Origin of the sequence: Promicromonospora alba (assembly GCF_042654905.1) — a bacterium.
GTDB classification, from domain to species: Bacteria; Actinomycetota; Actinomycetes; order Actinomycetales; family Cellulomonadaceae; genus Promicromonospora; species Promicromonospora alba.
Map to the genome: position 1 here is coordinate 115,344 of NZ_JBHSFI010000002.1, position 55,588 is coordinate 170,931.

52 protein-coding genes (1 of these 52 running past the window's edge) are annotated in these 55,588 nt (G+C 72.2%); 24 read left to right on the forward strand and 28 right to left on the reverse strand.

What is annotated here, in order from left to right; translation table 11 throughout:
- Positions 1-103 precede the first annotated feature (103 nt).
- The 3 genes from ACFO6V_RS03655 to ACFO6V_RS03665 are packed head-to-tail and all read right to left on the reverse strand — an operon-like array spanning position 104 to position 2,556.
- Positions 104-1,036 carry a DNA-3-methyladenine glycosylase family protein gene (locus tag ACFO6V_RS03655; RefSeq protein ID WP_377132336.1) on the reverse strand — a complete coding sequence of 311 codons (933 nt, stop codon included), beginning with the start codon at positions 1,034-1,036 and terminating at the stop codon, positions 104-106.
- A 21-nt stretch (positions 1,037-1,057) separates the two neighbouring features.
- On the reverse strand, positions 1,058-1,774 hold the full coding sequence (locus ACFO6V_RS03660) for an esterase/lipase family protein (protein WP_377132338.1): 717 nt from the start codon (positions 1,772-1,774) through the stop codon (positions 1,058-1,060).
- Complete coding sequence (locus tag ACFO6V_RS03665) at positions 1,771-2,556, reverse strand: alpha/beta fold hydrolase (protein ID WP_377132340.1); 786 nt, start codon at positions 2,554-2,556, stop codon at positions 1,771-1,773. Before ACFO6V_RS03665 ends, ACFO6V_RS03660 begins: the two co-directional genes overlap by 4 nt.
- Positions 2,557-2,640: 84 nt before the next feature.
- Between ACFO6V_RS03665 and ACFO6V_RS03670 the strand changes: the two genes are divergently transcribed.
- Entirely contained in the window at positions 2,641-4,242 is a 1,602-nt protein-coding gene (locus ACFO6V_RS03670) for an NAD-dependent epimerase/dehydratase family protein (protein ID WP_377132342.1), read from the forward strand.
- A gap of 16 nt (positions 4,243-4,258) precedes the next feature.
- On the opposite strand, the gene ACFO6V_RS03675 is transcribed toward ACFO6V_RS03670, so the two are convergent.
- The 5 genes from ACFO6V_RS03675 to ACFO6V_RS03695 all read right to left on the reverse strand — a co-directional run bounded on the left by ACFO6V_RS03675 (position 4,259) and on the right by ACFO6V_RS03695 (position 7,691).
- Positions 4,259-4,510, reverse strand: coding sequence for a CDGSH iron-sulfur domain-containing protein (locus ACFO6V_RS03675; RefSeq protein WP_377132344.1), 252 nt, complete (start codon positions 4,508-4,510; stop codon positions 4,259-4,261).
- Positions 4,511-4,520: 10 nt separating this feature from the next.
- On the reverse strand, positions 4,521-5,669 hold the full coding sequence (locus tag ACFO6V_RS03680) for a YihY/virulence factor BrkB family protein (RefSeq protein ID WP_377132346.1): 1,149 nt from the start codon (positions 5,667-5,669) through the stop codon (positions 4,521-4,523).
- Between the two features lie 183 nt (positions 5,670-5,852).
- On the reverse strand, positions 5,853-6,479 hold the full coding sequence (locus ACFO6V_RS03685; RefSeq protein WP_377132348.1) for a DUF3618 domain-containing protein: 627 nt from the start codon (positions 6,477-6,479) through the stop codon (positions 5,853-5,855).
- Complete coding sequence (locus tag ACFO6V_RS03690) at positions 6,476-6,967, reverse strand: phage holin family protein (RefSeq protein WP_377132350.1); 492 nt, start codon at positions 6,965-6,967, stop codon at positions 6,476-6,478. Before ACFO6V_RS03690 ends, ACFO6V_RS03685 begins: the two co-directional genes overlap by 4 nt.
- Positions 6,951-7,691 (reverse strand): hypothetical protein, encoded by a 741-nt coding sequence (locus ACFO6V_RS03695; protein WP_377132352.1) that lies wholly within the window; start codon positions 7,689-7,691, stop codon positions 6,951-6,953. Before ACFO6V_RS03695 ends, ACFO6V_RS03690 begins: the two co-directional genes overlap by 17 nt.
- 239 nt (positions 7,692-7,930) lie before the next feature.
- Here ACFO6V_RS03695 and ACFO6V_RS03700 point away from each other — a divergent pair, with 239 nt between their 5' ends.
- Entirely contained in the window at positions 7,931-9,064 is a 1,134-nt protein-coding gene (locus tag ACFO6V_RS03700) for an iron-containing redox enzyme family protein (protein ID WP_377132354.1), read from the forward strand.
- Positions 9,065-9,183: 119 nt separating this feature from the next.
- On the forward strand, positions 9,184-9,960 hold the full coding sequence (locus ACFO6V_RS03705; RefSeq protein WP_377132356.1) for a PAS and ANTAR domain-containing protein: 777 nt from the start codon (positions 9,184-9,186) through the stop codon (positions 9,958-9,960).
- Between the two features lie 56 nt (positions 9,961-10,016).
- Here ACFO6V_RS03705 and ACFO6V_RS03710 read toward each other — a convergent pair whose 3' ends face one another.
- Positions 10,017-11,294 (reverse strand): MFS transporter, encoded by a 1,278-nt coding sequence (locus tag ACFO6V_RS03710; protein ID WP_377132358.1) that lies wholly within the window; start codon positions 11,292-11,294, stop codon positions 10,017-10,019.
- A gap of 389 nt (positions 11,295-11,683) precedes the next feature.
- Between ACFO6V_RS03710 and ACFO6V_RS03715 the strand changes: the two genes are divergently transcribed.
- The 4 genes from ACFO6V_RS03715 to ACFO6V_RS03730 are packed head-to-tail and all read left to right on the forward strand — an operon-like array spanning position 11,684 to position 16,036.
- Positions 11,684-12,943 (forward strand): sugar ABC transporter substrate-binding protein, encoded by a 1,260-nt coding sequence (locus tag ACFO6V_RS03715; protein ID WP_377132360.1) that lies wholly within the window; start codon positions 11,684-11,686, stop codon positions 12,941-12,943.
- Positions 12,940-13,896: a carbohydrate ABC transporter permease gene (locus ACFO6V_RS03720; RefSeq protein WP_377132363.1), complete on the forward strand. Its 957-nt coding sequence runs from the start codon at positions 12,940-12,942 to the stop codon at positions 13,894-13,896. The genes ACFO6V_RS03715 and ACFO6V_RS03720 overlap by 4 nt, the downstream gene beginning before the upstream one ends.
- The gene (locus ACFO6V_RS03725) at positions 13,893-14,759 is read left to right on the forward strand and encodes a carbohydrate ABC transporter permease (protein ID WP_377132365.1); all 867 of its coding nucleotides are present in this window, start codon (positions 13,893-13,895) and stop codon (positions 14,757-14,759) included. The genes ACFO6V_RS03720 and ACFO6V_RS03725 overlap by 4 nt, the downstream gene beginning before the upstream one ends.
- A 32-nt stretch (positions 14,760-14,791) precedes the next feature.
- A complete protein-coding gene (locus ACFO6V_RS03730) occupies positions 14,792-16,036 on the forward strand; it encodes an enolase C-terminal domain-like protein (protein WP_377132367.1) in 1,245 nt (414 codons plus the stop codon).
- 150 nt (positions 16,037-16,186) lie between these two features.
- Here ACFO6V_RS03730 and ACFO6V_RS03735 read toward each other — a convergent pair whose 3' ends face one another.
- Genes ACFO6V_RS03735 through ACFO6V_RS03755 form a run of 5 tightly spaced genes read right to left on the reverse strand, consistent with a single transcriptional unit; the run spans position 16,187 to position 20,435 of the window.
- Positions 16,187-16,480, reverse strand: a complete 294-nt coding sequence (locus ACFO6V_RS03735; RefSeq protein WP_377132369.1) for a helix-turn-helix domain-containing protein — start codon at positions 16,478-16,480, stop codon at positions 16,187-16,189.
- 57 nt (positions 16,481-16,537) lie between these two features.
- Positions 16,538-17,290 (reverse strand): succinate dehydrogenase/fumarate reductase iron-sulfur subunit, encoded by a 753-nt coding sequence (locus ACFO6V_RS03740; protein ID WP_377132371.1) that lies wholly within the window; start codon positions 17,288-17,290, stop codon positions 16,538-16,540.
- Positions 17,287-19,287 (reverse strand): fumarate reductase/succinate dehydrogenase flavoprotein subunit, encoded by a 2,001-nt coding sequence (locus tag ACFO6V_RS03745; protein ID WP_377132373.1) that lies wholly within the window; start codon positions 19,285-19,287, stop codon positions 17,287-17,289. Before ACFO6V_RS03745 ends, ACFO6V_RS03740 begins: the two co-directional genes overlap by 4 nt.
- 18 nt (positions 19,288-19,305) lie before the next feature.
- Entirely contained in the window at positions 19,306-20,145 is an 840-nt protein-coding gene (locus ACFO6V_RS03750) for a hypothetical protein (protein ID WP_377132375.1), read from the reverse strand.
- On the reverse strand, positions 20,142-20,435 hold the full coding sequence (locus ACFO6V_RS03755; protein ID WP_377132377.1) for a hypothetical protein: 294 nt from the start codon (positions 20,433-20,435) through the stop codon (positions 20,142-20,144). Before ACFO6V_RS03755 ends, ACFO6V_RS03750 begins: the two co-directional genes overlap by 4 nt.
- A gap of 132 nt (positions 20,436-20,567) precedes the next feature.
- Between ACFO6V_RS03755 and ACFO6V_RS03760 the strand changes: the two genes are divergently transcribed.
- The 5 genes from ACFO6V_RS03760 (at position 20,568) to ACFO6V_RS03780 (ending at position 23,340) form a co-directional block, all read left to right on the forward strand.
- Positions 20,568-21,599 carry a protein kinase family protein gene (locus ACFO6V_RS03760; protein ID WP_377132379.1) on the forward strand — a complete coding sequence of 344 codons (1,032 nt, stop codon included), beginning with the start codon at positions 20,568-20,570 and terminating at the stop codon, positions 21,597-21,599.
- Positions 21,600-21,629: 30 nt separating this feature from the next.
- Positions 21,630-21,884 (forward strand): hypothetical protein, encoded by a 255-nt coding sequence (locus ACFO6V_RS03765; RefSeq protein ID WP_377132381.1) that lies wholly within the window; start codon positions 21,630-21,632, stop codon positions 21,882-21,884.
- An 81-nt stretch (positions 21,885-21,965) separates the two neighbouring features.
- Entirely contained in the window at positions 21,966-22,160 is a 195-nt protein-coding gene (locus ACFO6V_RS03770; RefSeq protein WP_377132383.1) for a hypothetical protein, read from the forward strand.
- A gap of 114 nt (positions 22,161-22,274) precedes the next feature.
- On the forward strand, positions 22,275-22,808 hold the full coding sequence (locus ACFO6V_RS03775; RefSeq protein ID WP_377132385.1) for an RNA polymerase sigma factor: 534 nt from the start codon (positions 22,275-22,277) through the stop codon (positions 22,806-22,808).
- Positions 22,809-22,863: 55 nt separating this feature from the next.
- Positions 22,864-23,340 carry a peroxiredoxin family protein gene (locus ACFO6V_RS03780; protein WP_377132387.1) on the forward strand — a complete coding sequence of 159 codons (477 nt, stop codon included), beginning with the start codon at positions 22,864-22,866 and terminating at the stop codon, positions 23,338-23,340.
- Between the two features lie 13 nt (positions 23,341-23,353).
- Here the strand turns inward: ACFO6V_RS03780 and ACFO6V_RS03785 are convergent, their stop codons facing one another.
- The 3 genes from ACFO6V_RS03785 to ACFO6V_RS03795 all read right to left on the reverse strand — a co-directional run bounded on the left by ACFO6V_RS03785 (position 23,354) and on the right by ACFO6V_RS03795 (position 25,877).
- Positions 23,354-24,229: an oxygenase MpaB family protein gene (locus ACFO6V_RS03785; RefSeq protein ID WP_377132389.1), complete on the reverse strand. Its 876-nt coding sequence runs from the start codon at positions 24,227-24,229 to the stop codon at positions 23,354-23,356.
- A gap of 34 nt (positions 24,230-24,263) precedes the next feature.
- Entirely contained in the window at positions 24,264-25,130 is an 867-nt protein-coding gene (locus tag ACFO6V_RS03790; protein ID WP_377132391.1) for a formate/nitrite transporter family protein, read from the reverse strand.
- Between the two features lie 195 nt (positions 25,131-25,325).
- Positions 25,326-25,877 carry a 4'-phosphopantetheinyl transferase family protein gene (locus tag ACFO6V_RS03795; RefSeq protein WP_377132393.1) on the reverse strand — a complete coding sequence of 184 codons (552 nt, stop codon included), beginning with the start codon at positions 25,875-25,877 and terminating at the stop codon, positions 25,326-25,328.
- 51 nt (positions 25,878-25,928) lie between these two features.
- On the opposite strand from ACFO6V_RS03795, the gene ACFO6V_RS03800 reads away from it, so the two are divergent.
- The 5 genes from ACFO6V_RS03800 (at position 25,929) to ACFO6V_RS03820 (ending at position 33,768) form a co-directional block, all read left to right on the forward strand.
- A complete protein-coding gene (locus tag ACFO6V_RS03800; RefSeq protein ID WP_377132395.1) occupies positions 25,929-28,562 on the forward strand; it encodes an AMP-binding protein in 2,634 nt (877 codons plus the stop codon).
- Between the two features lie 62 nt (positions 28,563-28,624).
- Entirely contained in the window at positions 28,625-29,680 is a 1,056-nt protein-coding gene (locus ACFO6V_RS03805) for an iron ABC transporter substrate-binding protein (RefSeq protein ID WP_377132397.1), read from the forward strand.
- Entirely contained in the window at positions 29,664-31,220 is a 1,557-nt protein-coding gene (locus ACFO6V_RS03810; RefSeq protein WP_377132399.1) for an ABC transporter permease, read from the forward strand. The genes ACFO6V_RS03805 and ACFO6V_RS03810 overlap by 17 nt, the downstream gene beginning before the upstream one ends.
- Before the next feature lie 10 nt (positions 31,221-31,230).
- A complete protein-coding gene (locus ACFO6V_RS03815; RefSeq protein WP_377132401.1) occupies positions 31,231-32,316 on the forward strand; it encodes an ABC transporter ATP-binding protein in 1,086 nt (361 codons plus the stop codon).
- A gap of 63 nt (positions 32,317-32,379) precedes the next feature.
- Complete coding sequence (locus ACFO6V_RS03820) at positions 32,380-33,768, forward strand: pyridine nucleotide-disulfide oxidoreductase (protein ID WP_377132403.1); 1,389 nt, start codon at positions 32,380-32,382, stop codon at positions 33,766-33,768.
- On the opposite strand, the gene ACFO6V_RS03825 is transcribed toward ACFO6V_RS03820, so the two are convergent.
- Both ACFO6V_RS03825 and ACFO6V_RS03830 read right to left on the reverse strand, forming a co-directional pair.
- Complete coding sequence (locus ACFO6V_RS03825) at positions 33,765-34,703, reverse strand: Ppx/GppA family phosphatase (RefSeq protein ID WP_377132405.1); 939 nt, start codon at positions 34,701-34,703, stop codon at positions 33,765-33,767. The two genes, ACFO6V_RS03820 and ACFO6V_RS03825, sit on opposite strands and share 4 nt — an antisense overlap.
- A gap of 60 nt (positions 34,704-34,763) precedes the next feature.
- A complete protein-coding gene (locus ACFO6V_RS03830) occupies positions 34,764-35,198 on the reverse strand; it encodes a VOC family protein (RefSeq protein WP_377132407.1) in 435 nt (144 codons plus the stop codon).
- 162 nt (positions 35,199-35,360) lie between these two features.
- Between ACFO6V_RS03830 and ACFO6V_RS03835 the strand changes: the two genes are divergently transcribed.
- Positions 35,361-36,377 (forward strand): LacI family DNA-binding transcriptional regulator, encoded by a 1,017-nt coding sequence (locus ACFO6V_RS03835; protein WP_377132409.1) that lies wholly within the window; start codon positions 35,361-35,363, stop codon positions 36,375-36,377.
- On the opposite strand, the gene ACFO6V_RS03840 is transcribed toward ACFO6V_RS03835, so the two are convergent.
- Both ACFO6V_RS03840 and ACFO6V_RS03845 read right to left on the reverse strand, forming a co-directional pair.
- The gene (locus ACFO6V_RS03840) at positions 36,378-37,478 is read right to left on the reverse strand and encodes a Gfo/Idh/MocA family protein (RefSeq protein ID WP_377132411.1); all 1,101 of its coding nucleotides are present in this window, start codon (positions 37,476-37,478) and stop codon (positions 36,378-36,380) included.
- Positions 37,463-38,167, reverse strand: a complete 705-nt coding sequence (locus ACFO6V_RS03845; protein ID WP_377132413.1) for a ThuA domain-containing protein — start codon at positions 38,165-38,167, stop codon at positions 37,463-37,465. Before ACFO6V_RS03845 ends, ACFO6V_RS03840 begins: the two co-directional genes overlap by 16 nt.
- A gap of 141 nt (positions 38,168-38,308) precedes the next feature.
- Here ACFO6V_RS03845 and ACFO6V_RS03850 point away from each other — a divergent pair, with 141 nt between their 5' ends.
- Positions 38,309-39,370, forward strand: a complete 1,062-nt coding sequence (locus ACFO6V_RS03850) for a LacI family DNA-binding transcriptional regulator (protein WP_377132415.1) — start codon at positions 38,309-38,311, stop codon at positions 39,368-39,370.
- A 125-nt stretch (positions 39,371-39,495) separates the two neighbouring features.
- On the opposite strand, the gene ACFO6V_RS03855 is transcribed toward ACFO6V_RS03850, so the two are convergent.
- Together ACFO6V_RS03855 and ACFO6V_RS03860 are read right to left on the reverse strand one after the other, a co-directional pair.
- Entirely contained in the window at positions 39,496-41,220 is a 1,725-nt protein-coding gene (locus ACFO6V_RS03855) for an acyltransferase (RefSeq protein ID WP_377132417.1), read from the reverse strand.
- Positions 41,221-41,236: 16 nt separating this feature from the next.
- On the reverse strand, positions 41,237-42,274 hold the full coding sequence (locus ACFO6V_RS03860) for a DNA topoisomerase IB (RefSeq protein ID WP_377132419.1): 1,038 nt from the start codon (positions 42,272-42,274) through the stop codon (positions 41,237-41,239).
- A gap of 133 nt (positions 42,275-42,407) precedes the next feature.
- On the opposite strand from ACFO6V_RS03860, the gene ACFO6V_RS03865 reads away from it, so the two are divergent.
- The gene (locus ACFO6V_RS03865; protein ID WP_377132421.1) at positions 42,408-42,857 is read left to right on the forward strand and encodes an SRPBCC family protein; all 450 of its coding nucleotides are present in this window, start codon (positions 42,408-42,410) and stop codon (positions 42,855-42,857) included.
- Between the two features lie 146 nt (positions 42,858-43,003).
- On the opposite strand, the gene ACFO6V_RS03870 is transcribed toward ACFO6V_RS03865, so the two are convergent.
- Positions 43,004-44,470: a non-reducing end alpha-L-arabinofuranosidase family hydrolase gene (locus tag ACFO6V_RS03870; protein WP_377132423.1), complete on the reverse strand. Its 1,467-nt coding sequence runs from the start codon at positions 44,468-44,470 to the stop codon at positions 43,004-43,006.
- Positions 44,471-44,901: 431 nt separating this feature from the next.
- On the opposite strand from ACFO6V_RS03870, the gene ACFO6V_RS03875 reads away from it, so the two are divergent.
- Together ACFO6V_RS03875 and ACFO6V_RS03880 are read left to right on the forward strand one after the other, a co-directional pair.
- A complete protein-coding gene (locus ACFO6V_RS03875; RefSeq protein WP_377132965.1) occupies positions 44,902-45,879 on the forward strand; it encodes a TerC/Alx family metal homeostasis membrane protein in 978 nt (325 codons plus the stop codon).
- A gap of 142 nt (positions 45,880-46,021) precedes the next feature.
- A complete protein-coding gene (locus tag ACFO6V_RS03880; protein ID WP_377132425.1) occupies positions 46,022-46,519 on the forward strand; it encodes a hypothetical protein in 498 nt (165 codons plus the stop codon).
- A gap of 21 nt (positions 46,520-46,540) precedes the next feature.
- Here the strand turns inward: ACFO6V_RS03880 and ACFO6V_RS03885 are convergent, their stop codons facing one another.
- Positions 46,541-48,553, reverse strand: coding sequence for an MDR family MFS transporter (locus ACFO6V_RS03885; protein WP_377132427.1), 2,013 nt, complete (start codon positions 48,551-48,553; stop codon positions 46,541-46,543).
- 275 nt (positions 48,554-48,828) lie between these two features.
- Between ACFO6V_RS03885 and ACFO6V_RS03890 the strand changes: the two genes are divergently transcribed.
- The gene (locus ACFO6V_RS03890; protein WP_377132429.1) at positions 48,829-52,155 is read left to right on the forward strand and encodes a family 78 glycoside hydrolase catalytic domain; all 3,327 of its coding nucleotides are present in this window, start codon (positions 48,829-48,831) and stop codon (positions 52,153-52,155) included.
- Between the two features lie 64 nt (positions 52,156-52,219).
- On the opposite strand, the gene ACFO6V_RS03895 is transcribed toward ACFO6V_RS03890, so the two are convergent.
- Complete coding sequence (locus tag ACFO6V_RS03895) at positions 52,220-52,414, reverse strand: CsbD family protein (protein ID WP_377132431.1); 195 nt, start codon at positions 52,412-52,414, stop codon at positions 52,220-52,222.
- Positions 52,414-53,331, reverse strand: a complete 918-nt coding sequence (locus tag ACFO6V_RS03900) for an endonuclease/exonuclease/phosphatase family protein (RefSeq protein WP_377132433.1) — start codon at positions 53,329-53,331, stop codon at positions 52,414-52,416. Before ACFO6V_RS03900 ends, ACFO6V_RS03895 begins: the two co-directional genes overlap by 1 nt.
- 79 nt (positions 53,332-53,410) lie before the next feature.
- Between ACFO6V_RS03900 and ACFO6V_RS03905 the strand changes: the two genes are divergently transcribed.
- Entirely contained in the window at positions 53,411-53,704 is a 294-nt protein-coding gene (locus tag ACFO6V_RS03905) for a hypothetical protein (RefSeq protein ID WP_377132435.1), read from the forward strand.
- On the opposite strand, the gene ACFO6V_RS03910 is transcribed toward ACFO6V_RS03905, so the two are convergent.
- Positions 53,701-55,588: the 3' portion of a S8 family serine peptidase gene (locus ACFO6V_RS03910; protein ID WP_377132437.1), read on the reverse strand. 1,967 nt of this gene lie beyond the right edge of the window; only the last 1,888 of its 3,855 coding nucleotides appear in the window; its start codon lies beyond the right edge, outside the window; the stop codon is at positions 53,701-53,703. The genes ACFO6V_RS03905 and ACFO6V_RS03910 overlap by 4 nt on opposite strands.

The following is a 55,588-nucleotide window of genomic DNA, read 5'->3' on the forward strand; positions in this document are numbered from 1 at the left end:
AGAGTCGAGCGCAAGAGTCGAGCGCAAGAACCCAGCGCAAGAACCCAGCACAAGAACCCAGCACAGAGACCCAACCGGTCCCCCGGCTGCCCACCGGCAGCCGTCAGAACGCTCGATAGTCCGCGATCGGCGTCTTCGGCCCGCGGCGGGGCGCCTTGGCCCGCCCACCGATCATGAGCAGCCGGACCACCCGGTGCCGGTGCGGGGCGTACGGCGCCAGCAGCCGCAGCATCCCGGCGTCGTCGGTGCGCTCACCGGACAGCGCCCAGCCGACCGCCGCGGGCAGGTGGAAGTCGCCCACGGAGACGGCGTCCGCGTCGCCGAACGCGCGCTGCGCCACTTCCGCCGACGTCCACACCCCGACGCCCTGCACCTTCTCGAGCCGTGCGCGAGCTTCCGCGGGCGCCATCGCGCACGCCTCCTCGAGACGCGGCGCCACCAGCGCGCACCGCATCACCGTGCGGGCTCGTCCGGGGTCGACGCCGGCGCGGTGCCAGTCCCACACCGGCACCCGCGTCCAGGTCTGCGCGTCCGGGACCACCCGCAATCCGCCCCGCAGGCCCTCAGGCGCCGGGCCCGGCGCGCGCGTGCCGTACCTCCGCACGAGCCACTGCCACGCCCGATGCGCTGTCACGGTCTGCACGCGTTGCTCCAGGACCGCGGGCACGAGGGCCTCCAGCACCCGGCCGCTGCGCACCATCCGCATCCCGGCCGCCCGGCGATGGGCGTCGCGGACCTGCGGCGGCGGCGCGAAGCCGGTGACGTCGTCGTCCTCGCCGAGCAGCGTGGGCAGCGCGTCGGCGGCCTCCCGCGCGCCGTCGCCCCAGAGCTGCACCACCACCTCGTGCGGGCCGGCGGGCACGAATCGCTGCGTCACCGGCCCTGTGGACAGCAGCGACGTCCGCCAGACCGTTCCGTCCGCGGCCCGGTGGAACGTCGGGTCCGCGGGCCCGTGCCCCAGCGGTCCGAGCGTCAGGGCGACGTCGGTCCGGCGCGGCGAGCTGTGGCGGACGGTGAGCACATCCCAGTTGACCACGTGCGACCTGGCGAACCGGAATCAGCGCACCGCGCGCTCGGACTCCACCCGCGCCACCTCGCGCACCACGGTCTCCACGAGCAACGGGTGCCCCAGCGGCCGGAAGTGCCCCGACAGCGGCAGCTCGATGTTCCGCGCGCCCTCCAGCCGGCCCGTCTCGGGGATGTGCGGGTCGAACCGCGGGTAGACGGCGGTGATGCACTCGTTGACGAGCAGCTCCCCGGCGAGCGCCAGCAGCACCGGGTCGCGGGGGTCGAACGACCGCAGCGACCGCGAGAGCATGTATCGGGCCCAGCGGGAGCCGGTGAACGGTGTCGCGATCGCGACCATGCCGAGCACCCGGTCGCTCGCCCCGGAGAGCATGACCCGCTTGCCGATGAGGCCGCCCTTGCTGTGCGCCACGAGCACCACCCCGGTCAGGCCCGTGCGTTCCAGGTGCTCGACCACGATGTCCGCCGACTCCGGGACCGGCCGGAGGTTGAGCTTGAGGCCTGGCACGGCATGGACCGGATGTCCCGCGCGGGCCAGCGCCGTGGCCACGGGCTGCAGGAACTCCCAGGTCTCGTAGATGCCGGGCAGCAGCAGGACGGGGGCCTGCGACGACGCGCCGGACGCCCCGGGCAGCTTCGGCCGCCTCAGGAAGTGCCGCGCCTGCCGCTCCGTGGCCCACGCATAGTCGGCGGCCCACGCGGCGAGCCGCGGGAGCACGCCGTCGGGCGAGCGCAGCCGGCCGCTCATCCGATGCCCCGGTCCGCCGCGGGCCACGCGTCCAGGACGGCCTCGGCGACGCCCGCGGGGTCCGCGTCCATCGCGTGATGCCTGCCGCCCACCGTGCGGTGCCGCCCGAGCGGGGCGCTCGCCGCGAGCGCCTCTACCCACCGCTCCGGCGCGACGGGGTCGCGCTCGCCCCGCACCACGACGACGGGCGCCGTGGTGCGGGGCAGCACGTCCTCCAGCCGGTGCTCGACGACGTGACGCAGCTGGCGCAGGTAGTACGGCGCGCCGCAGCGCACCAGGGAGTCGACCAGGAGCGTGCCGATGGTGCGCGGCGACTCGCCCACGACGTCGATCGCGAGGCGTACCGCCTGACGCGGGAAGGTCCGGGCGCCGGGCTCCGCCGTCGGGCCGAGGAGGACGCCCGCCGACGCGGCGTCGGGGTGGTCGGCGAGCAGCTGGCCCACTATCTGCGTGCCCATCGAGTGCCCGACGAGGACCGGTGCGGGCAGTCCGACGTCGAGCACGTGCCGGCGGACGTACCGCGCGACGACTGCCGCGTGCTCAGGGACCGTGACGTCGCGGCGCGGGTGCGGGGACGCGCCGTACCCGGGCAGGTCCAGCGCGTGGACCTCGCCGTGGGCCACCAGGTGGTCCACGAGCCTGGCGTACGTGCGCGACGAGCAGCCCACGCCGTGCACGAGCACGAACGCTCGGCCCGCGTCGGGCGGCGCCGAGACGTGCCCGACGACGGTGAGGCCGTCGTCCTCGAATCGGTGGGTCCGTCGCGAGCTGATCCCGGGCATGTCGCCAGCATGGTGGAACACGCGCCGACACGCGAGAGCGTGCCGTCGAATGCGAGTGCACCGGGCCGGTGTGACCGTGATCTCATGCGTGTAGTCGTCGTGGGAGCCACAGGGAACGCCGGGACCGCGCTGCTGCGGGCGCTGCACGCCGAGCCGCGGGTCACGTCCGTGCTCGGCATGGCCCGGCGGTTGCCCGACCGGAACGCCGAACCGTACCGCTACGCCGAGTGGGCGCCCGTCGATCTCGCGGCCGAGGACGGCCCGACGGACGGCGCCGAGACCGGGGCCGATGCCGTCGTCGGCCAGCTCACCGAGCACTTCCGCGGCGCCGACGCCGTCGTCCACCTCGCGTGGCTCGTCCAGCCCAACCGCGAGCGCGACCTGCTGCGCCGCACCAACGTGGAGGGCACACGCCGGGTGGCCGACGCCGTCGCGCGGGCGGGCGTGCCGCACCTGGTGGTCGCGTCCTCGGTGGGTGCGTACTCCCCGGTCGACGACGACGGTCCGCGCCGCGAGGACTGGTCCACCGGCGGCGTACCGACGTCGCACTACAGCGTGGACAAGGCGGCGCAGGAGCGGGTGCTGGACGAGCTGGAGGCCGAGCATCCAGAGGTCACCGTGGCACGCCTGCGCCCCGCGCTGATCTTCCAGGCGGACGCCGCCCAGTCGGTGGTGCGTTATTTCCTGGGACCGCTCGTACCGACGCAGCTGCTGCGGCACGGCCGTCCGCCCGCGCTGCCGCTGCCGACCGGCCTGCGTCTGCAGGCGGTGCACGCCGATGACGTCGCCGATGCCTACCGGCGTGTCGTCGTCAAGCGGGCCGGCGGCGCGTTCAACGTCGCGGCGGACGACGTGCTGCGCGGTGCGGACCTCGCACGGATCGTCGGCCACGGGCGGCTGGTCGAGGTGCCGCCCGCCGTCGTCCGCGCGGCGCTGGCCGCCGCCTACGACGGCCGGATCGTCCGCGCCGACCCTGGCTGGCTCGACATGGCGATGACCGTGCCGGTGCTGGACACCTCCCGGATCAGGGCCGAGCTGGGCTGGGTGCCACGCCGCACGGCGGCACAAGCCGTGGAGGACCTGCTCGACGGCATGGCGGCCGGGCAGGGTGCGGGCTCGGCTCCACTGCGCCCCGCGAGCCCTCGGCCGGCAGGGGCGTCGGTCCTGCCGCTGCGGGCCCGGGGCGACCTGCGGATCCCGGACACGATGGACCGCTACCTGTTCGGCCTCTATCTCTCCGAGCACTTCACCGCTTCGACGGCCGGCCTGGGGCGCCTGGAGCGCATGACCCGCGCCTTCCGGGACACGCCCTTCCACGCCGAGCTGGCCGAGGTCACCGAGCAGCTGCGCGGCGAGCGGGAGCTCTACCGCGACCTGCTGGACCGGCTGGACGTGCCGCGCCGCCGGTACCGCCAGGTCGCTGCATGGGCGGGCGAGAAGGCGGGCCGCCTCAAGCTCAACGGCCGGGTGGTCGAGCAGTCCCCGATGACCATGGTGTTCGAGCCCGAGGTGATGCGGGCGGGAGTCCTCGCCAAGATCGGTGGCTGGCAGACGCTGCGCGAGCACGCCGACGAGATCGGCCTGGACCCCGCGCAGCTCGACGAGCTGATCGCCCAGGCGCACCAGCAGATCGACGTGCTGGCGCGGTTCCACGCCTACGCGCGCCGGCGGGCGTTCCGGGTCTAGCGCACTAATCGCCGCGTCAGTCCGTGGAGCGGTAGCCGTTCACCTTGTGCGTCCCGTCGCACCACGGTGCGATGGCGGTGCCGCCGCAGCGGCACAGGGCCACCGTGGCCCGACGGCGCTCCACGGGCTCGCCGTCGGGGCCGAGGATCGTCGCCGGGCCGCGCAGCAGCAGCGGGCCGTCGGGGCAGGCCGTGACCGTGACCTCCGGGGCGCCGCCACGGGACGCCTCCTCCGCGCGGGCTGTCAGGGACTCGTCGAACGTCGTCATGCGGTCTCCCTCAGGCTGGGTGGTCGGTGCGGTCGTCGGTGCGCCGATTCTTGCTCGCGCCGTCCTTGTCAGCGCCATCCTTGTCAGCGCCATCCTTGTCAGCGCCGTCCCGCTCGGCGGCGAGCCGCAGCTCCCGGCCGCGCTCGACCTCCTTGAGATGCTTCGCCTCCCGCTTCTCGCTCGCGCGGGCGTCCTTGGGCGGCAGCTGCACCGTCTCCTCCGCGGCGATGCCGCCCTGGAGCTCGCGGCCCCGCTCCAGCTCGGCGTCCAGCTCCGCGCCGAACAGCAGCGCCAGGTTGGTGATCCAGAGCCACAGGAGGAACACGATGATGCCGGCGAGCGACCCGTACGTGGCGTCGTAGCTCGAGAACGTCGCCACGTACAGCGCGAACGCTGCGGACGCGAGCGCCCACACGAGGATCGCGACGAACGCGCCGACGCTGAGCCAGCGCATCCTGGGCTGCCGCACGTTCGGGGTGACGTGGTACAGGATCGCCACGAGCACGACGACGAGCAGCAGCACCACCGGCCACTTGGCGATGCTCCAGACGGTCACGGCGGTCGACCCGAGGCCGACGGCGTCACCGACCGCCTGCGCGACCGGCCCGCTCAGCGCCACCGCCGCCACGATCAGCGCCGCTATGACGACGGCCACGAGGGTGACCAGCAGCATCACGGGGCGGAGCTTCCAGACGGGCCGGCCCTCGTCGATCTCGTAGATCTGGTTCATCGCACGTCCGAAGGCGCCGACGTACCCGGAGGCGGACCACAGTGCCAGCGCCACACCGACGAGCAGTGCGAAGCCGGCCTTGCCCCCGCCACCGGCGGCGTTCTGGACGAGCGGTTCGACCACGGACAGCACGTCGGGCGGCAGGACGCCGTCCATCGTGCCGATCACGCGCTCGACCGCCTGGCCTCCGTTGCCCACGAGACCGAGCACCGAGACCAGCGCGAGCAGCGCGGGCGCCGCCGCGAGCACCGCGTAGTAGGTCAGCGCCGCGGCCAGGTCCGTGCACTGGTCGCGCGAGAACTGCCGCACGGTGTTCCGCAGGACGTACGTCCACGTCCGCTTGCGCAGATCCGGGGGTGCGTCCGGCTTGCGCCGGTCGTCCGGATGCGGGGCGTCGGTCCGCTCGGACGTGTCGTTGATCTCGGCCATGTCATCTCCCACGTTCGCGCTCGACGCTGCTCGCTCGACAGCACCGGCCGCCGGCTGCCGTTCCCCTCGCCGGCTCGGTGTGACCAGTCCCCAGAACTGGTCACACCGAGCCGGTCACACCGAGCCGGTCACTCAGTACCGGTCCCCAGAACCGGCCACCGAGAACAGGTCACCGAGTACAGGTCACTCGGAGCCCGACGCCCGCGAGCGGATGTCGGACGCGGCCTCGCGGCCGTGCTCACCGACCGCGCGCGCCGCATCCTTCGCGGCATCCCCCACGGCCTGGACGCTCTCCCGCGCCGGCTCCTCGAGGTCGTGCACCAGCTCGGTCGCGGTCGACTTCGCGCCCTCGACGAGCGGCGCGGCCTTCTCCTCGACCGCCTTGACGGCGCGCTGCTCGGCGCGGCTCGACGGCACGAGCGATGCAATCACGAGGCCCAGCCCGAAGGCCACAAGACCCGCTGCCAGCGGGTTGCCCTGGGTCTGCTCGCGCACCTTGCGTGGCGCCGACCCGGCCGTCTCGGCGACGGACGACGCGGCGTGCCGCGCCGACTCGGCGGCAGACGACGCCGCCTCCCGGCCACGGTCGGCCAGGTCGTGCGTCGTGCCCTGCGCCGAACCGACCGTGTCGTGGGCCGTGCCCATGACACGGTCCTTGACGCGCGAGATGCCGTCCTTCGCCTGGTCCACCTTGCGGCGGGCCACGCTGCTCGGGTTCACCTTCTCGCCGAGCGTGTCCACGTCGTAGCTCAGCTCGGCGCGGGTGCGCTCGATCTCTTCCCGGATCTCCTGCGGGTCGCTGGTGCTCATGCGTTCCTCTCCTCATGTCCTCGCAGTGCGTCAGGGATCTTCTTGACCGAGTCGGCGGTCTGGGGCAGGCCCTCCACCGACTGCAGCTCCTTCTTGCCGCGCATGGCGAGCACAGCGGCGATCACTGCCCACACGGCAGCGACGACCAGCCCCGACCAACCGAGGCCCATGACCGTGCCGAGCGCCCACCACAGCGCGAGGGACAGGAACAGCAGGACCATGTAGCCCGCCACCCCGGCGCCGCCGAACATCCCGGCGCCCTTCCCGGCCCGTTGCGCGGACTGCTTCGCCTCCGCCTTGGCAAGCTCGATCTCCTGCCGGACGAGCGTCGAGAGGTCACGGCTGACCTCGCCGACGAGCTCGCTCACGCTTCGCTGGGCGGCCTCGGCGGACGGGTCACCGAACCCCGTGGACGCCGTCGGCACGCCCTCGGCCGTCGTACGCGGTGCCGCGCTGGACGCGGCGAAGGGGTCACGGGTTCCGGACATCGGTGTCACCTCCGAAGGCCTGCGGGCCCGTGCCGTCAGGCGTGGTCGGCTGGAACGCGGGCGGCGGATAGGCGCTGCTCAGACCGCCGGAGCTCGTGGTTCCCGTGCTCTCGTGACCCGCCGTCGTCGGATAGCCGGTGGCGTACCCGGACGTGTCCGATCCGGTGCCGGACTGGCCAGGACCGTCCGAGGGGGCGTCCTTCGCGCTCCGGAGGAACCGCCCGACCAGCAGGCCGGCTCCCGCCGCCATCGCGAGGAACATGCCTGGACGGCGCCTGGCGAAGTCCTCGATCTCGTGCAGGACAGCCGCGGGCTCGCGGTCCTCGAACCACTGCGCGACCTGCTTGGTGGCGTCGCCCGCCCGGTTGACGAGCTCGCTCGCGTAGCCGGGTTCCTGGGTGCCGCTCGCCATCTGGCTCAGCTCGTCACCCAGCGTCCGCAGGCCGCCGGCCAGCTTCTGCTGCTGGGAGCCGGCCTGCGAGCCCAGCTCGGACCGTGCGCGGTCCGCGAGGCCCCGCACCTGGTCGGTGGCCTCGTGGGCGACCTCGCGCGCCTTCTCCTTGGCGTCCTGGGCCGTCTCCCGGCCTGCGTCGCCTACGTGCGACGCCGTCTCGGCAAGCTTCTCCTTGACGCTGGACGTGTCCTGTCCAGGACTGTCGTGCGTCTGGTCCGGCGCCCACGTGCTCTGCGAACCAGACCGTGCGCCGTATGGGACATCGCTCATGGTCGGACTCCTGTCATCGTCCGCACCCGGACGGACCGGGCGCGAATCGTGGAGCACGGACGCCCGTGCTCCACCAGTGCGGCCGCTTCCTGACCTCGCCCACCAACGTAGGACGACGAGAACCACTCGCAACCCGGGAGCGGCACTCGGTCGCACGTCTCGCGAGCGAGCCGCTTCTCGCTCAGGATGAACGCGGCGTCGAGCAGGGGCGCGGCCGGTGCACGAACAGGAGCCTCAACATGACCACAACCCCGGTGCGGGACCACATCTCCACGAGCGCCACCGAGGAGAGCGCCTCGCGCTCCGGCGCCCGGCTGCCGCTCCCCCGTCCGCGCGGCCCGCTGAGCTCGGCGCTGCTCGCCGCGCTCACGGCCGGACCGCCCACCGACGACACCTACGCCGAGCTCGCGCGGTTGCGGGAGACGGCCACCGACGCTCTGCGCCGCGAACACGAGGGCGGGGTGCTGCACGACGGCGACTTCCAGCTCACCCTCACCGTCCTGTACGGGCTGCACCACCGAGGTATCGACGGTGTCGACGACGCGTGGGAGTGGGACCCGGCGCTGCTGGGTGTCCGGCAGTCGCTGGAGCGGCCGTTCGAGGCGGCGGTGCGTGCGCGGGCGGGACGGCCGACGTGCGACGCCACCGACGCCGCAGGCGTCGCCCGTCGGCTGTTCGAGCTGGCCGAGGCCGATGACTCCCCGAGCATGTCGCGCTACGTCGCCAGGCACGCGGACGCGGACCAGGCACGCGAGTTCCTGGCCCTGCGCTCGGTCTACCAGCTGATGGAGGCCGACCCGCACACCTGGGCGATCCCGCGGCTGTACGGCACGCCCAAGTCGGCCCTGGTGGAGATCCAGGCCGACGAGTACGGCAACGGCCGTCCGGGGCACCTGCACGCGGAGCTCTTCGCGCGCACCATGCGCAGCGTCGAGCTCGACGACACGTACGGCCGGTACCTCGGCACGGTGCCGACGCCATCCCTGGTCTCGCTCAACACCATGTGGCTGTTCGCGCTGCACCGCCGGCTGCGCGGCGCGATCGTCGGGCACCTGGCCGCGTACGAGATCACCTCGTCGATCCCCAGCCGGCTGTACAGCAGCGGCTTTCGGCGCCTCGGGTATGGCGCCGAGACGACGGGCTACTTCGACGAGCACGTGGAGGCAGACTCGGTCCACGAGCAGATCGCGGCGCGCGACCTCGCGGGCCGGCTCGTGGAGCAGCAGCCCGCGCTTCTCGACGACGTCCTCCTCGGGATGGCCGCATGCCTGGCGGTCGAGGGCGACATGGGCGCGTACGCGCTCAGCCGCTGGAAGGAGGGCGAATCCGCCCTGCTCGCACCCCTCGAGAACACGGCTTCGGCAGGGGCCTGACCTGCGGTTTCGGCAGGAACCTCGAGGGCTCGACTGTCCGAATCGTCCGAACCCCTCTATACTCTGGGACACGGGGTCATGAAGCGGCTCCAGGTCCGCAGGGGATCTGGGAGGTTCATATGTCAGCCGTCACTCAGCTCGAGACGGACTTTGCCGAAGAGGCCGGGAACGACGCCGGAGCCAGCACGCAGGGCTTTTCCGCGGCAGATCTGACTCGCGCCCTCGGCCTGGGAACCAATCTTCTGGTCGGCCGATACAGCGTCGACCTCGCCTCCGGCACCTGGTGGTGGTCCGACGAGGTCTACACCATGCACGGATGGAAGCGGAACGAGGTCGAGCCGGGCTTTGAGGCACTCGGCTCCCGCAAGCACCCCGACGACCGGGCCCGCGTGGTCCGGGCCGCCGGGGAAGCACTTCGACTCGGTAAGCCCTTCGCGTGCGCGCACCGGATCGTGGACCGGAGCGGCCGGACCCGATCGGTGGTCGTCACCGGTCAGGGCTCGCAGAACGCCCGCAGCCGGTCGCCGCAGCTGGTCGGTTACGTCGTCGACGTCACGCCGGTCCAGAAGGAGGCGCTCGACCGCCGGTCGGAGTCGGTGGTGAACCGCGCCTTCGTCAGCCAGGCCACGATCGAGCAGGTCAAGGGCGTCCTCGTGGCGGTGCGGGGTGTCGACGAGGCCAAGGCCACGGAGATCCTGGTCGGCGCCGCACGCGACGCCGGCGTATCCCTGCGCCTGGCGGCCGAGCAGGTCATGACGGCGCTCCAGGCCCGGAAGGACGGCGCGAGCACGACACCGGACGTCCTGGACGAGGCGTTCGCCACCATCCACCCCGTCAGCCGACCGCGGGGTCACGACCCCCTGCTGACCCGGCGGCCGCGCAAGACCAAGGGCTGACTCAGGGCTGACCCGGCCGGTCGCTGGTCCAGCCGCCCGCGAAATCGGTCCGTTCCTCACCCCGCCTCCTGACTTCGGTCCTTTGCTTCGAGATCGGTCGTTTGATTGACCGAATTCGAAGCAAAGGACCGAAGTGAGCGTGCTGCTCGTGCAACCGACCGATAGAGCGCGAGGGAGAGCACCACCAGCACGAGCCCTGCCAGGGGTGCCTGCACGAGCCCTCCCGACGGACCCCAGGCGTCCGCGGCGCGTCCCGCCAGGGCCGCCGCGAGCGCCGATCCGGCCGCACTCGCGGAGTTGTTCCAGGTGAAGGCCTGGGTGAGCGCCGTGGGCCGGACGGCCCGTTCGGTCAGGACGGTCAGCAGCACGAGGGTCGGCGGGATCGCGGCCTCCGTGAGCACGACGGCGGCCCCGAGCCACAGCGCGGAGGGCGCAAGCGGGAGCAACATCGCCGTCGCCGTCAGGTAGATCGCGGCGAGCACCAGCTGGCGGTGTGCCGGGGTGGGGTGCCTGCGCAGCCCGTAGACCCAGCCGGCGAGCAGTCCGCTGAGGCTCGCGGCGGCGATGATCGGCGTCGCGACGGCGGGGGTGCCGTGGCTGACGGCGAATGCGGTGACCCCCACGCTCATGGTGCCGAAGTACAGCCCGATCGCGAGATTGAGCAGCGCGAGGAGGAGGAACGCCGGCTGCAGCAGGGAGGAACGTTCCCGTGGCGCCCCCTCGGCGTTCCCGCGGGCCGGGGGTGGCGCGGTGCCGCGTTGGACGGCCAGGGCCGCGCCCCCGCCGAGGATCAGGGCTGCGGCGAGCCCCGTGGCCAGCGCCGGGTGCCCTGCCGCGCCGAGCGCGGTGACCAGCACCGGGCCGACGAGGAACGCGGTGGCGTTGGCCAGCGACTCCAGGGAGAAGGCGCTGGGCAGTTCGTCGGCCCGTTCGGCCCGCAGCAGGTGCGCCCAGCGCGCGGCAGAGAGGGCGCCAAGCTGTGGCACCGCTGCGCCGGCGCAGGTGGCGGCGACGACGGCCGCCGTCGACGTCGTGGACAGGAGCAGGCCGACGACGGCGGCGCCGTGCCCAAGGAGGTAGAACGGCAGCATGCGGGTCTGGCCGACCCGGTCGATCAGCCGCGCCAGCTGCGGGCCGACCAGCGCCTCGGCCAGGGCGAACCCTGCGGCGGCGAGGCCCGCCGTCGTATAGGAGCCCGTGCGGTCGTGCAGCAGCCAGACGAGGCCGAGGCCCGTCATGGCGATGCCAACGCGGCCAAAGGCTGCGGTGAGAAAGAAGGCGGCTGCGCCGGGTGTGCGCAGCAGAGGGCCGTAGCCGGTGTCGGCTCGGGGCATGACGTGTCCTCATCGCCGCCCGGCGGGACGGGCCACCCGGGGTCGCCGGCGCCGGGAAAGGGTGCGACCCGTGGCCCGCCTGGGGACATCCAGGGTTGCGGTGGGGCGGGGCACGCGCCCCCTCCGCCGCCCCCGTCACCGGGCAGAACAACTCTGCGGCCCAGGACAAGTCGGCCCTGGACGAGTTCCTCGAACGTAGCAGGACCGGGACGACCGCCGGTAATGCACTCGCGGCATCAGTGCATGCATTTCCGGTTCTGGACAGCATGGCCGTGACGTTCCTACGGTGGCGATCATCTTTCACCCCCTCATGAACGACGGAGCTCATGACCAGAGCAAAAGCATTAGCCGGTCTCGCCGCAGTCCTTGCTCTCGCGGGATGCTCCGGGATGACGGCAGCCGCAGAAGTGGACCAGGTGCCCGCCCAGGAGCAGTCGCTCGAGATCTGGCAGCGCAAGGGACCCGGCAGCCCCTCCGACCTCATCGGGCAGGAGCTCGTCCGTGAGTTCACGAAGGAGACGGGCATCCCCGCGACCATGACCTCGATCTCCGACAACTTCGAGATCAAGCTGCAGCAGCGTGCGGTGCAGCGGAACCTGCCGGACATCGTCATCAACGACACCGCCCAGCTCGGCAACATGCAGAGCCAGGGCTTCCTGCGCGAGATCGATCCGGAGCAGATCGAAGGTTCCGAGGACATCAACGAGCGGGCCTGGGACGGCGCCCGCTCCTACTTCGGCGGCTACTACGGCGTGCCGATGACCGCGCACACCGTCGCACTCTTCAACCGCAAGGACTGGCGGGAGAACCTCGGGCTCCCGGTGCCCGACGACTGGGACTCCCTGGTCGCCATGTGGCGCGGCTACGTCGAGGACGACCCCACTGGCACCGGCGAGCAGGTCGCGGGCATCGCCGTCCCGGGGACCACCGAACGGGGCTACATCTCGTGGAACACCTCCACGTTCTTCTGGTCGGGCGGCGGCGAGTACTTCGAGGAGACCCCGGAGGGCTACCGCTCCGCCGTCGCGGATGACAGCGCTGTCGCCGCCGCTACGTGGATCCGGGACCTCGCCTGCACCGAGGGCGTGCTGCAGCCGGGCGCGAGCAGCCAGGACACGACGAACACGAAGGAGACGTTCCAGACGGGCGGCGCCGGGTCGTTCCTCGTCGCACCCTACGAGCTGCCCGCGCTCGTCGACGGTCTGGGCGACGACCTCGAGGTCATCCCGCCGCCACCCGGTCCGGCCGGGCTCGTCACCCTCGCGGAGGGCAACAATGTCTACCTCATGGCGGGGTCGGCGAGCGAGAGCGCACAGGAGCGTTTCGCCGAGTACGTGATCTCGCCCGAGGGCCAGAAGATCGGCATGGCCGGGCACGAGGACGGCAACATCGTGCGGCTGCCCGTGAACTCGACCGTCGACATGGACGGCATGCGGGACCCCGAGGAGTGGAAGACGTTCCAGGAGCTGTACGACAACAACGGCAGGTACGTGCCCGCCGTGCCCAACTGGACCCCGTTCCTCACCGCGTCGGCGAACACGCTCAATGCCCTGATCAGCGACTGCTCGCTCGACGTGCGCACGGAGATGGAGGAGCTCGACCAGGTGTTCACGGCGGAGCTCGCCGACCAGGAGGTGCTGGCGCCATGACCGTGCAGACCCGTACCGCGCTGACCCGAGAAGGGGCGCCGACCCAGCCGCCGTCCGGCCGCGCGCCCGTCGAACGACGAACCAGCCGCCGCCTCGGCGCCTGGTGGATCCCGTGGGCCTTCCTCGCCCCGGCGCTCGTGCTCTTCGTCTACTTCAAGTTCATCCCGATGGGCCAGGCCTTCGTGATGAGCTTCCAGGACGTGCAGCCGTACCTCGGCAACTCCTGGGTGGGCTGGGACAACTACCGCGCGCTGGTCGCGACGGACGAGTTCCTCGCCGCGGCCGGGCACACGGCGATCATCGCCGTCGCGCAGACCACCGGCGCCGTCCTCGTCGGGTTCGCGCTCGCGCTCCTGCTCGAAGGCCAGGCCCGCAGGCTCTGGTTCGTGCGTTCCGCGGCGTTCCTGCCCGTCGTCGTGCCGACGGCGGTGATCGCCGAGCTCTGGCGCATCATCTACCACCCCACCGACGACGGGCTGGCCAACAGCATCATCGGCTTTTTCCTTATCGAGCCGTCGCAGTGGATCAACTCACCAGACACCTCGCTGCTGTCGGTGATCCTCGTGGGCATCTGGCGCGACGCGCCCTACGACATGATCATCATCATCGCCGGCCTGGTCGGCGTGGACCGGTCGCTCTACGAGGCCTCCGCGCTCGACGGCGCGGGCTGGGTCCGCCGGATCCGGTACGTGACGCTGCCCGCGCTGCGTCCGGCGCTCGCCATCCTGCTGACGCTCGCCGCGATCCGGGCGATGCGCATCTTCACCGAGGTGTACCTCCTGACCAACGGCGGGCCCAACGGGTCGAGCGAGGTGCTCATGACGCTGATCTACCGGCTCGGGTTCGAACGGGTGGAGCTCGGGGTCGCCGCCGCCGGCTCCGTGGTGCTCCTGCTGGCCACCATCGTCCTGACGCTTCTGGTGCGCTCCGGCGTGCGCAAGGGGGAATCATGAGCAAGAACCTCGACACGGCGCTGGGCCTGGGCGCCCAGAACAGCTGGTGGATCCGGGCGATCACGGCCCTGGTGTGCGCGCTCGTCGTCCTGACCTTCGCCGGGCCGCTCATCGCGATCCTGGTCGGGGCGTTCGACGGCTCGCGCGACCCGTCCCGGCTCTCGCTGTTCCCGACCGACCTCACGCTGGACAACTGGCGGGCGGCGCTCAACCGCGACGTCCTGCGCTACCTGGCGAACTCGCTGTTCGTGGTCGGCGTCGGGCTGCTGCTGCAGATGGGCGTGTCGGTGCTGGCGGCCTACGCGCTGGCCCGCAAGAAGTTCCGCGGCGCCGGCATCGTGCTGGTCCTGATCCTCGCGACCATGATGCTGCCGGAGGAGATCCTCGCGATCCCGCTCGCCGTGGTGCTGTCCGACCTGCCCCTGCTGCACCTGAACCTGACCGACTCGCTGGCCGGGATGATCGTGCCGATCGTCGCGTGGGGTTTCGCGATCCTCGTCATGACCGAGTTCATGAAGGAGGTGCCCAAGGAGCTGGAGGAGGCCGCGCGGCTCGACGGCGCGGGCGAGTTCCGCGTCTTCTGGTCGGTGGTGCTGCCGACCGTCACCCCGGCCCTCGGCGTCATCGGCGTCTTCGGGTTCACGATGATCTGGGACCAGTACCTGCTGCCCCTGCTCGTGGCCTCGGACGCGAAGAACTACACCCTGCCGCTCGCGCTGAGCAGCCTGCGCGCGGACCCTGAGGTGGGTATCGGCGTCGTCCTCGTCGCCTCCACGCTGGCGATGGTGCCCGCCATCCTCGCCTTCCTCGGTTTCCAGCGGTCCTTCATGCGTGGTATCTCGGCGGGAGCGATCAAGGGATGAGCCAGCAAGAGATGAACAGGACTGAACAAGGGATGAGCATCATCGACGGCAGGATCACCGGCTTCACCGTCTACCCCCTCGCCTTCTCCGACCCGCCGCTGCTGAACGCCGCTGGCGTGCACGAGCCGCTGGCCCTGCGCACCGTCGTGCGGCTCGAGGCCGGCGACGTCGTCGCGTGGGGCGAGGGGCGCGGCGACGCGCTGCCCCCCGACGTCGTCCCCGCGCTCGAGGCCGAGCTGCTGGGGCTGGACGTGTTCGCGACGTCCCGCATCGAGTCGGTGGTCGACGGCGTGCTGCGGCGGCTGCGGCCCGACCTCGGCGCGCAGGCCCGCCTCATGACGTTCGCCCCGATCGAGGTGGCGGCGCTGGACGCCCAGGGCAAGCTGCTCGGCCGGCCGGTGAGCGAGCTGCTCGGCGGCGCCCTCCGGGACCGGGTCGACTACAGCGCGTACCTCTTCTTCAAGTGGGCAGGGCACATCGGGGCCGACGACGACGAGTGGGGCGCCGCCCTCGACCCGGACGGCATAGTGGCGCAGGCCGAGCGGATGATCGACAGGTACGGGTTCCGGTCGATCAAGCTCAAGGCCGGGGCGCTGCACCCCGACGTCGAGGTCGCCTCGCTCCTCGCCCTGGCCGAGGCGTTCCCCGGCCTGCCGCGGCGCATCGACCCGAACGGGGCGTGGACGCACGACACCGCGCTCGACGTGGCGCGCCGGCTGGACGGGGTCCTCGAATACCTCGAGGACCCCGTGCTCGGCATCGACGGGATGAGCCGGGTGCACGCCGAGACCGGGCTCCCGCTCGCGACCAACATGTGCGTGGTCGAGACCGAGCACATCCTCCCGGCGGTCCGGAGCGACGCCGTCCAGATCCTCCTGAGCGACCACCACTACTGGGGCGGCCTCCGCCGCACCAAGGAGCTCGCCGCGATCTGCGAGGCGACGGGCATGGGCGTGTCCATGCACTCGAACTCGCACCTCGGCATCTCGCTGGCGGCCATGACGCACGTGGCCGCGGCGATCCCCAACCTCGCCTACGCCTGCGACACGCACTACCCGTGGAACCGGGCCGACGACGTGGTGCCGGACGGCGGGATCGAGATCGTCGACGGCGCCGTGACCGTCCCGACCGGTCCCGGGCTGGGCGTCGAGGTCGACCCGGGGCGGGTCGAGGAGCTCCACGAGCGTTTCGTGCGGTCGGGCCGCGGCGCGCGGAACGACGGCGACTACATGCGGCGGGGAGACCCTGCGTTCACGGACGCGCTGCCGCGGTACTGAGCACACTGGGCGCTGACCCCGCTCTCCGGGTAACAGTTGCTCCCGAACATGTGTTGCTGACAGTCGACATTGTCGACTGTCAGCAACACACCCCCGGAAGCTACGGTCTCTCCCACCGGTCAGGACTTGGCGTCGACGAAGACGCGGTGCTCAGAAGTCGGCTGCAAGGTCTGCCGCCATCTCGCGGACGTAGGCGTGCCGGAACCGTTCCACCTCGTGCAGCGGAATGCGGTGGCGGTTGCCGCGGCGCTCCGACCGGATCTCTCCCGCGAGGATCCGGCGCTGGATCGTTGCTCGCGAGACGCCGATGCTGTCCGCCAGCTCGGCCGGCGTCATCGACGGCCGCTCGAAGGTCACGTGTGCGCGCTCACCTGCGGCGAGATGACGGCGGATCACCTGCTCCCACTCGTCGTCCGACTCGGGTGTGATCTCCAACGAGCTCATACGCGTCAGAGTATCTGAATGAACAGTTATGAGACAAGACTGTTCACCGTGTGACCGTCAGCCGCGCCGCCGCGAGATCGTCCGGCCCAGCCAGACCAGGGGGTCGTACCGCCGGTCCGCGACGCGCTCCTTCATCGGGATCAGCGCGTTGTCGGTGATGTGGATGCCCTCGGGGCAGACGTCGGTGCAACACTTCGTGATGTTGCACCGGCCGAGCCCGTGCTCCTCCTGCGCGGCGGGCACGCGGTCCGCGACGTCGAGCGGGTGCATCTCCAGCTCGGCGATCCGCATCAGGAAGCGCGGCCCGGCGAACGACTCCTTGTTCTCCTCGTGGTCGCGCACCACGTGGCAGGTGTCCTGGCACAGGAAGCACTCGATGCACTTGCGGAACTCCTGCGAGCGCCCGACGTCGACCTGCGCCATCCGGTACTCGCCCGGCCCCAGGTCGGCCGGCGGCGTGAACGAGGGGATCTCGCGTGCCTTCGCGTAGTTGAACGACACGTCGGTCACGAGGTCGCGGATCACCGGGAACGTCCGCATCGGTGTGATGGTCACGACGTCGTCGCGGTCGAACACCGACATCCGCGTCATGCACAGCAGGCGCGGCTTCCCGTTGATCTCCGCCGAGCACGACCCGCACTTGCCCGCCTTGCAGTTCCAGCGCACGGCGAGGTCGGGCGTCTGCGTGGCCTGCAACCGGTGGAGGACGTCGAGCACCACCTCGCCCTCGTTGACCTCGACGCTGAAGTCGGCCAGCGCGCCGCCATCGGCATCTCCGCGCCAGACCCGGAACGTGCCCGTGTAGCTCATGCGGTGCCTCCCATCGGATCTGGAGCTGCATCTGGATCTGCCGGTTGCCCGGGGTGCGCCGCCAGCTCGGCCGGCGTGTAGTACTTCTGGAGCTCGGAGAATTCGAACAGCGCGAGCAGGTCCTCGCGCATGGGCACCCGTTCGGCGGGCTCGACGACGACGCGCGGCACCACCTCGTTGCTGTCGGCGCAGCGCGTCACCAGCACCCGGTGGCGCCACTCGGCGTCGAGCCCCGGATGGTCCTCGCGGGTGTGCCCGCCGCGGCTCTCGGTGCGCAGCAGGGCCGACGCCGCGACCGCCTCGCTGACCATGAGCATGTTGCGCAGGTCGAGCGCCAGGTGCCAGCCGGGGTTGTACTGCCGGTAGCCCTCGACGAACACCTGCCGTATCCGCGCGCGCAGCTCGCCCAGACGCCGCTGCGCCTCGGCCACCTCCGACTCCGTGCGGATGATGCCCACCAGGTCGTTCATCATGCGCTGGAGCTCGGCGTGCAGGGTGTAGGGGTTCTCGGCTCCCGCGCCGCCGGTCCCGTCCTGAGGGTCCGACGGCGGGTCGAACGGGGCGAGCGTCATCTCCGCCGCCGCGTCGACGTCGGCCGCGCGCACGGTGGGCCTGCTCTCCAGGCCGACGACGTAGTCGGCGGCGCCCAGCCCCGCTCGCCGGCCGAACACCAGCAGGTCCGAGAGCGAGTTGCCGCCGAGGCGGTTCGAGCCGTGCATGCCGCCCGCGCACTCCCCCGCGGCGAACAGCCCCGGGACGCGCGACTGCCCCGTGTCCGGGTCGACCTGGATGCCGCCCATCACGTAGTGACACGTGGGGCCGACCTCCATCGGCTCGGCGGTGATGTCGACGTCGGCCAGCTCCTTGAACTGGTGGTACATCGACGGGAGGCGCCGCTTGATCTCCTCGGCGGGCATGCGGCTCGCGATGTCGAGGTAGACACCCCCGTGCGGAGAGCCGCGCCCCTCCTTGACCTCGGTGTTGATCGCGCGGGCCACCTCGTCGCGCGGCAGCAGGTCGGGCGTGCGGCGGTTCTTCTCCTGGTCGTCGTACCAGCGGTCCGCCTCGTCCTCGGTATCGGCGTACTGACCCTTGAAGACGTCGGGCACGTACTCGAACATGAACCGCTTGCCCTCGGAGTTCTTGAGGACCCCGCCGTCGCCGCGCACGCCCTCGGTCACGAGGATGCCCTTGACACTGGGCGGCCAGACCATGCCCGTCGGATGGAACTGGACGAACTCCATGTCGATGAGGTCCGCGCCGGCGCGGAGCGCGAGGGCGTGGCCGTCCCCCGTGTACTCCCACGAGTTCGACGTGACCTGGAACGACTTGCCGATGCCGCCCGTGGCCAGCACCACGGCGGGCGCCGAGAACACGACGAGCCGCCCCGACTCGCGCCAGTAGCCGAGCGCCCCGGCGATCGCGCCGTCGGGCCCCGCGGACGGATCTGGACCCGGACCTTTGAGCAGCTCCGTGACGGTGCACTCGGCGAACACACGCAGCCGGGCCTCGTAGTCGCCGGTCTCCGCGAAGTCGTCCTGCTGGAGGGCGACGATGCGCTGCTGCATGGTGCGCAGCAGCTCCAGCCCGGTCCGGTCGCCGACGTGGGCGAGGCGCGGGTAGGTGTGCCCGCCGAAGTGGCGCTGGCTGATCCGGCCGTCCTCGGTGCGGTCGAACAGCGCGCCGTAGCTCTCGAGCTCCCAGACCCGGTCGGGCGCCTCCTTGGCGTGCAGCTCCGCCATCCGCCAGTTGTTCAGGAACTTGCCGCCGCGCATGGTGTCGCGGAAGTGGACCTGCCACGAGTCGTTCTCGTTGACGTTGCCCATGGCCGCCGCGCACCCGCCCTCGGCCATCACGGTGTGGGCCTTGCCGAACAGCGACTTGCAGACGATCGCCGTCCGCAGGCCGCGTTCGGCCGCCTCGATCGCGGCCCGCAGCCCGGCGCCCCCGGCCCCGATGACGAGGACGTCGTACTCGTGCCGTTCGATCTCCGTCAAGGGCCGGCTCCTGTCCAGTTATCCGATGAGTCGCAGGTCGGTGATGGTCCCGCTCGCGACGAGCGCGACGTACAGGTCGGTCAGGATGAGCGAGGCGAGAGTGATCCACGCGAACTGCGCGTGCCGCGTGTTGAGCGCGGAAACCCACGTCCAGAGCCGGTACCGCACGGGATGCTTCGAGAAGTGCGTGAGGCGGCCGCCCATCACGTGCCTGCACGAGTGGCACGACGCCGTGTAGCACCACAGCAGCACCACATTCACGAGCAGCACGAGGTTGCCCACGCCCACGACGAACCCGTCCGTCGGATGCCGGAACGCGACCAGCGCGTCGTAGGTGTTGATCACCGAGATGACCACCGCGGCGTAGAAGAAGTACCGGTGGGAGTTCTGCAGGACCAGCGGGAAGCGGGTCTCGCCGTGGTACGTCGCGTGCGGCTCAGGCACCGCACACGCCGCGGGGGCCAGCGCGAACGAGCGGTAGTACGCCTTGCGGTAGTAGTAGCAGGTCAGCCGGAACAGCAGCAGGAACGGCAGGGTCAGCGCCGCGTACGGCAGCAGGGGGTGGTCCGGGAGAAACATCCCGAAGTGCGACGAGCCCGGCTCCGACGCGCACCCGAACGAGACGCAGGGCGAGTAGAACGGCGTCAGGTACCGCTCGTCCGCGAAGAAGTACTGCTGCTGGAAGGCCCGCACGGTCGCGTAGACGAGGAAGATCAGGATGCCGACCGTGGTCGCGAGCGGGGGCAGCCACCACCGGTCGCTCCGCAGCGTGCGCGCCTCGACGGCGGCCCGGCCCGGACTGTCCACACCGCGCGCGCCGACCCTTCGCCCGCCCTCGCCGCGTGCGGTGGTCGTCACGAGCGGTCGCCGTGGTAGCCGCCGAGCCCCTCGTCGTCGGCATCGCTGAACATCGCCTCGTCCAGCGGGGTGTCGGGCACGACGACGTGCTCGGGCACGCGCCCCGGGGTCCTCACCTGCCGCACGGGCTCCGCCGACAGGAGCTCCGCGGCGTCGATCTCCAGCCGCTCCAGGTCGTTCACGAGCCGGCGCACCTCCGGCGCGTCGCCGAACGCGCTGCGCACCACGGCCACGCTCTGGCGCAGCTGCTCGATCGAACGGCGGAGCGTCGCAAATTCGGTGGTCGTCATCGGGCACCTCCGTTGGCGACGCGCCTCACGACGGTGTGAGGTGCGTCACCACAGACTCTGCCGTGAACGCGCTGGTTAGGCAAGGGCGGCGCGCGCGGCGGCGCCATCTGTGCACGTGAGAGGCTGACGGCCATGTCCCGCACAGCCCGTCTCGCCGCCCACGGCGCCGCGTCCACAGCACTGTCGTTGTGCAGCGACCGCAGGCTGCGCGAGCTCGTGGACGCCGCCACGCCCATCGGCTCCGGCATCGGCGGGAAGACGGTCCTGCTGGAGGTCGAGGGGACCCCGGTGTTCGTCAAGCAGGTGCGCCTGACCGACCTCGAGCTCCGGCCCGAGAACGTCCGCTCGACCGCAGACCTCTTCGGGCTGCCGATCTTCTGCCACTACGGCGTCGGCACCATCGGCGGACCGGGGTTCGGCGCCTGGCGCGAGCTGGCCGCACAGATCATGACGACGAACTGGGTGATCGCTGGCGACTACGAGGGTTTCCCCCTGATGCACCACTGGCGGGTGCTGCCCGACGGCGGCCAGCCGCTCCCCGAGGAGCTGGCCGACGTGGACCGGGCCGTCGACTACTGGGGAGGCAGCACGGAGGTACGGCGTCGGATAGAGGCCCTGCGGGAGTCCTCGGCGAGCCTCGTGCTGTTCCTGGAGTACGTCCCGCAGAACCTGCACGACTGGCTTGGCGTCCAGGTCGACGCCGGTGGCGAGGTCGCCGAGCAGGCCTGCGCCATGGTGGAGGACGAGCTGGACGCCGGCATCTCGTTCATGAACACCCGCGGGCTGCTGCACTTCGACGCCCACTTCCAGAACATCCTGACCGACGGACAGCGGCTCGACTTCGCCGACTACGGGCTCGCGATCTCGTCCGGCTTCGAGCTCGGCCAGGCCGAGGCCGCCTTCTTCGACGAGCACCGCGGGTACGACCGGAACCTCGCCCTCACGCACCTGGTGAACTGGCTGACCGTCGCCCTGTACGGCTATGGGCCCCAGGAGCGCAGGGAGTTCGTGCGCTCCTGCGCCGAGGGGGTGACCCCGGAGGGAGCGCCCGCCGGCATCGCGGCACTCCTGGTCAAGCATGCGCCGCTGGCCGCGGTCATCGGGGACTTCTACCGCCAGTTCCAGCGGGTGAGCCGGGCGACGCCGTACCCGCTGGTCACGTAGAGCCGGATCATTGCCCGGGCGACCGATCTGGTGTTAGGTAAGGCGGGCGACGCACACGACGCTCCCGAGCTCCAGAAGCTCCTCGGGCTCATGCCACGATGCGCCTACGGCCAGGTGTTCCTGGAGGTCGGCGCCACCGGCGGCCAGCCCGACGTCGACCCGGCCGGCTGGGACATCCCGCCGGGCGTGAGCCTCACGGTCCTGCGCCGCTCCCCCGGCTCGCCGCGCGCCCGGCGCGGCCGGCTCGACCTCGCGCCGGCCCATCTGCACCGGCCTGATCTCTGAGCCGTGCCACGGCCGACGCGCCTCGGGTCATCCCGTGGGACGATCGACACCAGAACGACTGGTCGACCACGAGGAGGGACCGTGCCCGACCCATCCCGCCCCACGAGCGGACCCGACGGCGGCGACGCTGCCTGCTGGCTCTCCGAGGTCTGCGCGGAGTGCGGCGCCCTCAACGAGTCCCCGACGGGCACCTGCTGGCGCTGCGGCACCCCCCGCGACACGGCGTCCGCTGGGCCGAACCAACCGACCCCCAAGCGAGCTGCGGCGACGCCCTGAATCCTTTTGCCCTCGTGCCGACTCTTATAGGGGCCGGGACACGCTCGGCACCGGAGGAGGTCGCGTTGAACGCCTGCACAGTGGTCGGGGCCGCCCCGGGGCGGGGGCCGAGGCATGGCTGAGACCAGCTGGCCCCGGGAGTCGTTGATCGTCGCCGCGCAGGGTGGAGACGCTGCCGCGATCGCAGCCCTGGTCTCGGGATCGCACCCGCACGTGCAGCGGTTCGCGCGCACCCTGTGCGCAACACCCGAGGACGCCGAGGACTCCGCGCAGGAAGCCCTCATCATCCTGTACCGCAAGATCGGGACCCTGCGAGCCTCCGGCGCGCTCGTATCGTGGATGTTCCGGATAGTGCGCAACGAGTGCCTGCGGCGCGCCCGCCAGGCGCTGCGCGGCGACCCGGAGCTGGTGCCGCCCGAGACCACGGTCTCGGCGGAGGACGACGTCCTGCAGCGGCTCGAGGCGGAACGGGTGGCCGCGGCGGTCGCCCAGCTGCCCGCCGACCAACGCCGGGTCCTGATCATGCGGGACGTCCAGGGCTACCCCGGCAAGGCCGTCGCCGACGCGCTCGGCCTGAGCACGCCCGCCATGAAGTCCCGCCTGCACCGAGCCCGGACGACGGTCCGCGAGCTGCTGCTGCACGGCTGACGTCACAGCTGACGAACGACCCCACCACCTCACCACCACCTCACCTGGAGACCTCATGCTCGAAACCGGATCCGTGCTCCCCGACCTGGAGCTCGAAGACACCGCTGGGCGCCCCGTCCGCCTCGCCGACTACCGCGGCACGGCCAGCGTGCTGCTCTACTTCATGCGCTCGGTCACCTGCCCGGTCTGCGCCATGCACGTCAAGGACCTTGCCGCCCGGGCCGCCGACCTGGCAGCGGCCGACATCCGCGTACTGATCGTCGTCCCCGAGGGCCGGAGCGAGGCAGCGGCCTGGCAGGCACGCCGTGAGCTGCCGTTCGAGGTGGTGACCGGCCGGCACGGCTCGCCCCACGAGTCGGTGGGGCTGATGCGGAAGGTGTTCGGCGCCATGCAGCAGTCGGGCAGCCTCCTGGTCGACCGGGACGGGGTCGTCCGCCACGCGCACGCGGCAACCTTGCCGACCGGCAGCTATGACCGGAAGGGGATCACCGAGGCGATCGCCGACCTGCCGTTGGCGGATCCGCTCGGCTGACGCACCCGCCGGGTCACCATCGGCGGCCCTGGCGGGAGACGCTGTCCATGCCCCAGCGCACGGCCCGGACGGCGACTCCCCCGGCGGGGCCGCCCAGGACCCGGCTGAACCGGGTGTCCACGTCGAGCTCGGCGCGGGCCCAGCCGGGCAGGAGCGCCACCGCCCCCGCGGCCAGCAGGTAATAGGGCCCTCGGGCGGACCAGGGCAGCGGCGGCTCCCGCAGCAGGAACCGCGCGGTGTCGAGCGCCGCGGGCGTGGCCTCCAGCTCGCCGCGGTAGGACGCCAGGCGGTCGGCCAGCTCGGCCACCGTCTCCGGGACGTCCTCCGCGCCGAGCGCCCGCGCGACTCGGCCCGACTGCGCGACGTACTCGTCCGCCTCGGTCGGGTCGAGCGGCCGCACGCCGTAGCGCTGGTGCGCGGTCAGGAACGAGTCGGCCTCCGCGACGTGCACCCACGTGAGCAGGTGCGGGTCGCTCGCGCGGTACGTGCGTCCGTCCGGCGCCTTGCCTCGCACGCGTGCGTGGACGGCGCGCACGCGGTCGACCATCTCCTGGGCGTGCTCCGCCGTCGCGAAGGTCGTGTAGCCGAGGAAGGTCGAGGTGCGCGCGAGGCGTCCCCACGGGTCCCCGCGGTAGCCGGAGTGGCCGGCCACGCCCGCCATCGCGAGCGGGTGCAGCGACTGGAGCAGCAGCGCCCGCAGCCCGCCGACGAACGTCGCCGAGTCGCCGTGGACCAGCCGGATGGGGCTGTCGGGCGGGAACCAGCGAGGCCCGGGCGTGAGGTGGATCCGGTCCCGCGCCTCGTACCCACCGGGCCCGGCGACCCGCGTGAACACCGCGTCCCCCACCCGGGCCCGCAGGCGTTCGACGGGGTTCGTGACAACCGACATACCGCCAGTATCCGCCTCCCCGAACGGGGACGGGTCAGACCAGTTCGCGCTCCCGTTCCGGCGTCGGCTCGGCCGCGGTCTCGACGAGCGCTACCGGACGCCGGCTCGGCGCCGTCCGGTAGTGCGTGGCGTACATGACCAGCCCGACGAAGGTGAGCCCGCCGACCAGGTTGCCGATGACCGTCGGGATCTCGTTCCAGACCAGGTAGTCCATGATCGTGAAGTCGGCGCCGAGCAGCAGGCCGGACGGGAACAGGAACATGTTCACGATCGAGTGCTCGAAGCCCATGTAGAAGAACAGCATGATGGGCATCCACATGGCGGCGACCTTGCCGATCACGCTCGTGGAGATCATCGCGAACACGACGCCCGTCGACACCATCCAGTTGCACAGCACGCCGCGCACGAACAGCGTGAGCATGCCGGCCGCGCCGTGGTCGGCGTAGCCGACGGTCCGGCCCTCGCCGATCACCCCGATCGCCTGGCCGACCTCGCTGGGCTCGGTCGAGAAGCCGTACGTGAAGTAGATGGCCATGAGGACGGCGACCATGATCGCGCCCGCCAGGTTCCCCACGAACACCAGGCCCCAGTTGCGCAGCACCGCGCCGACGGTGACCCCCGGCCGCTTGGCCAGCCACGCCAGCGGCGCGAGCGTGAAGACGCCGGTGAGCAGGTCGAACCCCAGCAGGTAGAGCATGATGAAGCCGACCGGGAACAGGATCGCGCCGAGCAGCGGCTCCCCCGTCTGCGTGGACACCGTCACGGCGAACGCAGCGGCGATCGTGAGCAGCGCCGCACCCATGAACGCCCGGATCAGCGTGTCCCTCGTCGACAGGTGCACCTTCGCCTCGCCGGCGTCGATCATGCGGGTCACGAGGTCCGCGGGCTTCACGTGGGTCATGGTTCTCCCAGTTCCAGGGGGCGGCTGCCGTGGTCAGAGCAAGGTGGAGCACGTTGGTCAGAGCGCCACCATGCGGTGGCGCCCTTCCCCGGAAGGGTCGCGAACCCGGGTTTCGCCTCGCGAGCCGCGGCGTTACGTTCGCGGCGCTTTTTCCTCACCGTCCGCCGTCCGACGCCGAGAGCCGTGCCGCGTGCCCTACGCGCGGATCGGCCGGGGCCAGTACGTGATCCGAGGCGCGCTCGCCGGCCCGGCGGGCGACACGAGGACCGCCGCATAGCCCGGCAGGGGCGGGCGGAGCCCGGAGATCGCGACGTCCCCCCGCGCCGGCTTCCCCGCCTTGAACAAGGCTTCCCTCGTCGCCCACGCGTGCCCGTCCGCCGGGTCGCCGAGGTCGGCGAGCCGCTGCACGTCCACGCCGACGGGCCCGCTCGGGACCAGCGCGACCACGGCTAGGAGCCCGGAGTGCGAGACAGAGACCGAGGGAACCTCCGCGCCCCGACCCACTATCCGCGGCGCCCCGTGCGGACCGCCGCACTCGGCGCAGGTGCGGTCCACCACGACGTCGGCCGGCGCGATCCCGAGGTGAGCCGCGACCGCGGTGCGCAGCATCGCCGCACTGATCAGGGACCGGCCGCGGTCGGCGGACCGGACCAGCGACTCGACCCGCGCGCGCTCAGCGGCGTCGAGCAGGCCGAGCAGATCCCGGTCCGCAGCGGCCAGCGAGGACCACCAGACCTCGGTGCTCACGACTTTCACCTCTTGTCAAGGAAACACTCAAGTTAGGTTAGCATTCCCTTCGTGCTGACCGCCCTCCCGCCCGCTGCGGCCCCGAGCCGTGGCGCTCTTTCGTCGGCCGATCCGGTCGCCGACGAGGCGTCCGGGCGGCTCGCGCTGCTCACCGCCTCGGGCGAGGGCCTGTCCCACGAGGAGCTCCGGCGCAGGGTCGCCGACGTCGCCGGCCTGCTCCCGGGCGTCGCCGACGGCCGCCGGCTCGTCCACCTGGCGCTCCGGCCGGACCTCGCGAGCGTGACGGCGTACCTGGCCACGCTCCAGGCGGGCCACGTCGCGCTCGTCACGCCCGACGACGCCCGCACCGGCACGATCCTGGACCGCTACCTGCCGGACGTCACCGCTACCGGCGATCCGGAGCGACCGTTCGACCTGCTCACGGCGGCCCCTCGCCATCTGCTGCACCCGGATCTCGCCCTCCTGCTGAGCACGTCGGGGAGCACCGGCTCGCCCAAGCTCGTCCGGCTGTCCCGGCAGAACGTCCGCAGCAACGCCCTGGCGATCGCCGCGGCGCTGCGGATCACCGCGGACGACCGGGCGATCACGAGCCTTCCCCTCCACTACTGCTTCGGGCTCTCGGTGCTGCACTCGCACCTGGTCGCGGGCGCCTCGGTGGTGCTGGACGAGGGATCGGTCCTGACCGAGGACCTGTGGAACACGGTCGACGAGCTGGGCGTCACGACGATGGCGGTCGTACCGCACACGGTCGAGCTCCTGGAGTCCACCGGCGCCCTCGAACGGCCGCACCCGTCGCTGCGGCTGCTCGCCCAGGCCGGCGGCCGGATGCACCCCGACCGCGTCCTGCGTACCGCCGCGCTGGGCCGGCGGCAGGGGTGGGAGCTCGCCGTGATGTACGGGCAGACCGAGGCCACGGCCCGCATCTGCGTGCTCGACCCGGCCCTCGTGGCGGACAACCCCGACGCCGTCGGGCGGCCCGTGGCCGGGACGTCCCTGCACCTCGACACGACAGTGCCCGAGGCGTCCGAGGGCTCCGGCGAGGTAGTGGTGCGCGGTCCCGGCGTGATGATGGGCTACGCCGAGCACCCCGACGACCTCGCGCTCGGCGCGATGCTGTCCGAGCTGCGGACCGGCGACCTCGGGCGCATCGGCCCGGACGGCCTGCTGCGCCTGGTCGGACGGCGCTCGGGGTTCGTCAAGGTCATGGGGCTGCGGATCGACCTGACGATGGTCGAGTCGGCACTCGAGTCCGCCGGGTACGTCGCCTGCGTAGGAGGCGACGACGCCGGTCTGACCGTGCTGGTCGAGCCGGCTCCGGGCGCGGTACCCGTCGAGACGGCCGCGCTCGTCCGGCGGCTGGCCGGCGACGCGTCGGGGCTCTCCCCCGCCTCCGTCGCGGTCGCCGTCGCCGACCTGCCCCGGCTGCCCAACGGCAAGGTGGACCGCCTCGGTTGCGCCGCGCTCGTCCGCGGTGCGCGGCCGGACGAGCAGCCACCTCAGGAGCCCCGCACGAAGGGCCCGACGCTCGCCGAGCGCGTGGCCCGCGCCGTCGGCGACGTGCTCGGGCTCGACGCCGTCGACCTCGGTCGCAGCTTCGTCCAGCACGGCGGCGACTCGCTCAGCCACGTGCAGGCCTCCGTCGGGCTCGAACGGCTCGTCGGCCCGCTGCCGCCGGGCTGGCACCACCGCCCGCTCGGCGAGCTGGTCGAGCGGGGAGGTTCCGTCGACCTACCGGGCACCGGCCTTACCGACGGCACCGGACTCGCCGACAGCGCACCCCAGCGCGGGCGCTGGTGGCGCAGCGTCGAGACCTCGGTGCTGCTCCGCGCGATCGCCGTCGTCATCATCTGCGGCTCCCACGCCGACCTCTTCCACGTCCTGGGCGGCGCGCACACCCTGCTCGCGGTCGCCGGCTTCAACGCGGCCCGGTTCGGCCTGTCGATGCCCACGGCGCGCGGCCGGTGGCGGGCGAGCACCCGCACGCTGATCGGCGTCGCCATGCCCACGGCCGCCGTGGCGCTGTTCGGCATGGTCGTCCAGGACCGCTACGGGTGGGCCAACGTGCTGCTCGTCAACTGGATCTTCGGCGACGTCGCGTACGGGTTCCGCAACGAGCTGTGGTTCGTCGACGCGCTGATCGCGTGCACGGTCACGCTCGCGGCGATCCTCGCCGTGCCGTGGGTGGGCCGCGCCTGGCGGTCGCAGCCGTGGCGCGTCGCGGCGGTCGTCACCCTTGTCGCTCTCGTGCCCCGCTTCCTCATTCTCTTCCTCGGGGAGGGCGTGCTGCGCGGGATCATGCCGACGACGTTCTGGCTGTTCGCGGTCGGGGCCGCCGTCGCATATGCCGACACCCGCCGACGCCGCCTGCTCACGCTCGCGATCGCCGTCGCCGGCGGGGCGACGTTCTTCCCCGACGACCCCGTGCGCAACGCCACCATCCTCTTAGGCATCGCGCTGCTGACGTTCGTCCGCGAGGTGCGCCTTCCCGCCTGGGCCGTGCCCGTCGTCGGCCTGCTCGCGTCGGCCTCGCTGTACGTCTACCTGGTCCAGTTCCCGATCCTGGACCTGATCCCGCACGCCCTCGGCGCCACCCTGACCGCGCTCGCCGCCGGCTGCCTCATCTGGCACCTCGCCGACCGGCCGGTCCGGCGGCTGCAGGACCTGCTGCTCCGACCGAGCCGCTGAAGACCGTGCCGAAGAACCCCGCTGAAGACCCCCGCCGTAGAACCCAGAGACGAGACACTCCAGTGCCCCAGAGACGACACCTCGGCGCCGCCGCCCTGCTCACCCTGACCCTGCCGCTGGCGCTCGCCGCCTGCGGTGGCGGATCCGGCGGATCTGGTGGGTCCGGCGACGAGCCCTTCGAGGCGCAGGCCGACGCGCTGCAGATCTACTCCTCCCAGCACCGCAACGTCACCGAGGCCTGGGCGCAGGCCTTCACCGAGGAGACCGGCATCAAGACCCAGGTGCGGGAGGGCCAGGACGCCTCCATGGGGCACATGATCGTCGAGGAGGGCGAGGCGTCGCCGGCCGACGTCTTCCTGACGGAGAACTCACCGGCGATGACGATCGTGGAACGCGCGGGCCTCCTCGAGCCCGTGGACGAGGAGACCCTGGCGCAGGTCGGCGAGGGCATGGCGCCGTCGTCGGGGCAATGGACGGCGATGGCCGCCCGGTCGACGGTGCTCATCTACAACACGGACGAGATCGGCGAGGACGAGCTCCCGGCGTCGATCATGGACCTCGCCGACCCCGAGTGGGCCGGCCGGTGGGGCGCGGCGCCCGGCGGTGCGGACTTCCAGGCCATCGTGGCCGGCATGCTGTCGGACCAGGGCGAGCAGGAGACCCAGGCCTGGCTCGACGCGCTGGCCGAGAACGCCGACGTCTACCAGAACAACATCGCCACGATGCAGGCCGTCAACGCCGGCGAGGTCCCGGTCGGGATCATGTACCACTACTACTGGTACCGCGACCAGGCCGAGGACAAGGAGGGCAGCGCGAACACCGCGCTGCACTACTTCGGCAACCAGGACCCCGGCGCGTTCGTCAGCCTCTCGGCCGGCGGCGTGCTCGCTTCCTCGGACAAGCCCGACGAGGCCCAGCAGTTCCTGGCCTACATCACCAGCCCGGAGGGTCAGGAGGTGCTGGTCGACAGCGGGTCGATGGAGTACGCGGTCGGCACCGGCGTCGAGTCCGACCCCGCGCTGCCGCCGCTGGCGGAGCTCGACGCTCCGCCGGTCGACCCGTTCACCCTCAACTCGGACGACGTCCTCACGATGATGACGGATGCCGGCATCCTCTAGGACGCAGGGTCTCGGGGCGCAGAGTCTCGGGGCGCGGGGCGTCGCCGTGGGCGCGGCGCTGGTCGCCGCGCTCGCCCTCCTGCCCCTGCTCGTCGTCGTCCCCGACGCGCTCTCCGCCGACCCGGGCGAGGCCGCGCGCTACCTGCTGCGCCCCCGCGTCGGCGAGCTGCTCACGAACACCGGGCTGCTGTTCGCCGTCACGGTGCCGGCCACCGTCGTCGTGGGCGTGGCCGCGGCGTGGCTCGTCGAGCGCACCGCCCTGCCCGGGGCCGGGGTGTGGCGCACGCTGCTCCTGGCCCCGCTGGCCGTGCCGTCGTTCGTGAGCGCCTACGCCTGGGTCACGGTGGCGCCGTGGCTCGACGGCTTCGGCGGCGCGGCCCTCGTCACGACGCTGGCGTACTTCCCGTTCGTGTTCCTCCCGGTGGCGGCCATGCTGCGGACGCTGGACCCCGGCGACGAGGAGGCGGCACGCTCGCTCGGCCTCTCGCCCGCCGCCGCCGTCGTGCGTACCGTGCTGCCGCGGCTGCGGCCGGCGCTGAGCGGCGGCGCGCTGCTGGTGGCGCTCCACCTCCTGGCCGAGTACGGCGTGCTGGAGATGATGCGGTTCCAGACCTTCACCACGGCGATCATGCAGCAGTACGCCGTCGGGTTCAGCAGCACGTCCAGCAGCCTGCTCGCGTCGGTGCTGCTCACGCTGTGCCTGGTGGCGCTCGTGCTCGACCTGCTGGCCCGGGGCCGGCACCGCGTGGCCCGGGTCGGGTCGGGCGTCCAGCGGCGGGCCGTGCCCGCCGTCCTCGGCGGCTGGACGGCGCCCGCGCTCGTCTTCCTCGGTGCCCTGGTCGCCCTCTCGGTCGCCGTCCCGGTGGCGACCGTCATCCGGTGGCTGCTCCACGGCCTCGGCGACGGTGACGGGCTCGACGCCGCCGGCCTGGTGCGGGTCACGCTGAGCACCCTCGGTCTCGCGGTACTGGGTGCCGTCGCGGCCGTCGTCGCCGCCCTGCCCGGGGCCTGGCTGCTGAACCGCCACCGCTCGGGCCTGACCCTCCTGCTCGAGCGGGCGACCTTCGTCGCCAGCGCGCTGCCCGGGGTGGTCGTCGGGCTGGCCCTGGTCACGCTCGCCGTCCGCTGGGCCCGGCCCGTCTACCAGACGGTGGGGCTCATCATCCTGGCCTACACCATCCTGTTCCTGCCCCGCGCGATGGTCTCGCTGCGCGCGGGCCTCGCCGCCGCCCGGCCCGAGCTCTCGGAGGCCTCGCGCTCCCTGGGGCTGAGCGGGCCGGCGACCCTCGTCCGGGTCGTGCTGCCGCTGGTCGCGCCGTCGGCGCTCACGGGTCTGGTGCTGGTGGCCCTCGCGGTCAGCACCGAGCTGACCGCTACCCTTCTGCTGGCTCCCACCGGGACGGACACCCTCGCCCTGGCATTCTGGCGCGAGGCGAGCGAGCTGGACTACGCGGCCGCAGCGCCCTACGCCGCAGTGATGATCGCCATATCGGTACCACTCACCGTCCTGCTGCGGCGGCAGATCCTGGAAGAGAGATGAGGGAGGAGCGATGAGCGAGCTCAAGATCCATGGCGTGAGCGCTGGGTACGGCCGGGAGACGGTGCTCGACGACGTCGCCCTCACCGTCGCCGAGGGCTCGACGACGGCGGTGCTGGGCGGTTCCGGCAGCGGCAAGACCACGCTCCTGCGCGTGGTCGCGGGCTTCCTGCGGCCGACGACGGGCACGGTCACGGTCGACGGCCGGACCGTCGCGGGCCCCGGCACGTGGCTGCCGCCCGAGCGCCGGGGCGTCGGCTACGTCCGGCAGGACGGCGCGCTCTTCCCGCACCTCTCGGTCGCCGGGAACATCGCCTTCGGGCTGCCCTGGCCGCGGCAGCGCCACCACGACCGCGTGCTCGAGCTGCTCGACCTCGTCGGCCTGCCCGCGGCGGTCGCGGAGCGGCATCCGCACCAGCTCTCCGGCGGCCAGCAGCAGCGGGTCGCCCTGGCCCGGGCGCTCGCCCCCCGCCCCGGCCTGATCCTGCTCGACGAGCCGTTCTCCTCGCTGGACACGGCCCTGCGGACCGCTACGCGCGAGGCGACCGCCCGGGCACTGCGCGCGACCGGTGCCACGGTGGTCCTGGTCACGCACGACCAGGGCGAGGCGCTCTCGTTCGCCGACGAGGTCGCCATCCTCAAGGCCGGCCGGTTCCGCCAGGTCGCCAGTCCCCGGACCGTCTACCGCGAGCCGGTCGACGCCGAGGTCGCGGAGTTCCTCGGTGACGCTCTGCTGGTCGCCGGGAGCGCGTCCGACGGCAGGGTCGCCTGCCGGCTCGGGACGTTGCCGACGGCGCACGGGTCCGACGGCGACGTGGACGTGATGATCCGCCCCGAGCAGCTCACCCTGACCCGGCCCGGCGCAGGCGAGCTGGACGCCGTCGTGCGCGACGTCGCCTACTTCGGGCACGACGCCGTCGTCGAGCTGGACGTCACGGGCGGCGAGTCCCGGGACCTGCTCCGCTCCCGCGTCCTCGGTGTGGACGCGCCCGCGCCCGGCGAGCTCGTCGGGGTGAGCGTGGTGGGTCCGGTGCGCACGTTCCCCCGCGTGCTCGGCACACGCGACGGCCGCCGGTCGGACTCCCTGGGCGTCGGCTGATCCGGCCAGGTTCACCCGTGCCGCCGGTTGCTCCCCGGTCGGGACGGTGCTCCAGTGGACGGTATGGCTCACGCGACGGAGGCCGACTATCTGGTCGTGGGCGCCGGTGCCGCCGGGATGGCGTTCGTCGACGCCGTCATCGACCACGACCCCGGGGCGCGCGTCGTCCTTACCGACCGGCGCGTGGGCGCGGGTGGCCACTGGCTCGACGTCTACCCGTTCGTCCGCCTGCACCAGGCGTCGGAGTTCTACGGCGTCGCGTCGACGCCGCTGGGCACCGGGCGGCTCCAGACCCAGGGTCCGGAGGTGGGCCTGCACGAGCGGGCCACCGGCGCCGAGATCACCGCCTACTACGCGAAGGTCCTCGTCGACCGGCTGCTCGCCTCGGACCGGGTCACGTTCTACCCGGGACACGAGCACACGGGCGGCGGGACGCTCCGTTCGCTCGACACCGGCAGGTCCGTCGACGTGCGCGTCCGGCGTCGCGTCGTCGACGCGCGGTACCTCTCGCCAGGCATCCCGGCCACGACCCCGCCACCCTTCGCCGTCGACGGTGCGCGCGTCGTGCCGGTCGGCACGATGCCGTCGCTCGAGCTCAGCGGCATGCCCGACCGGTGGGTCGTCGCCGGCTCGGGCAAGACGGCGACCGACGCGTGCATCTGGCTCCTCGCCCAGGGCGTCGACCCCGACGCGATCTGCTGGGTGCGGCCGCGCGACCCGTGGATGCTCAACCGTGCGGTCATCCAGCCGGACCCCGCGATCTTCCTCGGTATGGCCGCCGACCTCCTGGGCGCGGCGGCGGAGGCTGCCACGCCCGACGACCTCTTCCTCCGGCTCGAGGATCTCGGCATCGTGCTGCGCCTCGACCGCTCCGTGACGCCGACGATGGCCAAGACGCCGACGCTCGCGCGGTGGGAGCGCGACGAGCTGCGCACCATCGAGAACGTCGTCCGGCTCGGGCACATCCGCCGCGCCGAGCCCGACCGCATAGTGCTCGACGGCGGTGACGTGGTCACGGGACGAGGCTCCGTCGTCGTGCACTGCGCCGCACCGGGACTGAGGTACCCACCGCTGGTCCCCATCTGGGGCGAGACGATCACGCTTCAGCCGATCCGGACGGGGTTCCCGTGCTTCGGGTCCGCCCTCGCGGGGTTCGTCGAGGCCACGCGGGGCGACGACGCCGAGAAGAACGCACTGTGCCCGCCGACCCCGTACAGCAACACGCCGGCCGACTGGCTGACGATGCAGGTGCTGGGCAACCGGGCGTCCTTGTCGTTCGGCGCCGACCCGGAGATCCGCGCGTGGGCGAACACGACGGTCCTCAACCCCTCACGGATCGGACCGGACGACATGGACCGGGCCTCCGTTGCCGACGCCGTCACGCGACTGAAGCGGAACGCGCCGGCAGGCGTGGCACGGATGGCGCAGCTCGCCGGACTGAGCGCGCCCTAGCCGAGGGCGATGTGCGGCATCTGGTCGAGCCGCTGCAGGATCACGCCCTCGCGCAGCGCCCAGGGGCAGATCTCGAGCTCGGTCAGGTCGAAGACGTCCATGCACGCCTCCGCGACGAGCGCGCCGGGCACTATCTGGTGGGCCCGGCTCGGCGAGACCCCGGGCAGCCGGGCCAGGTCGTCGAGGCTCGTGCGCGTCAGCTCGTCGATCCGGTCCCGCAGCGCGTCGAGCGGCAGCACCCGGCGCACGAGCGGACCGTCCGCGGCCGGCGCCGCGCCGCAGATGCGCGCGAGCGAACGGAACGTCTTGGACGTCGCGGCGGCGCGGTCTGGTCGTCCCGCCCGCAGCAGCGTCCCGGCGTTCTGGGCGATCTCGGCGCGGAGGTCGCGGCGCAGGGCGCGCAGCGCCTCGGCGTCGGGTGCCACGCCGAAGTGGCTGCGCGCCAGGCGCGCCGCCCCGAGCGGGAGCGACCACGCGGCGTCGGGCGCCTCGTCGGCGCCGCCCGCGATCTCGAGGGAGCCGCCGCCGATGTCGAACACGGCGAGCCGCCCGGCCGACCAGCCGAACCAGCGGCGCACCGCCAGGAACGTCAGCCGGGCCTCGTCCTCGCCGCTCAGCACCCCGAGCCGCACCCCGGTGCGCTCGTACACCGTCTTGAGCACGGTCTCGGAGTTCACGGCGTCGCGTACCGCCGATGTCGCGAACGCCAGCGTCTCGGCGCAGCCCCGGTCCTCCGCCAGGCGCACGGCCTCCGCGGTGAACTCCACGAGGGCCTCGACGCCCGCCGGGCTGACGGCGCCGTCGTCGTCCAGGTGCTCGGCGAGCCGCAGCGGCTGCTTGTACGAGGAGGCAGGGAGCGGTGCCGCGCCACCATGGGCGTCGACCACCAGCAGATGTCCTGTGTTGGACCCGATATCGAGAACGCCCAGACGCATGGAGCAGACGGTACCCCGGCGGACGCCGGTCGAGCCGCCGGAGTACCGTCAGTCGAGCCGTCAGTCGATGCAGAACTCGTTGCCCTCGACGTCCTGCAGCGTGATGCAGGACTCGTTCTCCTCGTCGGCGAGCTGCGTCAGCACGTGCGTGGCGCCGAGCGCGATCAGCCGTGCGGCCTCGGCCTCGAGGACCGCGAGGCGCTCGTCGCCCACGAGGCCCGTACCTGCCCGCACGTCGAGGTGCACACGGTTCTTGACGATCTTGCCCTCGGGAACGCGCTGGAAGTACAGCCGCGGTCCGACGCCGTCGGGGTCGAGGCAGGCGAACGCCGCACCCCGCTCCTCGGCCGGCAGCGAGTCGTTGTAGGCGTCCCAGGTGGCGAACTCCTCCGGAGGCGCCGGGACGACGTACCCGAGAACCTCGCACCAGAACCGGGCTACCCGCTCCGGATCCGCGCAGTCGAAGGTGACCTGAAACTGTTTGACCGATGGCATGGGCTCACCGTAACGGCGCGGGCAGGAGCGGCCCAATCCGATGTGCGCTCGCCGTCCGCCCGCCTGAATTACCCTCGGCGGCCGGCCCGCGCGGGACCTACGCTTGCCGCGGCCCAGGTGAGACCTGGGCGTCTCGCAGGACGTCGCCAAAGGAGGCGCGCAGTGGTCCGACACGCAGTGGGCCGACGCGAGGACGTCGCTCGCCTCGCGGGCGTGTCGGCACGCACCGTGTCGAACGTCGTCAACGGCACCGTGCAGGTCTCCCCCGGCACGCGCGAGCGGGTGCTCGCCGCGATCGAGCAGCTGGACTACCGGCCGAGCGAGGTCGGGCGGATGCTGCGGTCCGGGCGGTCGGGCATGGTCGCGCTGGTGGTCCCGGACCTGGACAACCCGTACTTCGCGGAGCTCGCCCGCAAGCTCGGCGAGGAAGGCCGGCGCCACGGGTACACGCTGATGATCGAGCAGACCGCCGGCGTGCGGGAACGCGAGCGCGAGCTGCTCGCGCGCGCCGACACGAAGGCGGTGTTCGACGGCCTCCTCGTGAGCCCGCTCGCGCTGACCGACGGCGACCTGTCCAGGGCGTCCAGGACGCAGCGGCCGGTGGTGCTGCTGGGCGAGGAGCCGCACCCCGGCTTCGACCACGTCCAGATCGACAACTCGGTGGCCGCCCGGGACGCCGTCCGGCACCTGCTGGACACCGGACGGGAGCGTGTGGTGGCCGTCGGGGCGCAGCGCAGCCAGGCGTCGTCGAGCTCGCTGCGGCTGGGCGGGTTCGAGGAGGCGATGGCGGGCGCGCCGCGGGCGTCGGCGGACGTCGCCTACGTCGACTCGTTCACCAGGCGTGCCGGGGCCGAGGCGACACGGCGCATCCTGCGCGGGCGTACGCTGCCCGACGCCCTGTTCTGCTTCTCGGACCTGCTCGCCCTCGGGGCGCTGCGCGCGCTCCACGATGCGGGCGTCTCGGTGCCGGAGCAGGTGGCGGTCGTGGGGTTCGACGACATCGAGGACGGCAGGTACAGCACGCCGAGCCTCACCACGGTCTCGCCCGACAAGGCGGCCGTCGCGGGGTACGCGATGGCCGCCCTGGTCCGGCGGATCGGCGGGGACGACGGCGAGCCGCGCGGGATCCTCGCGCCGCACCGGCTGGTCGTCCGGGAGAGCTCCGGCGGGGAGCCCTGATCAGCTCGCGCGGGTCCCGCCCGGCGCGTCCGACAGCGGAACGGGTGCGGGGCGGTCGCACGTGCTCTCGACGGTCACGGCGGTTCCGCTGCCCGCCGACGCGAGCAGCGACGTCATGATGTCGAGCACGTGGTACGCGACGTCTCCGTTCGCGCGGGCGGCGGCACCCGGCGGCGTGGTCGCGAGGTCGGCGACGCCGTAGCCGCGTCCCGCGTCGCGGTACCCCGCGCTGGGCGGCAGGGTCTTCCACTCGCCGTCGAGCTCGTGGAGCTGGACGTCGCCGTCGAACCTGTTGGGGTCCGGGACGATCAGCGACCCGGTCTGGCCGTGGACCTCGATCTCGGAAGCCCGCGTGGCGACCGAGTCGAAGCTCATCACGAGGGTCGAGAGCACACCGGACTCGTGCCGGAGCACCCCGGTGACGTGCGTGTCGACGTCGACCGGGATGACGGCGCCCTGGCGCGGCCCGGAACCGACGGTGCGCGTGGCGCGGGTGTGGCTCGCGGTGCCGACGACGGAGGCGACCGGGCCGAGCAGCGTGACCAGCGTCGTCACGTAGTACGGACCCATGTCCAGCAGCGGGCCCCCGCCGGGCTGGTAGTAGAAGTCGGGGTTCGGGTGCCAGCGCTCGTGGCCGGGCGTCATCATCGTCGCGGTGGCGGCGACCGGCTCGCCGATGGCGCCGCCGTCGATGGCCGCCCGCGCCGTCTGCACGCCGGTGCCGAGCACGGTGTCCGGCGCGCAGCCGACCCGCACCCCTGCCGCCCGGCCGGCCTCGACGACCACACGCGCGTCGTCGAGCGTGGCGGCCAGCGGTTTCTCGCCGTACACGTCCTTGCCCGCGGCGATCGCCTTGAGCGCGATCTCTGCATGGGCGGCGGGGATCGTGAGGTTGAGGACGAGGTCGACCTCGGGGTCGGAGACGAGCTCGTCGACCGACAGCGCCCGCGCGCCCTGCTCCGCGGCGACCGCCTCAGCGCGGGCCGCGTCGAGGTCGGCGACCGCGACGACCCGCACGGCCTCGAGCCGCGCGAACGCGGACAGGTACTGGCCGGAGATCGCGCCGAGGCCGACGATCCCCACTCTCAACGGCTGGCCCACAGGATGCCCCTCTCGATGATGGTGCGGACGTTCGGGTCGCTGACCGTGGCGAGGTCGTGGCCGGGCGTGGAGACGAAGACGCGGCCGCTGCCCCACTGGCGGGTCCAGACGGCCGGGCTCGTGACGGGCCGGTGCCAGGCGTCGAAGTCGCGGGCGGCGACGGTGGTGGTCGCGAGGACGTCGTTGTAGTCGTCGGACAGCACCCAGTACTGCTCGGTCGTGAGCTCGAAGCTGGAGATCCCCGCGACGATCGGGTGGTCGGCCCGCTCCGGCACGATGTCGATCGTGTGCCGCAGGAAGTTGTCGGCGGCCTCGCCGGCCAGCTCCTCCGGGGGAGCCTTCGGCGGGTGCGTGGCGAACTGCCCGCCGATCAGCTGGAGGTAGTCGGAGCTGCTCCGGTAGGAGTCGGCGATCCCGCCGTGCCACCCCGCCAGCCCCGTCCCGCTCCGCACGGCCGCGATCAGGCCGCGCAGCTCGTCACCCTCGATGGTGTTCATCGTGTTGGTCTGGACGACGACGTCGACGTCCGCCAGGTAACCGGCGTCGGCGTAGACCGCCGTCGTCTCCTCGATCCGCACGTCGTACCCGTGCTCCTTGAGGAACGGGACGAACGAGTCGGTGGTCTCCACGGGCTGGTGCCCGTCCCATCCCCCACGCACGATCAGGGCGCTTTTCGTCGATGCATTCATGTACAGCTCGCTCCCATAGTTGCGCAACATTGAGCCCGGCGGAGTGCCACATCGCTTCGCCCCCTTTGATACAGCACCAGCGGAGCCGGATCAAGAGGGCAGAATGTTGCGCAACTTCCGGGGCGTGGCTAAGGTCGCCGCATGCAGAAGTCACGCCGGACGACGCTCGCGGACGTGGCGGCGGCCGCGGGCACGACCGTGCCGACGGTGTCGAAGGTGCTGAGCGGCCGGTCCGACGTCTCCGCGGAGACCCGCACGCGGGTCATGGGCATCGTCGCGGAGCTCGGGTACCGCGGGCGGTCCGGCCGGGACGCGGCGACGCGCGGGGCGCAGTCCCCGTTCGTGGACCTCGTGCTCAGCGGCGTCGAGGGCACCTGGGCCAACCGCGCGCTCAGCGGCGTCGAGCACGCCGCGGAGGAGGCGGGGGTCGACGTGGTGGTCTCCGTGGCCCGGCCGCCGGACGACGCCTGGCTCACGCGCCTGCTCGCGCGGCGGCTGCGGGGCGCGGTGCTGGCCCTCGTCGACACCACCGCCGAACAGCTCGCGACGCTCGCCGCGGCACGGGTGCCCATAGTCCTGCTCGACCCCGTCTCGCAGCCGCCCAGCACCGTCGCGAGCGTCGGGGCGGCCAACTGGGCGGGGGGCCGCGCCGCGGCGGAGCACCTGCTCTCGCTCGGCCACCGGCGCTTCGCCGTGCTGGCCGGACGGCGCACGCACCTCTACAGCCAGGCCCGCATCGACGGGTTCCGCTCGGCGGTGACCCAGGCCGGCCACGAGCTGCCCGACGAGCGCATCGCGCACACCGACTGGCAGCGGGCGAGCTCCGCCGAGCAGGCGGCACAGCTGCTGCGGGACACCCCTGGGCCGACTGCCGTCTTCGCCTGCTCCGACACCATGGCGCTCGGGGTGTACGACGCCGCGGCGGCCCTGGGGCTGCGCATCCCCGAGGACGTGAGCGTCGTGGGTTTCGACGACTCCCCCGAGGCGCAGTGGGTGACTCCCGCGCTCACGACGGTGCACCAGCCCATCGCGGAGATGGGCTCGGCGGCGCTGCGGATGCTGCTACGTATCAGCGCTGACCCCCCGCGCGTCGACCTTCCGCCCGCCGATCTTCCGCACGTCAGACCGTCGCGGGTCGCGCCACGTGAGGAGCTGGCCACGCGGCTCGTCGTCCGCGGGTCCACTGCCGCCGCCGGCGTCTGAACGGCGATGGACCCCTGGGAGTGGGTACGCATTCGAGGTCGCTTGCTGTCAGTAGACATTGTCCACTCGGGGCAACACACTCCGGATTCGTACTGTCCCTCCGGCCCAGATCAGCCCGGCCCAGATCAGCGGTCGCTGACCGGCGTGAGCCGGACCAGCGGGTCCGGGCTGTGCACGCCGCGCGGCCGGTAGCCGAGCTCGTCCGCGAGGCCGAGGTAGTCGGCCAGGAGCCAGACGATGGTCAGCCACATCTCGGTGCCCTGGAGCCCGGCGACGGCGTCGGCGCCACCGCTCGCGGGGGCGAAGGCGAACCCCGCGCCGTGGACCCAGCTGCGCAGCGCCCGACGCAGCTGGCCGCGCGCCCACGCCTCGCCCTCGGCGCGGCGGTGCCCGGTCTGCCTGGCCGCGAGCCAGAGCGGGTGGATGACGTCGAGCACGTTGCAGGCGGTGTACCCCTCGGGCGTCGCCAGGTAGGGGTCGGCCGCGTGCTCCAGCACCGTGTCGATCGCGGCCTCCGGGTAGGGCAGCGGCAGCCCGAGCTGCGCGTACGAGCCGCGGGTCAGCCGGTAGAACCCGTTCACCGCCTGCAGCCAGCGCGGCGCAGGCTGGGGTGCGCCCCACATGCCGGTCTCCGGGTTCGCGGAGGCGGACAGCCAGCCCATGAGCCCGTGGAGCGGTCCGACGCCGCCGTCGGCCAGCTCCGTCGAGAAGTCCGCGATGTTGAGGGCGCACGCCGTGGCGAGCGCGTCGACGGCGGCGCCGCTCCCCCACGCCTGCGCGCCCCAGTCGCGCGCCTCGAGCGCGCTGACGACGTCGCGGTCGCTCAGCGCGTGCACCGCACGGATCGGGTGCGGCAGCCGCCCGCCGAGCAGCCGGACCGCGTAGCCGACGCTGAGGACGTGGTAGCTCGCGGGGCCGTCCATGGGGTCGAGCGGCTCGTCGGACGCCGGCGCCGGGCCGGACAGCCCGTCGTCGGAGAGGTCGCCCGCCGGGATCAGCCCGGTCGCGGGATCCTGCCGGGCGGTGAGGCGGCGGACCAGGTCCGCCGCCTCGAAGCCCGGCGGCGGCGCGTCGAGCAGCAGGTCGGCGACCTCGACGGCGTCGGCCCACGGCCGGACGGCGGGCTCGAGGGCTCCCGCGAGCGCCGCCGGCCGGTCGACGAACCGGCCGTCCTCGAAGCAGCGGGCGAGCAGGTCGCCGGCCTGCTCACGGGCGCGCCCCGCGAAGGCCCGCAGCTCCGTGGCGAGGTCCGGGGCGAGGTCCGGGGCCGGGTCCTCGCGGGTGTCCGTCCGGCGGTCGCGCAGGACGCGCGCCGGGTTGCCCGCGACGACCGCCCAGTCGGGCACGTCCTTGGTGACGACGGAGCCTGCGCCGATGATGACGTGGTCGCCGACCGTGACGCCGTCGAGGATCGTGGCGTTCGAGCCGATCCAGACGTCGTCGCCGAGCGTGATGCCCTTGCTCCAGGTACCCTGCTGGTGGATCGGCCGGTCGGTGGCCATGCTGTGGTTGAACCCGAGGATCGACGTGTGCGCGCCGATCCGCACGCCGTCACCCATGCGGATCTCGCCGCGGACCACCGCGTAGGGGTTGATCGAGCAGTCGGCGCCGATCGTCAGGTCGCCCGTGACGTAGGCGAGCGCCGCGATGTACGTGCGGTCGCCCACCGTGAGGCGGTCGCAGAAGACCGCGGCGTTCGGCGCGACGAAGACGCCGGTGCCGAGCCGCGCACCGCCGGCGACCAGCTCGCTCTGGCGGGCCGCCTGTGCCGCAGCCTCCGGGGACGTGGGGTCGTACTCCCACGGGAGAAAGTCGATTCGTCGGACGCCCTCGGCCATGGAGTGATGCACGCCGGCAACCCTAACCTCAGGCCGCGGGAGCCTCGCGGGTCTCCTCGGCGGCGGTCAGGAACTTCAGGAGCGCGCGCTCGTCGGCGTCCATCCAGCGTGACGCGCGCGACGCGTTCGCGCCGGACCGCTCGATCAGCTCGTCGAGCTCCGCGCGGTCGTCGGCGAGGATCGCGGGGTGGATGTAGCTCTTGCGGCACACCGCAGGGGTGTTGTGCAGGTGGGCGGCGGCGATCCGGACAGCCTCGGCGCGCTCCGCGTCGTGCTCGCGCCGGGTCGCCGGTTCGAGGTGCCGCAGGTGGCCGAAGGCGACGGCGCTCGCGCCCCAGGTCCGGAAGGTCTTGGCCGTGTAGTCGGCGGACGTCACCCGGCCGAGGTACTCGTTGACGTCGCGTGACCCGATGCTGCGCACCTCGTCGCCGTCCACGTACTGCAGCAGCCGCTGACCGGGCAGCTCCCGGCAGCGGCGCACGATGTTCGCGACCCGCCTGTCGTGGACCACGACGTCGTGCGGCGTGCCCGACTTGCCCCGGAAGCGGAACCGCACCTCCGCGCCCTCGACGGTGGCGTGCCGGTTGCGCAGCGTCGTCAGCCCGAACGACTCGCCGGACCGCACGTACTCGTCGTTGCCGACCCGGATCAGCGTCTCGTCCAGCAGCCGGACGACGGTGGCGACCACCCGGTCCGCGCCGAGCTGCGGCGAGCGCATGTCGGCGTCCACGCGCTTGCGCAGGTCCGGCAGCATCGCGCCGAACTCCGCCAGCTCGTGGAACTTGGCGGCGTCGCGGTACTCGCGCCACCGGCGGTGGTAGAGGTACTGCTTGCGGTTCTTGGCGTCGCGCCCGGTGGCCTGGATGTGCCCGGACGGGTCGAGGCAGATCCACACGTCCGTCCAGGCGGGCGGGACGGCGAGCGAGCGGATCCGCTCGAGCGTCTCCGGGTCGGTGACCCGGGAGCCGCCGTCGTCCACGTACGAGAACCCCTTGCCGCGCCGACGCCGCCGGATGCCGCCGTCGGCGTCACAGCTGTGGGTGAGCAGGTCATCGATACCGCCCATCGCCAACCCTCCCTGCGCCTTCCCTCCGTGCCGGCTGGTCTCGCCTGCAGCAACTATGGACCGGGACGCTGTGACACGCTCGCGGACGCCTGACGGTACGGTCGAGTCCGAGAGAGCACGACGGAAGGCAACGATGAGCACCGAGACCCCACGCCACAGCGTCACCGCGACGACCCATATCGCCGAGCCGCCCGAGCGCGTCTGGGCCGAGCTCATGCACCCCGGTGCGCGGTGGATGCTCGGCGCCAACATCGAGACGGACTTCCAGCCGGGCAGCCCCATCACGTTCGAGGGCCACTTCTTCGGGCGCGTGTTCGCGGACAAGGGCACGGTCATCGCCGTCGAACGGCCGCGGCTCCTGCACTTCACGCACTTCGCGCCGCTGAACGGCCTGGACGACGTCCCCGAGAACTACCACGACATCCGCATAGAGCTGGAGCCCGACGACGGCGGCACGCTCGTCACCGTCGTCGAGGAGAACATCGACACCGAACGGCACGCGAGGGCCGCCGAGGGGTACTGGAAGGACGCGCTCGCCACGCTCGCGCACCGCGACGGCGGGACCCGCGCATCCCACGACTAGCGCCCGGCGGCAGGACCTCCGGCGCGTGACTTCGGTCGGTTGCACTGAGATCGGTCAGTCAACCGACCGATCTCAGCGCAACCGACCGAAGTCACGGAGCGCACCCAGCAGCCGACCGAAGTCGAACGGCAGCGGGGCGAACGCTCCTACCGCTGGAGCGTGAGCAGCCCCGGCCGGTACGGGAGCAGGCCGTAGTCCACCCCGTCCGAGCTCGGCGAACGACCCTGGTACAGCAGCTGCAGGTTGCAGGGGTCGACGGTCATCGTCTGGTCTGCGTTGGTGCGCAGGAGCTCACCGTGGCTGATGTCGTTGGTCCAGGTAGCCCCGCTGTTGGCCTTGCCGGCGAACGGGTTGCTCTCCGTGGCGGCCTGCGGGGTCCACGAACCGGAGAGGCTGGTCGCGGTGAACGAGCGGAAGTACCTGCCGTTGTTGCCGATGGCCTCGACGATCATCAGGTACTTGTTCTGGTCCTTGAGCTTGTAGACCTGAGGGGCCTCGAACAGGTTGTTCCTGGTGTCGGTCATGATGGTCTGGTAGTTGCTGCCGAAGTTCCCCGGGAAGTTCCCGATCGGCATGCTGGCCCGGTAGATCCGCCCGTTGTCACCGGCGAAGAACAGGTACATGTTCGTGCCGTCGCCGATGATCGTCTGGTCGATGGGGCCCGTGCCCGAGTCGGAGATCGACCCGGTGAACAGCGGGCTCGCGGCCGACCAGCCGTTCGGGTTCGTGGGGTCGCTCGAGGTCCGGTACATGAACGGTGACGGGCCCCACTGATAGGTCAGCACCCAGATGTTCTTCGGGGCGAAGTAGAAGAGCGACGGTGCCACCGTGCCGGAGGACATGGCGTTCTGCGAGGCGCTCCCCATCTGCGAGTAGTTGGAGAAGAGGCTGAAGTTCATCGAGCCCCAGGACGTGCCGAAGTCGTGCGTCGTCGCGTAGACGAGCTGCTGGCCGTTGTACGGAGCCACGGTGAAGTCCTTGAGCGAGACCCAGCCGGACCTCGGGTTCGCCAGGACCCCGGTGGACGACCAGCGGTAGCTGGAGGGCAGGTCGCAGGACGTCGACGTGTTGCTGACGAGCGAGGCGTCGTCGATGTAGAGGTTGTCGGTACCGGCCGCCGTCTCCACGTAGTACGTGGCGGACGACAGCGTCCCGGACCAGGACACCGTCGTGGTGCCGGTGAGCTGCGTCCAGCCGGAGGAGTTCACGTTCCCCTGGGCCAGGTTGACGTAGCTCGTCGTGCCGCCGGCCGTCAGCGCCAGCGTGATCCGGCCGGTCGGGGTCCCGCTCTGGGAGCGCACCCACACGCTCGCCGTGTAGCTGGTGTTGTTCGTCATCGCGGAGGTGACGGTCTGGGCGGGGCCGTTCCACGCGGCGGTCCGGCCCGTCCGCGACAGGGCGCGCGCGCCGCCGTGGACCGGGCTGGTGGTTGAGGCCACCGTGCCCGCGCCGAAGGCCGACCAGCCGGTCGTGCCGTTCTCCAGGTCGCCGTTCGTGAGCAGGTTGGCGCTCGCGGCGGCCGCCGGGGCGACCTCGGACGGCAACGCTGCCGCCGGGGCCAGCACCAGCGCTGCGGTCAGCGCCAGTGCAATTCGTGCGATGGACTTCCTCATCCTTCGCTCCTCTTGTGTGAGGGCGCAGCCTGCGACGGCTGCGCCTGGGCAGTTCCGGTCAGTGCAGTGCCCTACCTGCGGCCTGATCAGGACCGCGGCTCATCGGGAGCCGCCTGCGTGGAGCCAATCGTGTGAGCGCTAACATCGTTGTCGCGGGGAGTGCTCGCACGCAGCGGTAGATTGTCGATAACGTTATCGAACTCCCACCTGGCATACAAGACATATCTCACCCAGAAAAGTGTCGTAGGATGCGCACTGCGAGGGGAGTACTTCCCTAACATCGTCCGGTCATTACGGCGCACCATGCGACCTCGGGCGGCGACCTTGCTCGGCAAGGTGAAGGAGACCTCGGAGCCATCTACTACGGAGACTCCTTGCTCGCCTTCACAGGTACTGCTCCTGCTGCCCTGACCTCTGTCGCCACCCCCACCATGTGGGCCGTGACCATCCTCGCCGTCCTGGCCCTGATCGCCGTGGACTTCCTCATCACGAGACGCCCGCACGAGGTGTCCATGCGTGAGGCCCTGGGCTGGAGCGCGTTCTACATCGCCCTGCCCCTCGCCTTCGGCGGCTGGATCTGGGCCACGTTCGGCTCGGACATCGGCGTCCAGTACCTCACGGGGTACCTCGTCGAGAAGTCGCTGTCCGTCGACAACCTGTTCGTGTTCATGCTCCTGCTCACCGCCTTCGCCGTGCCGGCCGCGCTGCAGCAGCGCGTGCTCCTGCTCGGCATCGTCGGGGCCCTCGTGCTCCGCGGGGTGTTCATCGCGCTCGGGGCGGCGGTCCTGGCCAACCTCAGCTGGGCGTTCCTGCTCTTCGGCGCGATCCTCCTCGCGACGGCCGTCAAGATCCTCGTCGACCAGGTCCGCGGCAGCTCCCACCACGTCGAGGTCTCCGAGCTGCGCTCGGTCCGGCTGATCCGCCGCTTCATGCCCGTCACCGACGACTACCGCGGCTCCAGCCTCTCGGTCCGCGAGGGCGGACGGCGCATGCTCACCCCGCTCGCGGTGGTGGTGGTCGCGGTCTTCGCCGCCGACGTCGTCTTCGCGGTGGACTCGGTCCCCGCCGTCTACGGCATCACGAGCGACCCGTACCTCGTGTTCGCGACGAACGCCTTCGCCCTGCTCGGCCTGCGCGCGCTGTACTTCGTGCTCCAGGGCGCCCTGAGCAAGCTCGTCCACCTCGGGTACGGGCTCGCGACGATCCTCGCGTTCATCGGCGTCAAGCTCGTCCTGCACTGGGCCCACGGCATCTGGGCGGGCGTCCCGGAGATCCCCACGCTCGCCTCGCTCGGCGTCATCGTCGGCGTGCTCGCCGTGGTGACCGCGACCAGCCTGTACGCCACGCGCGGCTCGAAGGACCCCGAGACGCCCGAGCGCGTCGCCGCGGCCGAGACGGAAGCACGCTGAGCCGACGGGCTCTCCGATAGCCGAGCCGACGGGCCGTCCGGTCGTTCCGGGCGGCCCGTATGGCGTCTCGGCCCCCCGAATCGCGACAAATCCGCTTTGATGGGGTGGACACCACCGATTCGACGCCAAGGAGACCTACCCGATGAGCCAGGTAGCCCAGGTCGGCACCGTCTACCAGACCAGCCAGGAGCTTCTCGCGGCCGACCTGCCGCACCTCAGCGTCGCGCTCGACGCCAGCGGGTACGCGGTCCAGCGCGACGTGGACGGCAACTGGTACAGCGTGTCCTCCGTCGGGCCGGCTGACCTCGCCGAGGTCTACACCCTCATCCATCTCCCCGCCCGGCCGCTCCCCACGAGCTACGGGTCGGTGGTCATCATCGACAACGGCACACCGTTCATGCGCCGCTGGGACGCCGCGACCGACGAACGGTTCGGCAACGAGCACTGGATAGGGCCCGACGGCGCCACGGTGACCGGCGAGCACCTGCGCCGCCTCGGCATCGCACGGGCGTGGGACGCGGGTACGGGTACGAGCTCAAGTACGGGCTCCAGCGCAGGCTCCGGTGCGAGCAACGGCGTCTCGAACGGCACGGGCACCCGCTCGCGGTCCCGCGCGACGCGTCACTCCCCCACCCACTGACCGAGCGAGAGGCCGGCCCGGTCACGCCCGCTCGGCGTGGTCCGCTCTGTCGGCCATGAGCTCCTGCGTCAGCTGGTCCACGAGCTGCGCGACCTCGGGCTCGTCGCCGTCGGGCCACTCGGCGACGTAGCGCCGCAACCGTTCCCGCTCCGCCTCGCGGATGGCCTCGGCGACGGCGTCCGCGGCGGGCAGCGCCCGGACCGTGTCACCGTCGACGTCGACCAGCCCGCGGGCGGCGAGCGCGCCGGCGACGTCCCGCACCACCTGCTCGGAGGTCGCCGCACGCTCGGCCATGAGCCGCACCGACCGCGTGTGCTTGAGGGAGACGCGCGTGACCATCCACGCCTCCGCCGGGGACAGGCCGACCTCGCCCGCGGTCATCTCGTAGACCCGCAACGGATCCCGTCTGCCCACGCGGCGCCACAGGATCATGCGCAGCTCCTCGAGCGAGGTGCGGGACGACGGCAGCGCGAACGACGCGCCCGCCGCGTGCCCCGGGGCGCCGTCGCCGCCCCGGGTCGCGGTGCGCAGCTCGACCTCGGGCAGCAGCCAGGTCAGGACGAACGCCAGCAACGCCACCGGCACCGCCCCCAGGAAGACGACGTGCAGGGCGCCGGAGTAGGCGTCGAGGAACCAGGCCTGCACCTCGGGCGCGCACCGCGCGAGCGTCTGGGTGGAGGCCGCGAGCGCCTCCGGCGCGCAGGCGCCCTGGGCGGTGCCAGGAACGTCGTCGGCCAGCTCGGCGGTGAGGCGGCCCGAGAAGACGGTGCCGAAGACCGCTACGCCGATCGACGCGCCGATGGTGCGGAAGTAGGTGGTGCCGGACGTCGCGGTGCCGAGGTCGCGGTAGCCGACGTCGTTCTGGACGGCGATGACGAGCACCTGCGTGACCATGCCGAGGCCGGCGCCGAACACGAACATGCTCAGCCCGGCCTGGAGGGTGGTGGTGTCCTGGCCCATGAGGGAGAGCAGGTAGAGGCCTGCAGCGGTGATCGCGGTGCCGAGGATCGGGTAGATCTTGTAGCGGCCGGTGCGGCTGATGAGCTGCCCCGATCCGATGGACGTGATGAGCAGGCCGAGCATCATCGGCGTCATCTCGAGGCCGGACTCGGTGGGCGTCGAGCCCTTGACGGTCTGCAGGTAGAGCGGCAGGTAGGTGATGGCGCCGAACATCGCGAAGCCGACGGCGAACCCGATGACGGCCGCTGCGGAGAAGACCCTGCTGCGGAACAGGTGCAGCGGCAGCACGGGTTCGGGGGCGCGCCGCTCGACCGCGATGAACGCGACGAGGGAGCCGATCGCGAGCGCCGCCATGGCGTACACGGGGGCGGAGCTCCACTCCCAGGTGGTGCCGCCGAGGCTGGTGACGAGCACTATCGCGGTAGAGAGGGTGGCCAGCAGGATGATGCCCGCGTAGTCGATGCGTGGCCTGGCCCCCGCGGCGATGCGCGGCAGGACGGACGCGACGACGATCAGGGCGAGGGCTCCGACGGGGATGTTGATGTAGAAGACCCAGCGCCAGTCGAGATTGTCGACGAAGAACCCGCCGAGCAGCGGTCCGGCGACCGACGAGACGCCGAAGACGGCGCCGAACAGGCCCTGGTACCTGCCGCGTTCCCTCGGTGGCACGACGTCGCCGATGATCGCCTGGGACAGCACCATGAGCCCGCCGCCGCCGGCGCCCTGGACCGCGCGCCAGGCGACGAGCTGGCCCATGGTCTGGGACGTGCCGGCCAGGATCGAACCGGCGAGGAAGATGACTATGCAGGCGATGAAGAGGGTCTTGCGCCCGAAGAGGTCGCCGAGCTTGCCCCAGAGGACGGTGGTCGCGGTGCTCGCCAGCATGTAGGCGGTCACGACCCAGGACAGGTGCTCCGCGCCGCCGAGGTCGGAGACGATGGTGGGCAGCGCGGTGGCGACGATCGTCTGGTCGAGGGCGGCGAGCAGCATCGCGAGCATGAGCCCGCCGAAGATCGCCCAGACCCTGGTGCGGGGCAGCACCTGCGGTCCGGCCTCCGCGCTCGGTGTGGTCATGCGGCGCCTCCCAGCGTCCGGCGGACGGCGAGGTCCGCGCCCGTCACACACACTGGCACGGCCCGTTCGGGTCGGCGCGGGGAGCGGGTCGAGCCACGGTCCCTTGGCGCGGCGGGCTCCGCGGCCCCGGCCCGCGCATACGCAATTTCCCTGACCCTCAGGATCTGGTTCCCCCCGCGAGTGTGCACCTATGCTGGCCGCGCGTGGTTGAAACGTTGCAATGGAGCTCCCCTCAACCGGCCGGTCGACGACGACCGGTTACGCCTGGAGGCGTCATGACCCTGGACCGCAGACTGTTCCTCAAGACCGCCGGCGTCGCCTCGACCGCCGCCGCGCTGCCCGCGGGCGTGGGCGTTCCCGCCGCCGCGGCGTCCGCGACGACCGAGCCGCGGCACGGCGGCAGCGCCGTGCGGCTGGCCGACCCGCTCGTCGAGAAGAAGACGAGCCCGCTCGGGATCGACGTCGACCGCCCCAGGTTCTCGTGGACCGTGGGGTCGGACCGACGCGGCGTCGAGCAGACGTCCTACCGGCTGCGGGTCAGCACCCGGGGGCCGCGCCCACGCGTGATGTGGGACAGCGGCGTCGTGCCGTCCCGCGAGTCGGCGAACGTCGAGTACGCGGGGCCGCCGCTGCGCGCCGCCACCGACTACGGCTGGCGGGTGGACGTAGCGACCACGCACGGGAGCGGCAGCACGACGTCGAGCTTCCGCACCGGCCTGTACGCCGAGAGCGACTGGGCCGGCGCGGCCTGGATCGGCAACGAACGCCGCCCGGACCAGGTCACCGACCTGACCTTCGCCGGCGCCTCCTGGATCTGGCTGGCGGAGGGCGAGCTGCCCGACCAGGACCGTGCCTTCCGCCTCACGCAGGCCGCCCCGGACGGCGCGTCCGCGACGAAGGCCGAGATCCTGATCACCGCCGACGACTCCTGCACGGTCTGGGTGGACGGCGCAGAGGTGGGCGCCACCGAGCCCGCCGAGAACGGCTGGCAGGCCGCCCAGTTCTACGAGGCCGACCTCTCCGGGAACAGCACCCGGGGCAGCACCGTCGTCGCGGTGCGCGGCACGAACGATGCGGTCAGCCCCGGGGCTGTGCTCGCCGTCGTGCGCCTGACCTGGTCCGACGGCACGAGGACCACGCGCGCGACCGGGAGCGGCTGGAAGGCGGCGACACAGTTCCCGGCGGACTTCGCGCGGCCCGACCTCGACGACTCCGGCTGGGACGGCGCCGTCGAGCTCGCGGCCTACGGTTCAGGGCCGTGGGGCAGCGGGGTGCGGCCGCCGACCCGGGACCCGCTGCCGGCGCCGCGGCTGCGCAAGGAGCTGGAGGTGGGGCCGCGCCTCGAGCGCGCCACGCTCTACCTGGCCGCGGGCGGGTACGCGAACGTGTCGCTGAACGGCAGGCCGGCCGGCGACCAGGTGCTCGCGCCGGGCTTCACCGACTACGACGACACGGTCCAGTACACCGCCGTCGACCTGACCCGGAGCCTGCGGCGGGGCCGCAACGCGCTCGGTATCGAGCTGGGCCGCGGCTTCTACGGCATGACCGGGGGCAACGTGTGGCGGTGGGAGGCGCCGCCGTGGCACGACGAGCCGGTGGTGCGCGCGGTGCTGCACCTGGAGTACGCCGGGGGCACCGTCGAGCGCGTGGTCACAGACCCGACCTGGCGGATCCACGACGGGCCGACGGTGTTCGACGACCTCTACGGCGGCGAGGCGTACGACGCGCGCCGGGCCCTGTCCGGCTGGGACAGTGCCGGTTTTGACGAGGGCGGGTTCGAGGAGGGCGGGTTCGACGACGGCGCGTGGGCGCCCGCCTCCGTGGCCCCCGGCCCGCGCGGCGTGCTGGTCAACCAGCGCCAGCAGCCCATCGAGGTGACCGAGTCGCTGCCCGCGATCGAGGTCACCGAGCCGGAGCCGGGCGTGTACGTCGTGAAGTTCCCCCGGGTGATCGCGGGCTGGGTGGAGTACACCGTGACCGGGCCGGCCGGAGCGACCATCCGCGCCGCCCACGGCGAGAAGCTGACCGCCTCCGGCCGCGTCAACCTGAGCAACAACGGCGGGTTCCAGGCGGGCTTCCAGACCGACCGGTTCACCCTGGCCGGCACCGGACAGCCGGAGACCTGGGAGCCCCGCTTCTCGTACAAGGGCTTCCAGTACATCGAGGTCACCGGCTGGCCGCAGGACGGGCCCCCTCCCCTGACGGCCTTCACCGCGAAGGTCGTGCACACGGCCGCCGCGGAGACCGGGACGTTCGAGAGCTCCAGCGAGATCATGAACCGGACCCACCGCGCCGTCGTCGACACGCTCAAGAACAACATCCACGGCATCCCGACGGACACGCCGATGTTCGAGAAGAACGGCTGGACCGGCGACGCCGCGATCGGCGCCGAGATGTTCCTGCTGAACCTCGACGTGCACGAGCTGTTCGCCAAGTGGCTGCGCGACGTGCACGAGACGCGCGACGCCCAGGGCCGGCCGCTCGTCATCGCGCCCAGCTCGGGCGACTGGGGCGAGTGGGGCGTGTGCCCGCCGTGGCACGCGGCCTACGTGATGATCCCGTGGTGGCTCTACCAGTACGGCGGGGACAAGCGCGTGCTGGCCGAGTGCTACGACGGCATGAAGCGGTACGTGGACCTCGAGTTCGACCGGTCCCAGGGCGGCATCGTCCCCGACGCGCGGCTCGGCGACTGGGTGAGCCCCGAGGCGAGCCCCGCCGGCGGCAACGCGCCCGAGGACCTGCGGGTCTCGGCCACGGCCTTCCTCTACTCCATGACCGTGTTCATGCGGCGCAGCGCCGGGTTCCTCGGCAAGGCGGCCGACGTCGAGCACTTCGCCGGGAACGCCGCGGCGATCAGGGCCGCGTTCAACGACGCCTTCCTCGATGCCGCCGCAGGGCGATACCGCGGGACCGGGGACCGCGGCTACCGGCAGACGCACAACGTGCTCGCCGTGGCCTTCGGCCTCGTGCCCGACGCCGCCACGACGCAGCGCGTGGTCGACGGCATCGTGGCCGACGTACGCGCCAAGGGCACGAAGCTCAACACCGGTGTGCTCGGCACGAAGTGGCTGCTGCCGGTGCTGACCCAGCACGGGTACGCCGACGTCGCCTACGAGCTCGCCGTGCAGACCGGCTACCCGAGCTGGGGCTACATGATCGAGAACGGCGCGACCTCGATGTGGGAGCACTGGTCGCTGGAGGCGCGCTCCTACGGGCACTACTTCCTCGGCACCGTCGACGACTGGTTCTACCAGCACGTCGCAGGCATCCAGGCGTCACCCGAGACCGGCTACCGCGACGTCACGATCGCGCCCGCCGTCACCCAGCACCTGGACTGGGCGAGGGCCAGCACCCGGACGCCGTACGGCACGGTCGCCAGCGAGTGGTGCCGCACGGGCGGCAGGCTCACGCTCGGCGTGACGGTCCCCGTCGGGTCGACGGCGACCGTGCGGGTTCCCGCGCGTGACCCCGAGGCCGTCACCGAGCGGGGACGCCGGCTGTCGCTCGTAGGGGCGCCTGCGGAGGGCATCACTGCCGTGTCGGTCGAGGACGGCGCGGTGGTGGTGCGGGTCGGGTCCGGGCGGTACACCTTCGTCGCGTAGACAGCACGGGGCGAGGCCGCCGGTCGCGACCTCGCCCCGTGGAACCACTACCTGTCGAAGGTGGCTATCTGTCGAGTGCGTCCTTGGCGTCCTGCGCGGCGTCCTTGATGTTCTCCCCCGCGTCCTTCAGGTCCGCCTTGGCCTGGTCGGTCCGGCCCTCGGCAACGAGCTCCTCGTTGTCCGTGGCGTCCCCGACGGCCTCCTTCGCCTTGCCCGTGGCCTTCTCGGCTGCGTTCTGGACCTTGTCTCCGGCGCTCATCAGCTCACCCTTCTCTCGGTCCCTCCAGGCTCACCCGAACCTGTCCCGCTCGCACGCCGTTCGGGATCACGCCGTTCGGGATAGGGCGCGAGATCCGTCATCAGGCCCGCGTGGTCGCTGGCCCAGACGCCGTCCACCGCCTCGACGCCCACCCGGTCGCACGCGACGACGTCGACCGGCGGCATACCCGTCGAACCGCAGCGGACCAGCAGGTGGTCGATGCGCCGGTACGGCCAGCCCGGCATCGTGGCGCTCACGATTCCGTTGGCCGGGTCGAGGGTCCAGCCCGGCTCGCCGGGATGCGCCACCTCCCAGGCGTCGCGGTAGCACACGCTCCACCCGTCGAGGGACTGCTTCCCGGTGAGGAACCGCAGGCTCGCCGCGTCCGGGTCGGCGTCCAGGTCACCGCCGAGGACGACGAGGCGGTCGTCGTCGTCCACCAGCTCCTCCACGGCCCGCGCCACCAGGACCGCCTGTCGTTCCCGTTCGGCCTCCCGCGGCGCGGCCGCCTCCGGGAAGTGGTTGACCACCAGCGTGCGGCCGAAGGGTTCGGGCGCGTCGATGCCGACCAGCAGCGCGGCCCACCGGAACTCGTAGACCGGCGGGCCGTCGGCCATCAGGTCGAGCTCGCGGTGGTCCAGGACCGGCCACCGGCTCGCGACCGAGATGCCGCTGCGCTCCTCGTCGGAGCGAGCCCGCGAGTGCACCACCTCGTACCCGGCGCCGACGAGGTCGGCGGTCTGGTCGTACTCGTCGGTGACGATCTCCTCGGAGAACAGCACGACGTCGGGCGCGGAGCCGCTGACGATCTGCCGCAGCACGCGCCGCCGCGCGTCCCAGCCGGCCCGTCTGCCCAGGACGTTGTGGTTGTAGAGCCGCAGGATCGGTCGGCCGTCGGCCGCTCGGTGCGCCGTCATCCCGCCACGATAACTTCCCAGGTGCGAGGCCACGCGCGACGGTGGAGCATCGGAGGAACCGTCGTAGGAGGAGGCCCCGATGACCACCGCGCACGCCAACCCGCCCATGGATCCCGCGCAGGACGTCGCCAAGGACGGGGGCACCCAGCAGGTCGGCGACTACCTGGTCGGCTACGCCATCGAGGACGCCGAGGGCATGTACAACCTCGAGGACGGCGGGTACACGCTGCGTGTGCACGTGGACCCGCCGACCTTCATGCGGCACGACGAGATCAACGGACGTCGTTTCACCGAACCCGTCGACGTCGAGTTCGCCGGGGTGCGCATCGAGCGGGGCGCCGAGCCCGTCGACCCGCCGGAGACCGACGGCTAGCTCTCGCCCCCGACGGCGTACGCCCTGATCACCGTCTCCCTGACCGTCGAGCCCGCCGCGTCCCGTGCCTCGGCGCGCAGCGAGACGTACTCGGTGCCGCGCGGCACCCGCACGGTCGCGGTGAACTCGTCAGTGCCGCCGTCGGTGACCGCTACCGCCTTCCAGGTCCTCCCGTCGTCGGCAGACGCCCAGAGCTTCATCTCCTCGACCGCCGACGGCGTGGAGCCGGCCTGGTGGGCGGCCGACAGGCGGAGCACCTCGCGGAGCTCACCGCGGTTGCGGTCGTCGAGGGACAGCCCGTAGTCGATCTGCAGCAGCGGCAGCACCGTGCGTCGGTCCTCGAAGCCCGAGGTGAACCGCCACTCGGTCGCCACCCGGGTGGACAGCTGCCACCACGGCGTGGACCGCGCGACGTCGGCCCGCAACCGGTACCGCTTCGGCTCCGGCGGCATGTCGAAGATGTAACCGGAGGTGTGGTCGTTCTCGAACACCAGCTTGCCGTCCTGCCACAGCCGGAACCGGACCTCGGCCTCCTCCTCCCAGGGCAGGGCGATCGGCACCGAGTGCCCTGCGTCGTCGACCCAGAACGGCATCTCGAACGAGAAGATGTCCCAGTCGCGGGTGGCGGACGCCCCGCCGAACTCGCCGAACCCGGCCACGCCCGGCGGCGTGAACCCGCCGTGGTGCGCCTGGGCGAGCCAGACCTCGCTCGCCGTGTCCCCCGGCTCGAACTCGCGGATCTCGGACGCGAACCCGCTCGCCAGCAGGGCGTCACTGTGCCGCGGCATCACCTCGTGGTACCAGCGGATGCCTTCGGCGGCGGTCACGTACTCGGTGCGGTCCAGCGGCGCGACGAGCTGGTTCATGAGACCGAAGATCCCTTGCCGTCCGGCCCGCTCGATGATGGGCGTGACCTGGACCTGTCCCTCGGCGCCCAGCGCGCGATAGTCCATGTCGAGCGTCGCGAGGTTGCGGGGCCCGGCACGCAGGGTGAGGTCCTCGTCGGGCACCTGTCCCTCCCGCTCGATCACCGTGTCGTAGGTGTAGGCCGCCTGGTCGCGCCCGAGGACGCGGAGCTTCACCGGGCGGCCGCCCAGCTCGTCGCGGAGGCGGTCGCCGGTGTCCCGGTCGGTGGCGAGCACCGGGATCCCCGCGTCGTCGACCACGCCTGGGATGATGCCGAGCCCGTCGCTGCGGACCAGCAGGCCCGCCGCGCCCACAGCCTCGGCCGCCGCGGCCTGCGCCGCTACGTCGCCCTGGTCCACGAGCGCGAACCGGCCGCGTGCGCCCGCGTCGGCCAGCTCCGCCGCGGACCCGTCGCCCGCGTCGACCAGGCGCACCTGCTTCGTGCCGGTCACCGGCGCGGACCCGGGTACGGCGGTGGCGGGCACGTCGCCGGCGCCGCGGTCGGCGGTGACCTGGAGCACCGGCTGACGCTGCTGGGTGGCGGACACGAACTCGAACTCGACCCCCTCGCCCACCTGCTCGGTCGGCAGCACGTAGTAGTCGGGCGCGGCGACGTCGTCGGCGTAGCCGCCGTACTGGGCGCTCACCGTGCCGTTGTACTCGCCGTCCACGAGCCGATAGAAGAGGAGTCTCTTGCCGGCCTCGTCCGTCGCACGGTGGGTCGTAACGTCCAGCGGCTGGGCGTCCCGCGCGTCCAGCTCGATGGTCGTGTCCCCGTCGACCTGCACCAGCGGGTCGGACATCGCCGTGACGGCGGTGGGCCAGGACGAGCCCTCGTCGCGTGCCTCGAAGAACCCGGCGACGTAGTACGAGCCGGGGTCGACCCGCACGGTGGCCACGCCGTCCGTGAACTGCGGCTCGACCCACGTGAAGTCCCACGGCTCTGTCGCGTTCTGCAGGACCAGGTGGTCGTCCGAC

Excerpts from the sequence above, each read along its gene's own strand:
- ACFO6V_RS03660 (WP_377132338.1), bottom strand. The coding sequence starts at position 1,774 with ATGAGCGGCCGGCTGCGCTCGCCCGACGGCGTGCTCCCGCGGCTCGCC.
- ACFO6V_RS03665 (WP_377132340.1), bottom strand. The coding sequence starts at position 2,556 with ATGCCCGGGATCAGCTCGCGACGGACCCACCGATTCGAGGACGACGGC.
- ACFO6V_RS03670 (WP_377132342.1), top strand. The coding sequence starts at position 2,641 with ATGCGTGTAGTCGTCGTGGGAGCCACAGGGAACGCCGGGACCGCGCTG.
- ACFO6V_RS03675 (WP_377132344.1), bottom strand. The coding sequence starts at position 4,510 with ATGACGACGTTCGACGAGTCCCTGACAGCCCGCGCGGAGGAGGCGTCC.
- ACFO6V_RS03680 (WP_377132346.1), bottom strand. The coding sequence starts at position 5,669 with ATGGCCGAGATCAACGACACGTCCGAGCGGACCGACGCCCCGCATCCG.
- ACFO6V_RS03685 (WP_377132348.1), bottom strand. The coding sequence starts at position 6,479 with ATGAGCACCAGCGACCCGCAGGAGATCCGGGAAGAGATCGAGCGCACC.
- ACFO6V_RS03690 (WP_377132350.1), bottom strand. The coding sequence starts at position 6,967 with ATGTCCGGAACCCGTGACCCCTTCGCCGCGTCCAGCGCGGCACCGCGT.
- ACFO6V_RS03695 (WP_377132352.1), bottom strand. The coding sequence starts at position 7,691 with ATGAGCGATGTCCCATACGGCGCACGGTCTGGTTCGCAGAGCACGTGG.
- ACFO6V_RS03700 (WP_377132354.1), top strand. The coding sequence starts at position 7,931 with ATGACCACAACCCCGGTGCGGGACCACATCTCCACGAGCGCCACCGAG.
- ACFO6V_RS03705 (WP_377132356.1), top strand. The coding sequence starts at position 9,184 with ATGTCAGCCGTCACTCAGCTCGAGACGGACTTTGCCGAAGAGGCCGGG.
- ACFO6V_RS03710 (WP_377132358.1), bottom strand. The coding sequence starts at position 11,294 with ATGCCCCGAGCCGACACCGGCTACGGCCCTCTGCTGCGCACACCCGGC.
- ACFO6V_RS03715 (WP_377132360.1), top strand. The coding sequence starts at position 11,684 with ATGACGGCAGCCGCAGAAGTGGACCAGGTGCCCGCCCAGGAGCAGTCG.
- ACFO6V_RS03720 (WP_377132363.1), top strand. The coding sequence starts at position 12,940 with ATGACCGTGCAGACCCGTACCGCGCTGACCCGAGAAGGGGCGCCGACC.
- ACFO6V_RS03725 (WP_377132365.1), top strand. The coding sequence starts at position 13,893 with ATGAGCAAGAACCTCGACACGGCGCTGGGCCTGGGCGCCCAGAACAGC.
- ACFO6V_RS03730 (WP_377132367.1), top strand. The coding sequence starts at position 14,792 with ATGAGCATCATCGACGGCAGGATCACCGGCTTCACCGTCTACCCCCTC.
- ACFO6V_RS03735 (WP_377132369.1), bottom strand. The coding sequence starts at position 16,480 with ATGAGCTCGTTGGAGATCACACCCGAGTCGGACGACGAGTGGGAGCAG.
- ACFO6V_RS03740 (WP_377132371.1), bottom strand. The coding sequence starts at position 17,290 with ATGAGCTACACGGGCACGTTCCGGGTCTGGCGCGGAGATGCCGATGGC.
- ACFO6V_RS03755 (WP_377132377.1), bottom strand. The coding sequence starts at position 20,435 with ATGACGACCACCGAATTTGCGACGCTCCGCCGTTCGATCGAGCAGCTG.
- ACFO6V_RS03760 (WP_377132379.1), top strand. The coding sequence starts at position 20,568 with ATGTCCCGCACAGCCCGTCTCGCCGCCCACGGCGCCGCGTCCACAGCA.
- ACFO6V_RS03775 (WP_377132385.1), top strand. The coding sequence starts at position 22,275 with ATGGCTGAGACCAGCTGGCCCCGGGAGTCGTTGATCGTCGCCGCGCAG.
- ACFO6V_RS03780 (WP_377132387.1), top strand. The coding sequence starts at position 22,864 with ATGCTCGAAACCGGATCCGTGCTCCCCGACCTGGAGCTCGAAGACACC.
- ACFO6V_RS03785 (WP_377132389.1), bottom strand. The coding sequence starts at position 24,229 with ATGTCGGTTGTCACGAACCCCGTCGAACGCCTGCGGGCCCGGGTGGGG.
- ACFO6V_RS03790 (WP_377132391.1), bottom strand. The coding sequence starts at position 25,130 with ATGACCCACGTGAAGCCCGCGGACCTCGTGACCCGCATGATCGACGCC.
- ACFO6V_RS03810 (WP_377132399.1), top strand. The coding sequence starts at position 29,664 with ATGCCGGCATCCTCTAGGACGCAGGGTCTCGGGGCGCAGAGTCTCGGG.
- ACFO6V_RS03815 (WP_377132401.1), top strand. The coding sequence starts at position 31,231 with ATGAGCGAGCTCAAGATCCATGGCGTGAGCGCTGGGTACGGCCGGGAG.
- ACFO6V_RS03820 (WP_377132403.1), top strand. The coding sequence starts at position 32,380 with ATGGCTCACGCGACGGAGGCCGACTATCTGGTCGTGGGCGCCGGTGCC.
- ACFO6V_RS03825 (WP_377132405.1), bottom strand. The coding sequence starts at position 34,703 with ATGCGTCTGGGCGTTCTCGATATCGGGTCCAACACAGGACATCTGCTG.
- ACFO6V_RS03830 (WP_377132407.1), bottom strand. The coding sequence starts at position 35,198 with ATGCCATCGGTCAAACAGTTTCAGGTCACCTTCGACTGCGCGGATCCG.
- ACFO6V_RS03845 (WP_377132413.1), bottom strand. The coding sequence starts at position 38,167 with ATGAATGCATCGACGAAAAGCGCCCTGATCGTGCGTGGGGGATGGGAC.
- ACFO6V_RS03850 (WP_377132415.1), top strand. The coding sequence starts at position 38,309 with ATGCAGAAGTCACGCCGGACGACGCTCGCGGACGTGGCGGCGGCCGCG.
- ACFO6V_RS03860 (WP_377132419.1), bottom strand. The coding sequence starts at position 42,274 with ATGGGCGGTATCGATGACCTGCTCACCCACAGCTGTGACGCCGACGGC.
- ACFO6V_RS03865 (WP_377132421.1), top strand. The coding sequence starts at position 42,408 with ATGAGCACCGAGACCCCACGCCACAGCGTCACCGCGACGACCCATATC.
- ACFO6V_RS03870 (WP_377132423.1), bottom strand. The coding sequence starts at position 44,470 with ATGAGGAAGTCCATCGCACGAATTGCACTGGCGCTGACCGCAGCGCTG.
- ACFO6V_RS03875 (WP_377132965.1), top strand. The coding sequence starts at position 44,902 with ATGTGGGCCGTGACCATCCTCGCCGTCCTGGCCCTGATCGCCGTGGAC.
- ACFO6V_RS03880 (WP_377132425.1), top strand. The coding sequence starts at position 46,022 with ATGAGCCAGGTAGCCCAGGTCGGCACCGTCTACCAGACCAGCCAGGAG.
- ACFO6V_RS03885 (WP_377132427.1), bottom strand. The coding sequence starts at position 48,553 with ATGACCACACCGAGCGCGGAGGCCGGACCGCAGGTGCTGCCCCGCACC.
- ACFO6V_RS03890 (WP_377132429.1), top strand. The coding sequence starts at position 48,829 with ATGACCCTGGACCGCAGACTGTTCCTCAAGACCGCCGGCGTCGCCTCG.
- ACFO6V_RS03895 (WP_377132431.1), bottom strand. The coding sequence starts at position 52,414 with ATGAGCGCCGGAGACAAGGTCCAGAACGCAGCCGAGAAGGCCACGGGC.
- ACFO6V_RS03900 (WP_377132433.1), bottom strand. The coding sequence starts at position 53,331 with ATGACGGCGCACCGAGCGGCCGACGGCCGACCGATCCTGCGGCTCTAC.
- ACFO6V_RS03905 (WP_377132435.1), top strand. The coding sequence starts at position 53,411 with ATGACCACCGCGCACGCCAACCCGCCCATGGATCCCGCGCAGGACGTC.